This window comes from Halpernia humi (genome assembly GCF_900108025.1).
GTDB classification, from domain to species: Bacteria; Bacteroidota; Bacteroidia; order Flavobacteriales; family Weeksellaceae; genus Halpernia; species Halpernia humi.
In genome coordinates this window covers 403,700-457,611 of record NZ_FNUS01000002.1, presented here as the reverse complement: position 1 = coordinate 457,611, position 53,912 = coordinate 403,700, and the positions used below count along the sequence as shown (strand labels likewise).

Sequence of the window (53,912 nt, the reverse complement as noted above, 5' to 3'; positions counted from 1 at the left end):
TGCGATTCATTTTTCCTTAATTATTTTGAAAAAACTTTGTCAAAGTTATTTTGCTGAAACTTTACAACTTTGACAAAGTGGATGCTTTAATTTACCGTAGGACAAGTTTGGGTATTGAAGCATTTCCAACCTGCTGTTGTGCCATCGGTATTTATTTTCAAACAGTTTACTGTGGTGTCATAAACCATCATTCCTTTTACTGGGCTTGCAATATCTGTGGATGGGTTTGCTACTCTGTTCACTACAAATCCTTTGGTTTTAGATTCTAAAGCCGTCCATGCTCCGTTTCTTACCATTGGCCAATTTCCGTTGTCTGTACCTGCTCTTCCTAAATCGGTAATTCCGTGGATTGTTGGTAATGCTCCCGCTCCTGTGGTGGCGGGTTTGTAGCAAAAGCCTAAAGTGTCTGTATCCGTAGCCGTATTGTCTGTATTATCAGTCTCAAGTGAATTTGCAGGAGGTGTTATTGTAACGGTATTTACTAGATTTCCTGTAAAAGATGGAGGGACTAAAATATTTACGGTATAAGTTACTGTACCATTTACAGGCAATGATACTTTATCATTTATCGCTCCTGTTTGTAAACCAACTACATTTGTAGAACTTCCTGATGAAGCAACTGCGGTATAACTTATATTTGCGGCAGGAATTCCTGCTGGCGCCAGATCAGAAACTGTTGCATTTACTACTCCAAATGGGCCATTATTCCCTGCAACTATAGTATATGTCGAAGTAATTCCTGGAGTATAATTTAAAGTCCCGTCTGTTTTAGAAACATAAAGATTCGAACTGAATGTAATTGGTGCAGTTACACAATGTGCTCCATCATTACCGGTGCTTCCGGGTGCGTCTGAAATTAAAGTTCTTTGCCCCGTACTTAAATCGAACTGATAAAAACCTCCAGTATTATCAGCACCATAAATTTCACCTGTGTTTGAGCCAAACATTGCTCCAAAATTTACAGATCCAGGACTAATTCCAATTCCAACTACAGCACCAGTGGAAGGATTAATTGAAACCATTTGTCCGTTGATAGAGTTCACTCCATACAACAATCCCGTAACAATATTATAAGCCATATCAGGAATATTAACACTAGAGGCGAGGGTTATAGAAGAAGCAGTAAGTGTGGAAACGTTAATACGGTACAGTTGATTATTATTTGTATTTACTTTTACATAATAATTACCTGAACTATCAAACTCACCAGCATTGTATATCGCTACTGGCAAACCTGCTACAGATCCTAAATTAGTATAAGTTCCGTTTGCATTAATTTTAATCAGGTTGTTGGAGTTGACTATCATTCCATACATGTAGCCATCAATCGGGTTAATCCCAATAGCATTATAGTTAACTGCCGCCGCAGAACCTATTTGAGGATACGTGAAAGGATTTGTATTTGTAAGAACCTGATAAAGAGTATTTGTCTGCGAAAGAAAGAGATCAGAAGTACAACCAAAGCAGTCATTTACAGTAGCCGTAATGGTAGAGGCTTCACTTCTGTACCCTTCATCATTATATGGCGCCGTAAGTCCTTTTATATTATATTTAATCGAAGCAGTTCCTGTATATCCTGTCACAGGTGTAAAAGTAACTAATTTTGTGGTAGAACTATATATCCAAGATCCTACTCCTGCTTGGGTATAAGAAGTTCCTTGTGGCGTACCTGCTGCATCAATAAATTGGAATGAAGCGGGATCTACATTAGTGGAAGATGAAGTAGGCGGTCCCGTTACTAAACCTGCATAAGCAACATCATTAGTTAATGGGTTGATGCTTGCTGCAGAATTCCGACACAATATAAAAGAATCATCTGCAGAAATTGCAGCGTATGGCAATGTAACTTTTAAATTACGAATAATATGAATATCAGCAAAACCTCCCGTAGAAGCACCAAAACCTATTCTGAAACTTGTTGGTGCAGATGTATCTAAATTATAGGTTGCATCTGCACCTTGTGCAACAGAAGTATTAAAGTCAGTAGTTACAGGGTTTGCATTTTCATTATATATATAAGACGTTCTGTACCAATAATTATTAATCACGGTAGAAATTGTGGTCCCATGCTGTATTTTTACTGTCACGAAATAACCTCCTGCTCCATTTGGAACTAATTCAATAAATGCTTTTCTATAGTCTGAATTAGCGGGATTAGTTGTAAAAGTAGTAGTTCTGAGGTTAAAATTATCTGCTAAACCTGCACCTGTTGTATAAGAACCATTTGCAGGATTTATCGTAGCAGCTCCTGTAGTACCAGTTAATGTGGATTGAGTTGTAAGAACTGGATAACCTGTATAACCCAACCCCAAACCATTGCTGAGATTCAAAGTTCCTTTTTTTCCTCGTAAAGTAACATGGCTAGCTTGTTGTGTAAAAGTTGAACTAAGAATACCATTCACTCTACGGTCTCCTTGATAGGCTTGACCCTTAAAATTTCCATAAGCATCTAAGCCAATTCCCAAATAAGCTCCTGTAAGCCCTGTTTCTCTATTTCCAGGCCAACTATTATTGGCTCTGTTATATCCATATCCCATTCCTGCACCTTTTGCTCCCACAACAGGAGTTCCAACCGCTGCATCAAATAAGAAAAGGGTAATTCCATCCGCGCCAGTTCCGCCGTACATTCCGTATTCAAATTCTATTTTGATACCGTTTGAGGATGTAAATTGTTTATTATTAACATACACCGCACCAAATTGCTGAAGTGTAGCAGGCGTTAGTTGCATTCCGTTTGTAGTAAAGGTAGTTGCGTTTGCTCCGTTCTGCGGAGTTAGTAAAGTAATTTCACCAGGTTGCGTTCCTGATGTGAAAGATTGATTATATGGAAAACTACCATATGCTTGTGCCGCTATTGAATTGATTGCTTCTATAAAAAATGCACATACAAACAATAACTTAATAAATTTTTTGTTCATTATTTTTAGTTTAAATTTTGGTTTATGATTTAATCACCTGTTTATAATTCAATTAAATCACATAAATTAGCAAATTTTAACTAAAATAAGGTGGCGGCCTGGAAAAATTTTTACAAGAATATAGAAAAGATTCTATTTTAGAATTGCAGTAAAAATCATTCTTTAAATATAAAAATTCTAAATGATTATACTCTGTTTTAGTTCTAAAATAGACCTTTGTATGGTAATAATGTTGAAAACTTACGACGCATATTTGAGTCTTGTTGGAACCAAAAATAGAAAGCATAGAATCAGCAGTAAGAGGTGAAAATTTATTCTTAGTTGCGGGTTCTTTTACCTGAATCGGCTTTTTATTTGCCTTTTTGCTTATTGCTAGTTGATTAGAGGGTTTATCCTTAATACTTAAATCAGAAGTTGGCTTCTTTTTAATATGCTCTACTATTAATTTCCCCTCACTTTTTTCATCAATATTTTTATTGAAATTTTGGTCGCTAGAATAAATCAATGCATCTCCTTCTATATAGATGCTATTTTGAAGGCTAGAATGATTTTCTTTTTGCTGCCCCAAGCAAAAACAAGAAACTGTAAAAAAAACAAAAAACAAAAAGCGAAACCCAAGGCATACAAAATAACCCCTTTTGGGGTAATTTTTTGCACTTTTTGCGAATACATTTTGCAAATTGTATTTGTTAAACAATCTTATTTACTTTGAAATTAACTGCAAAAGTACACTTTTTTTAAAAAAATTACACACCAAATACGCATTTTTTATGAATAAATCTATGTTTTGCTTAATGCCTTTTACCAAAAAATAAATATAGATAACAATTCATTACAAAATATCCAATCTTTAAAACTTTCCTTCTTACCTCATTTTGATATGAATTTGCAATACGCAAAATAAAAGTAACTCTACCATAATTTTTTCAAAAAGAATTTCCACCTAAATGCTAAACTTTGATTTGTAAGTTTATCACAGAAATAGAGAACCAAAATTTGTAAAAAAAATAATTTAAACATCGCTTTACCCGCTAAAACTTCCGACCTATATTAAAGATTTTTTATGAATTTGTCCTTTGATAATTTAACCAAGAAAAAACAGAATTTAATTATTAACTGAACGACGCCTAAATTTTAAAATGTTACAAATAAAAAAGATTAGTACGCATCTTAGACGCCTGCAAAAAAACGATGAAATAGTCTTCACTAACTGCAAAAACTTGAAATTCCGATGCGAGTAAATATGAACGATGAATTTTCACTAAAAATAAAAACCATTATTCACGTGCGCGCAAATACTTTTCGGGTTGCTGCAGATTTATATTTTTGAAATTTTTGCTATATTATTTTGCTTCATTTAAGTTTAAACATATTTGATATTTCCGTATAACTATAAACAACTGACATTCCTACTGAATGACAAAAATAATGTGTAATTTGATGCTAAATAAAATCTGCTAAATCCGTAAAATCTGCGAGATAAAAATCCCGATGTCGCGGATTTCAATAGCGCAGATTTTTATTTCTAAGTTTGGTTTTTTAAAAATATAAATGGCTTTGATTATATTTGAGAAATTTAATAGATTTTGAAAAGAGAAGAATACAGATTTAAATTATTAGAAAAGGCTCTAAACACAAAACACGAAAATTCTTATTGGAATACGGTTTTTCAATTAAGAAATTTTGTTGATACCGAAATGATTGAGAAATGTTTTCAATTAATTGAATCTAATGAACCAAAAAGTCAAATTTTAGGAATTGATATACTTTCACAACTCGGAACAGAAAGAAAAAAAATTATTAAGAAACTTTTGAAAATAATTTTCGACATTATCTTAAGAACAGATAATGAAAAATTAATTTGCTCATGTTTGATTGCAATTTCGCACAACAATAAAAATCTGACCGAAAAACATTTAATAATCCTAACTAGTTTCAAAAAATCAAAATCAAAAGAAATTCGATATGCATTAGTTTTTTCTTTGTTATCAATTGAAAATAAGATTGCAATTGAGACTTTAATATTATTAACAAAAGATAGAAGTCCAAAAGTACGAGATTGGGCTACTTTCGGAATTGGCACACAATTAGAAATTGACAATCCAAGAATTAGAGAAATTCTTTATGTTCGCTGTTTTGACAAAGATGATCAAACAAAACAAGAAGCAATCAAAGGATTATCAAACCGAAACGATGAACGTGTATTCGAAATAATTTTAGAAGAAATAAAAACCGAGAATTTTGGATCACTGTTATTCGACACTATCTTGAATATAAAAAACGGAAATCTATTTTTACCTCAATTAAGATTAATTCTTTCAAAAACACTTCAAGAAGAAAACATCAATAAAGAGTGGATTGAAGCTCTTGAAAATTGCATAGAAGTTTTGGAAAGGGATGATTACGAAGTAAACTAAACGGTAAATTCAAAAATAACTGTATTTGAAAAATCTGCCGAAAACTAAAGACCACAAAAAAAACTGCCTTCAAAGTTTGAAACAAATGCAATGGAATTTGAAAAAATACGCGACTTCGGTATCAAAAAAGACTTAAACATTTTGAATTGCTATTCTACCATCGCTTCCCCATTTCTGCGGTAAATAAATTTACCATAAATGTGTCTTCGGGCAAAACGACTGGGCGAATCTGCATTGACCATTTTGATGTAAGTATTCCGCGGAACACCGATGTATTCGAACATTTTACCATTAAAATGCTGCACTTTTAAGATAGATTTCTCTAAATAAAAATCGCTGATAATGGATTTTGTGATGGTTTCGGTATATTCTTCTTTGTATTTTTCCTGCGTTTCTGGGTTGATGCTTACCAGAAAATGATAGGCTTCGATGACCGCTTTGCATTTTTCTTCGGCTTCTAGTTTTCCGGCATCATCATTTACAAATTTATCGGGATGCGCTTCTTTCATTGTGTTTCTGTAAATCGCTTTTAACTCTTTTAAAGTCGCAGTTTTGTCTACACCAAGCAATTTTCTATGTTCGCCAATTTTTTTCATATGTAGATATTTATTGTTTTTTAAGGTCATTTGCAATCGCTCAATCTTCATAGGTGTTTGCGTTTGCAAATCATGGCGATTTCATATCTTAAGTCCTTATTTTCGGGGTGCAAAATTAGTCAATTATATTTAAGAATTTTTGTTTATTTATAATTGCACAAATTTCTTCGCTTCGAGTGCAAAAACACCCGAACTTCTAGCCCCGGTTGAAATGGAAATCCTTTTTTGGGGCGATTCGCCAGCGGCGGAAAAGCGCCAAAAAAGATTATAATGGAAAACGGGAGCCCTTTTCTAAGAAGCAAAGAACGTCTTGCTCCTAATTTTGTTATTTAAAAACATAAAAATTTAGGCTAAAAAAATATAGAAATTTCTTAAAAATTACTTTAAATAAATTTGTAAGACTGAAAAATTCTTCGTTATTTTGCAAACTCAAATACTTAATCGTAAAAAGAACATCAGGATATGTCTAGAATATGCCAAATTACAGGTAAAGGCGCGATGGTTGGAAACAACGTATCTCACGCTAATAACAAAACGAAACGTCGTTTTGAAATCAATTTATTGAAAAAGAAATTTTTCTTACCTGAACAAGGTAAAAGCGTAACTTTGAAAGTGACTGCACATGGATTGAGAATTATTAACAAAATCGGTATCGAAGAAGCGGTTGAAAGAGCGACTAGAAACGGATTTATTAAAAAAGCGTAAGAAATAATGGCTAAAAAAGGAAATCGCGTACAGGTAATTTTAGAATGTACAGAGCATAAAGAAACGGGTGTTGCTGGAATGAGCAGATACATCACGACTAAAAATAAAAAGAATACAACGGAGAGATTGGAGTTAAGAAAATTTAACCCAGTTTTGAAGAAATATACCCTTCACAAAGAGATTAAGTAATTATCTAAAATAATTTACAATGGCAAAGAAAGTAGTAGCAACGCTTCAAGGTGGTGCAGGATCTAAAAAAATGACGAAAGTAATAAAAATGGAAAAGTCACCAAAATCTGGGGCTTACATTTTTAATGAAAAAGTAATGAATGCAGATGATGTAGAGGCTTATTTGAAAAAATAAAAACTTTGCGTATAAGTATATAAAAACTATCCAAAAATCTTGGGTAGTTTTTTTGTTATATTTGTTTTTGCGAATAAGGATTTGGCAAGGAGAACACAGAATTTGTACTTTTTCTTGATAAATAAAACTTTGTGAATATTTGAGTGGCTTTAAAATAAACAACAAAGCCACAAAGGTTTTAATAAAGTTAGTGAAAAAGAGTATAGAGATTATTATTGTGAATATTTGAGTTTTTTATCATTAAATTTTCATGCAGTTTATCAAATTTATTATTACAAATTAAGAAAATTATTAAATGCTGATTGAAAAATCGATCATCATTTATCACTTATCATTTATAAATTATGAGTTGGTTTAAGAAAATATTTAAACAAGAAGAAAAAGAAACCTTAGACAAGGGTTTAGAAAAATCTAATCAAGGGTTTTTCGAAAAAATTTCGAAGGCCGTCATTGGTAAAAGTACCGTGGATGAAGATGTTCTAGATGATTTGGAAAATATTCTAATTGCATCTGATGTGGGTGCAGAAACAACTATAAAAATCATCAATCGTATTGAAGCGCGCGTTGCAAAAGACAAATACGTAAATGTGGATGAGTTAAACGAAATTTTAAAACAAGAAATTTCAAATCTACTTTTAGAAAATCCGCACGCCGAAACTGGAAATATCGACGAGAGCAAGAAACCTTACGTGATAATGGTGGTTGGTGTGAATGGTGTGGGAAAAACAACAACGATTGGGAAACTGGCACATCAATTCAAATCGCAAGGTAAAAGTGTGGTTTTGGGCGCGGCAGATACTTTTAGAGCAGCAGCAGTCGATCAGTTGGTGATTTGGAGTGAAAGAGTTGGCGTGCCGATTGTGAAGCAAAATATGGGCTCTGATCCTGCTTCGGTGGCTTTTGACACGGTTCAATCTGCGGTGGCACAAAATGCAGACGTCGTTATCATAGACACAGCAGGAAGATTGCATAATAAAATAAACTTGATGAATGAACTCACCAAAATAAAACGCGTCATGCAAAAAGTTTTGCCAGATGCGCCACATGAAGTTTTATTGGTTTTGGATGGTTCTACTGGCCAAAATGCTTTCGAGCAAGCAAAACAATTTACTGCCGCAACAGAAGTGACCGCTTTAGCCGTAACTAAATTAGATGGAACTGCAAAAGGCGGTGTAGTAATTGGAATCTCGGATCAGTTTAAAATTCCTGTAAAATATATTGGTGTGGGAGAAAAAATGACAGACCTGCAATTATTTAATGGAATAGAATTTGTAGATTCTTTTTTCAGAAAACGAAATTAAAAATTAAATTTTAAATATAATTCGTAAATTTTATTCCCTTTTTAAATTAATTCCTTAATTTTACTTTCAAACAAACAACATTATTAACTTTTTAAACATTTAAAATTATGGGAGATATTTTAGCATGGATCCTTTTTGGATTAGTCGTAGGCGCAATTGCAAAATTGATCATGCCTGGAAAACAAGGCGGCGGTTGGCTTTTAACAATTATTTTAGGAATTATTGGTTCGATAGTCGGCGGATGGATTGGTGGACTTCTGGGAATTGGAACTGGCGGAATGTGGAACTTCGGTTCTATTGCATTGTCTGTTTTAGGCGCAATTGTCGTCCTCTTTATTTATGGCGCTTTAACGAAAGGCCGAGCGTAAAAATATGAAATAAAAAAAGCCCGATTTGAAAATTCAAATCGGGCTTTTTTGTTTTTTTCAATTAAAATTTAATGTTATACATAGACTGCATTAAAACGCCCTCTTTATATTTCGGATTAAAAATTTGTTCGAAAGTTTGGTAATTTTCTTTACCAATTTTATTCTGAATGATTTTTGTTGAAATTTCATCTTCGTCCATATCTTTAAAAATTTGCTCAAATTTGCTCATTTTTTTCGGGTAAGAACTGACATTGTAAGACGTTAATTTCGCCATTTTTGAAGCATACAAAATGGCATCATCTAATGTTCCTAATTCATCTACCAAGCCTATTTCCTTTGCGCGCGTTCCGCTCCATACTCTTCCGCCGCCAATGGCATCAATCTGCTCGAAAGATTTTTTACGATTTTGCGTCACGAAATAGACAAATCTTTTGTATGTGCCTTCTACATTTCGCGTCATAATACTTACCGTTCCTGGTGATAAGCCATTTATTGGTGAAATCATAAGTGAATTAGCATTTGTAGAAACAACATCGGAGCGAATTCCGTTTTTATTTGCAATGTCTTTAAAATAAGGAATAATGCCGAAAACACCGATGCTTCCTGTGATACAATTGGGTTCAGAATATATTTTATCTGCTGCCATAGAAATATAATATCCGCCAGATGCAGCGTAGTCGCCAAAAGAAACAATCAGTGGTTTTTTTGCTTTTAATTGCTGAAGTTCAAATAGAATTTCATCAGCAGCATTTGCACTACCTCCAGGAGAATTTACACGCAACACAACTGCTTTCACATCGTCGTCATCTTTTAACTTTTCAATTTGTTTTTTAAAGTTTTCAGCGTAAATTCCATCATAACCTTTTCCATTATAAATCTCACCGGAAGCATACAGCACGGCAATTTGGTTATCTTTATCTTTATTATCTTCCGCATTTGATTCTGCATAATCAGCCAAAGAAATTTGGTTTAAATCTTTATCTGCTTTAATATTTAATTTTGTTTTTAAAACATTATTGTACTGCGATTCTTGCATTAATTGATCTACTAATTTATTTTTAATACTCAACTCTGGTATCAAAGAATACAAACTATCAACAGTAGTTTTGAAATTTTCTGGAGAAATATTTCGTGATTTTGAAATTTGAGACGAAGTTTTGCTCCAAATATCGTTTAATAAAGTAGAAAGTTGCTCTTTATTTTCGGGTGAAATTTCATTTTTTATAAAAGGTTCAACGGCGGCCTTAAACTTTCCATGGCGGATGATTTCTGCATTTATGCCATATTTATCCATAAAATTTTTGTAGAAAACAACTTCTGCGGCCATTCCTTTCAATTCTATCCCACCGGCAGGATTGAGATAGTATTTATCAGCAACGGAACTTAAATAATAAGCAGGCTGCGAGACCACGTTTCCGTACGCATAAACAAATTTCCCAGATTTTTTAAAATCTTCTAAAGCGGTTCTAATATCAGAAAGTTGAGTAATACCTCCATTAATATTATCTAATTCTATGCTAATCCCTTTTATTTTATCATCATTTTTTGCTTTTTTGATAGATTGTAAAACATCGTATAGTGCTACTTCTTTATTCTTATTAGCAAAATCAAAAATACTTTGTTTACTCGCTGCATCACTTTCTATAATATCAGTTTTAGCATCAATCGTTAAAACTGAATTATCTTTCACGAATACCTTCTTGTCTCCACTAGCCGCTGAAGCCACGATAAAAATAAAAAAACATATGATGATGACAGTAGTCATTATCCCTATTGCAACGATATTTGCAAGTACCAACTTAAAGAAATTCTTCATAATTTTGTCTTAAATTTAAACAATATGTCGCAACATAAAGTAGTATTGTTACTAGGAAGTAATTTGGGAAAAAGAAAAAATAACATAGAAAATGCCTTAAACTTAATAGAAAGAACTATCGGCAAAATTGAAAAAAAAACTGATATTCTAGAAAGTATGCCGATAGAATATGATAGTTGTAATATTTTTTGTAATATTGCAATTATAATTGGTACGCCCTTTTCGCCGCTTCAATTGCTTTTAAACATAAAAAAAATTGAACATAAAATGGGACGTATAGCGGATTCTAGTGAAACCGGAGTCTACACAGATAGGGTGATAGACATTGATATAGTGGGTTATGATAACTTATACTTTAAGAGCAAAAAGTTAGAAATACCACATGGAAAGCATATTAGTGAGAGAGAATTTTCAGCAAAATTACTTTCGGAGCTAAAGAAAAAACATTAAATAAAAAAAACACATATGAAAGTAAAATTATTTTTGGCAGTTATTTTGCCAATTGCTGTTTTTGCGCAAGAGGCGAAAATGGATAGTATGAGCACTGGCGCTACTACATTTTCTTCTGGTGCTGCACAAGTTGAAAAATTTGATAATAGTTCCAGATTGTTTAATGATTGGTCTATATCCTTCGGTGGTGGTGGTGCATTTATGCATTCTGCAGATCTAACGTCTTTTTACGGTAATAAAATCAACTGGGGATACAACGTATATGTAAGCCTTGATAAACAAATTTCTCATACTTTTGGGTTAAGTTTGCTTTATATGAAAGGCAAAACCAACCAAAAAGGGCAATTACCTGGCGCTGCTGGGGTTACAGCTGGTGTCGCAAATGCGTGGACTAAATATGATCAATTATCCCTAATCGGCGACGTGAATTTCTCAAATATAATGCGCCGCGTAGATAATCATTCTAATTACAGATGGTCTATACATGGATATGGTGGTTTTGGTTTTATGGGTTATAATACGCACCTTTTAGACAATGATCAATATAGATACAGCACATCGCCAAGAAGAGCACCATTAGATATTGAACAAAAATTGAATATCCAATCTTTCTTTTTTGAATTTGGAACTGGTGTGAAATATAAAATCAGCAGAAGAGTAGATTTAGATGCTAGAGTTATGTATATTTTCTCTGGTGATGATGAGTTTGACGGCGGTGGATGGACACATAACTGGTCGCCAGGATATAACCTTATTAAAAGCTCTTACTCAGATGATATGTTTGCCCCAACTCTAGGCCTAACCGTAAAATTAGGTAAAAATATCTCAAATTTAACCTGGCATGACCCATTGCAAAATGCCTATGACAGAGTAAATGCATTAGAAAACAAAACTAAAGAATTAGTAGTTTGCAAAAGTGGAGACAAAGACAACGATGGCGTTTGCGACGATTGGGATAGACAACTGGATACGCCTGCTGGCGCAAGAGTTGATGGCTCTGGAGTTGCATTAGATATGGATTTAGATGGGGTTATAGATTTATATGACAAATGTGTTACAGTGCCCGGCCCAGCCGATAATGACGGTTGCCCAACCAAAGTGATGCAAAATACTAAACAATAAGAACTTACTGTTTTCATAAAAATATATTTCTTTACTTTAGAGAAAGTAGTAAATAAACTTATAGGAAAATAATAAATACAGAAAAAAAATTAAACTTATTAAACATAAAAATATGAAACTAAATTTAGCAAGCGTTGCACTAGCATTGGTTATACCAAGCGCTATTTTCGCACAAGATTCGATGGCAGTTTCTTCTGGAAAGTATCCAAATACATTTTCTTCAGGCTCTTCAAACGTATCACCATTTACGCAAGATTCGAAAAGATTTAATGATTGGGCCGTTTCTTTTGGAGTTGGTGTTCCATTATTACAATCCGCAGATTTAACCTCCATTAAAAATGGTAACGGTAAAAATCTATTTGGATATTCTGCTTACATCAGTGTAGACAAAGCAATTACCCATGCATTCGGTTTGAATTTGCAGTATGATAGAGGCGAAACAAGACAAGGTTGGTTTAACACCAAAGATCCCGCGCCTACAACTGGTAATACTTTCAACCAAATTGGTGCAAGAACTCAATATGATGCAATTTCCCTTTTAGGTGATATTAATTTTTCTAATTTATTGAGAAGAGTTGATAATAAATCTAACTTTAGATGGGCAATTCATGGATATGCAGGTGTCGGAACTTTAGCATATAGAGCATATTCAAAAACTCCAAAAGGAGAAAGATTACAAACTGAAGTAAAACCTTTCAAAATTGGCTCTCTATTTGGGCAAGCTGGTGCTGGTTTGAAATTTAAAGTAAATAGAAGAATTGATCTTGAAACAAGATTAATGTATGTTTACACCGGTGATGATTCTTTTGATGGTGGTGGTGCACAATACAGCGCTGTAAACCTAAGAGAAGATCAAGTTTCAGATAACTTCTTTAATGCTACTTTAGGTATTTCATTAAAATTAGGAAAACATGAGTCTCACCTAATGTGGCACGATCCATTGCAGGAAATCTATTATAAATTAGATGTTTTGGCGAGCAAAAACCAAGACGTTGAAGTTTGTAAAAAAGGAGATGCTGATAATGACGGTGTTTGCGATGATTGGGACAGACAACTTGATACTCCTGCTGGAGCAAGAGTTGATGGTGCTGGTGTAGCTTTAGATACAGATTTAGACGGTGTTATCGATCTTTATGACAAATGTGTTGTAGTTCCTGGCCCAGTTGAAAATGCAGGTTGCCCTGTTGCAACAGAAGGAAAAGTGCCTGAAAAAGAAAGAGCATTAGAAGGAATTGAGTTTGATCTAAATTCTGATAGAATTTTACCTTCAAACACTCCTATTCTTAACAACGCTGTAAATTATATCAACTCATCTGATGGTTCTTATAAAGTAATTGGTGGTACAGATACAAGAGCATCTGATGCATACAACCAAAAACTTTCTGAAAGACGTGCAAATAATGTAAAATCCTATTTAGTTGAAAACGGTGTTGCAGCCGACAAATTAGAAGCAATCGGTAAAGGTGAAAAAGACCTTAAATACCCAGAATGTGACCCTGCTACTAAATGCCCTGAATGGAAAAACAGAGCAAACAGAAGAGTTTACTTCGAAGCAAAATAATTTATTAAATTATTTATATTTAAAGCCACGCGTTCTGCGTGGCTTTTTTTCTTTATAAAATTTCTATACTTTTACCAAATGATTTCAGACCAAAAATATGATGCTTTGAAAAAAAATGCACTTCAACATTTTTGGGGATTTTCAGCGTTTCGTTCCAACCAAGAAGAAATAATAAATACTGTAATTTCTGGCAAAGACGCATTAGTATTATTACCAACAGGCGGCGGAAAATCTTTATGTTATCAACTTTCAGCAATATTACTTGAAGGCACTTGCCTCGTCATTTCACCATTACTTTCATTAATGAAAGATCAAGTTGCACAATTAAAAAACCGTGGTATAGAAGCCGAATTTATTTCTTCAGACCTAGACGAAATTGAAACTGAAACCATTTACAATAACTGCAGAGATGAAATTACAAAATTACTCTACGTTTCGCCAGAAAGATTAACAGATCCTGTCTTTTTGAGATATTTAGAAAATATCAAACTTTCATTTATTGCCGTTGATGAAGCGCACTGTATTTCAGAATGGGGACAAGATTTTCGACCAAGCTACCAAAACATTGCAAAATTTAGAAGAAATTACAAAAATCTTCCTTGTATGGCACTTACTGCCACTGCAACACCAAAGGTTTTAAAAGAAATTGATAAAAAATTAGAATTAAAAGAAGTTCAGATATTTCAAAAAAGTTTTCTGCGAAACAACATTAACATTTATGTAGATGAAATTTCAAATAAATATGAACGGATTTTAAATTTACTAAAATTTGCAAACTCTTCTGGCATCATCTACGCAAGAACCAGAAAGGAAACAGAAGATTTATGCGCCTATTTAAAATCACAAAAAAGAAATGCAGACTATTTTCACGCCGGTCTTTCCACTGCGGATAAAAATCGTGTTCAAGAATTCTGGTTGCAAAGCGAAAATCATGTCATCATAGCAACCAATGCTTTTGGGATGGGCATCGATAAAAATAATGTGCGATTCGTCATTCACCTCTCACCTTCTGCGTCCATTGAAAATTACTACCAAGAAATTGGTAGAGCCGGCCGCGATGGACTTCCGAGTTATGCTTTTCTATTATGGAACAAATCAGAAATAAGCGATATTGATGATATTTTATTTAATTCTATACCAAACAAAAAAGAATTTTTAGCCATTACTTCTTATTTATATTCCACTTTTCAAATCGCAGAAAACGAACTTCCTGAACAAACTTTTGAACTGAAACTGCAAAATGTTCAGAATTTCACAAAATTGTCATTTGCTAAAATTAGAAATATTCTGAATTTTCTACACACCCAAGAAATAATTTATTATAAAAATAAAAAATCTACTTCCTTATTAGAACTCAAAATATCTTCTCAAGATTTAGAATTATTACCAGCAAAAGACGCACATTTTTTGGAACTTTTACTTAGAAATATTACTGGCCTTTCTACCTATAAAGTTTCATTTGATGAAGATTATCTCGCCCAAAAAATAAAGATCAGCAAACATTTAATAAAAGAAAGAATCAAAGAATTACAAAAAAACAATTATCTTGAATATTCTGACGGCGAAGCGGCTTCTGTTACTTTTTTAAAACATAGAAACGAACGATTGATGCAAAATTCTTATTGGTCGCTTTTTGAACAAATTCAAAAAAATAAAGTTCAAAAATGGGAAGAAATGAAATTTTTTATGCAGAATAAAGATTACTGCAAAATGAAACTGATACTATCCTATTTTGGCGAAAAATCTACCAAAAATTGCGGAATGTGTTCTGTTTGCCTCTCAAAAAAGCAAAGTCTAAAACCAGAAACAATTTCCAATTCTATCCTAAATGTTTTGGAGAAACAAAATTTAACATTTGAGGAAATAAGCGTACAATTAACCCAATTTTCGGCAGAAAAAATCATGGAAAACGTAATTTTACTTTTAGATTTAGGTAAAATTAAAATGGCCAACTATAAAACTTATACTTTAGCACAAAACTAAAATTTATAAATGAAAAACCTCAAAGTGGTATTTTTTGGAACACCAGAATTTGCAAAAAATTCATTAGAAGCCATATTTCACTCCAATCACAAAATTGTAGGCGTTGTAACAGTTGCCGATAAACAGTCTGGAAGAGGGCAAAAAACCAACAGTTCAGCAGTAAAAAAGTATGCAGAAGAACAAGGCCTTAAAATATTTCAACCTTTAAAATTAAGAGATCCGAATTTCTTGGAAGAGATACAAAATCTGGAAGCAGATGTTTTTGTAGTGGTTGCCTTTAGAATGATGCCTAAAATTTTATTTGAAATGCCAAAATTAGGCACTTTTAATTTACACGCTTCTCTTCTACCCGATTATCGTGGCGCAGCGCCAATCAATTATGCTATTATGAACGGCGAAACAAAAACTGGTGCAACTACCTTTTTTATTAATGAAAAAATTGATGAAGGAAATATTTTACTACAAGAAAGTTTGGCGATTTCACCAACTGAAAACGCCGGAGAACTTCACGACCGATTGATGCATTTAGGCGCTAATCTTATCGTGAAAACACTTGATGGCTTAGCAGAAAACAACATTACAGAAAAACTGCAGCCGATAGTAGAACATCCAAAAAATGCGTTCAAAATTTTTAAAGATGATACGAGAATTAATTGGAATTTGCCCGTTGAAAGCGTCTATAATTTCGTTCGAGGACTTTCTCCCTATCCCGCGGCTTTTACAACCATTAAAATAAATGGTGAAGAAAAAAATTTAAAAATATTTGCTGGTACTTTTGAAGAAAATAATAATTCCCTTATTCCTGGAACATTACTTATATCTAAAAAAGACTTTAATATTTCTACTAAAAATGGAATTTATAAACCAACAGAAATTCAATTAGAAGGAAAAAAAAGGATGTCTGTTAAGGATTTTTTAAATGGATTCAGAGACTTTGAAAACATTGAAATTATTTAAATATTTACAAAAAAAGCCGACTAATATTAGCCGGCTTTAAAATATTTTATCAAAAATTATTTTTTATTTTCCTTAATTTTTGCTTTTATTTTGGTTTCTAGTTCTTCCGCTAATTCAGGATTGTCTTTTATTACATCCTTCACGGCATCGCGTCCTTGGCCAAGCTTAGTACTATCATAACTAAACCACGAACCACTTTTCTGAACAACGCCCAGTTCTACACCTTGATCTAAAATTTCACCTACTTTAGAAATACCTTCTCCGTACATAATATCGAATTCTGCAATTTTAAAAGGTGGCGCTACTTTATTTTTTACAATTTTCACTTTCACTCGGCTACCAATTGCTTCGTCACCATTTTTAATCGGTGCGCTCGCTTTTCTGATATCAATTCTCACAGAAGCATAAAACTTCAAAGCATTTCCACCAGTTGTGGTCTCTGGATTTCCAAACATCACACCAATTTTTTCTCTCAATTGGTTGATGAAAATTACGGTACATTTTGTTTTACTAATTGTTCCCGTCAATTTTCTTAATGCTTGTGACATTAATCTAGCGTGAAGCCCCATTTTAGAATCTCCCATTTCGCCTTCAATTTCGGCTTTTGGCGTAAGAGCAGCCACAGAATCAATAACAACGATATCTACTGCGCCAGAACGGATTAAATTATCCGCTATCTCCAAGGCTTGCTCACCATTATCCGGCTGCGAAATAATTAGGTCTTCCAAATTTATCCCTAATTTTTTGGCGTAACCTCTATCAAAAGCATGTTCTGCATCAATAAACGCTGCTGTTCCGCCTTGCTTTTGAGATTCTGCAATTGCATGTAAAGTTAAAGTTGTTTTCCCAGAAGATTCTGGCCCATAAATTTCTATAACTCTTCCTCTTGGATATCCACCAACTCCCAAGGCCAAATCTAAGCCCAGAGAACCTGAAGGAATCACTTCAATATCTTCTATGATGGCACCGTCGCCAAGTGTCATTACAGTACCTTTTCCGTATGTTTTGTCTAGTTTTTCGAGCACTAAACTCAATGCTTTTTTCTTATCTTCTGCTGTAGCCATTTATAATATTTAGAATGTAAAAATACGGAAATTTAATTTTAAAAACGAACAAAAATACCGACGTAAAAATTTAATAAACTTTTTTTTTAGAATTTATCAAAAAATAATTGCTTGATTTAAAAAATAATTTTAGATTTGCACCACCAAATTAAAACAGACCCATGGTGTAACGGTAGCACTCCGGTTTTTGGTACCGTCAGTTGGGGTTCGAATCCCTGTGGGTCTACAAACAACTACTGTAAATCAGTAACTTAACATTATCGGGGACTAAATCGGGGACTAACGTTCCCGATTTTTTCCTTTTTTTATAGTTTTGTCTAATAAAGATATTTTGTAAATCATCTTCTCGCTGCAAATCTATTTTGATTTAGAGTGTCACTTTCGTAAATATTGTTATTCTGAATTAGTTCTTTAGAAATTAAACTTGCTGCATTCCTACTGTGCTCTACAGCAAATAAGTTTTCATTTTCTACTTGTCTATCTTTAACATAATTCCTATTCACATTTAACTTCAGTTGTAATTCCTTTTCTTCTTTATATTGAATGATTAGCGCATTTTTTGTTAGAGGCAACTCCTCAATCTGCGCTTCAATAATTGCAATCTTTTCCGCAGTCATTTCAGTCTGTATTTCTATCTCTGTCACATTTACTCCTTTTGAAGCAAGATTTGCAATGGTATTTTGAACTTCCGATTTTGCTAAATCAATCGATTTTTGATAGAACGGTAATTGGTTTTGCCAGTAATCAGAATTACTGTCTTCGGTGTTTGTCGCATAATCTTTAATTCTATCGTAAGAATTCTGTGCTTTCGCAACTTCACTCTGGACTTTTGTAAAATCTTCATATTTTCTTAAAACAAAAGCACTATCGGCAACAAATTTACTCTTCTCACTCTCTAATTTTCTTTTCAGCAATTCAATTTCAATTTTTGCTCTGGTTTCAGGATTTGTAATGATCGAAGTTTTTAGTTCATGTGTGCTTATATCAGAGATATCTAAAACGTTTGCACCCTTTTTCATTGCCTCTAAATATCTCGCTTGTTTTGCCTGTAATTTTTGCAACATAAAAACATCAATGCTATCATTCGTAAGCATAAAATTGATGCGCACATTTTCATTTTTGTTTCCCTGTCTCCACGCTCGACCTTCAACTTGTCGTAAAGATGTAAAATTGTAAGGCAATGTAAGCATATACACATCCGTCGTATTTTCCTGCAAATTCATTCCTTCTTGAATGGCTTCACTTCCAATTACAATTTTAATTTTGCCGGCATTAAAATCATCTTGAATTGCTACCCGTTGTTTTTTACTCGTTCCGCCAGTAATAATACCTACTTCATCGGGTTTATATCCGAGATCTTGTATTAGATATTCTTTCAATTTCGGAAATTGTGCCACAGCCAATTCAGAATATATGATCTGTCCAGAATTAGAGATATCTTCTTTATTTTGTCTGATCAGATTCATCATCTCAAATAATTTTGGTGAATTTTCTATAAATCCAGTTACAGTTGGTTCCTGACCATCATAATAAATTGATAAATAAGGTGAGAAAGCAATTAACCGAGCATTTAAAATGTGGGTTAAGATTGCCCCAGGCGTTTCTGAATCAAAATTATCGTTCAGTAATTCATATTGCTCTTTCGTCAAATCATTCTGTTCAATTTTATATTCTTTATTAATTTTATTAGGGCGGATTAATTCTAAATTATCCTCCTCGCCTTTGATATCTATAAATTCTGAAAGTAGTTGCTGAAATAATTGATTGTTTTTAAATCGTCTAACATTTGCCTTGAATTTAATATCTCCTTTTGCGTCAATTTCCATATCGTTGTCCGCCTCCATAAAAGTTTCAAAGAAATTATTTACATTGAAATAACCTGACTCTTCTAATCTTTTGTTGGCTATTAATGATAAAATTGAATAATATTCCAAAGGTTTATTAGTAAAAGGCGTTGCTGAAAGTAGAGTTACATTTCTGCCATTTTGCTTATCCTGAATATATTGGGCTGCCATCCAAGTATTAATACCAAGTTTTGAAGTTTGTTGATTTTGATTTCTAAAATCTGAAGAAAAACGTCTGTCTTCAATCTTCACCTTTCCAACAATATGATTGGCGTTATGAACTTCGTCGTAGGTTAAATGATCAAAACCAAAATCTTCCCAATCATAAATTTTTCCACGTTTCATCTTGCCTTCGATCTCTTTCTCTTTTTGTAACTCAATCTGTTCTTCTCTTTCTGTATTTGTAACGCCCTTCAATTCGCTTGCTGAAATGTATTTGAATTTTGAGGACAGTTCTTCGGTAATTTCATTTGAGAATCCAATGTTATTAAACCCAGCATAAGTTACTATGGTTATTTCTCCCTCTTTATTATCGAACTTCGAGAGATCATAATCAGTACCCAAATTACCCAGAACATTGACTTTAGCATCTGGAATTGTTTCAAAAATAGTTTCTACCCATTGTTTCAGAATACTGTCATTTGGAACTACAATTAATGGTTTTTTTGAGTTTCCACGTTGCATCGCTTCATGTAAAGAAAGTATGCCAGATAATGTTTTTCCGAACCCAACTTCATGCGCCAAAAGTCCAACACCTTTGGTCGTTTGTCTTCCTATTCCAGATTTTTGAACTTCTGTCAATCTTAATTCTGTTCCTTTAAAGTTTTGGTAGATCTTTGAAAATAAAGGAAATTTTGAATAATCAGGCACGTGAATGTGATTGTAATTTTTGTTGAATTCCTTTACAAATCGCTCTCTTAAATCATCAGATAATTCTTCTGAAATGAATTTTGAAAATAAATCTTTTGCTGCAACTTTTCTACGTTCTCTAATTAGTGCATTTCTCTCCTTATCACTACCAGTAACCGTTTCATTATCTACAAAACTTCTAACTTCCCAGGAAGAAGATCCTGCAAAAGCCTCGCTCGGAAGATTGTTTACAAAATCTTTAAATTTTTCGGCAAGATTGTACTCCACCACGACCATTTCAGTTTCGCGCTTTTCATGATTGTATTGTTCTTTCTCAATCTGACCTAAATTGAATTTATGAACAAACTCGTGATTAGGATTAATGGAAATTTCTTCTAATGTTTTCAGTTTAGGTAGTACATTTATTAAAAGTGCCTTTTGCTTCTCATAATGTTTCTTTTCCAAACCTCCGATTCCCCAATCTTCCTTAAAATCCTTTTCAAGTTGATCCAATTTCTCATAAATATTTCCTTCTGCGTAATAAAAATCATGGATATATTTTCCGTTCTGAAAGTTTGCAAACTCAAAATGTCTGGTGTGATTTTCAATTGTTCCATCATAGGAAGTAGCCTTAAATGCCGCAATTTGAACATCAGTTATATCAGAACTGTTTTGTAAAGACGCATCCACAATTTGATCATCTTTGGCAAATTGGTATTTTAGAATGCCTTTCTTTATTAATGGTTGCGACTGAATTTCATATTCAGAAATTTTGATTTTTTGCGACTGAAGTATTTTATCTGTTTTTGCTAATATCTCCTTTAATTTAACATCTGATATTCTTTCACCCTCTCCAGAAATTTGACCTTTTAAGTTTAAAAATTGATTTATTTGAGCAAGTACAGACGGTGACTTAAATTTTACAGTATTCAGATTGAATAGTACTTTCTCTAATTTTTCTAAAACTTCATCTTTGAGTTTTTCGTTTTCATTCTCTGTTTTATTTGAAATATTCAGCGGTATTTCTGGAACAAAATCTTCTGCTTCCTTCTTCTTTGCAGTAATATTTTCATTTATTTCTAAATCTTCAAAAAGATTTCCAATGCGGACGTTTTCTTTTTTTTTTCGCAGATTATTTAAAAGTCCTAATGCTTCGTCTAACTTACCATGAACATAGAATTCCAAACGCCCAAAGCGATTGGTTTTTTCTCTTATTTCACCTAAAATATTTTGTGGATTGTTTTCAAAATAATCAGAAATATTTTGATTGATAGACTGGCGGTCTTTTTTAAGAATTATAATGTCAGTTCCGATTTGCGTTCCTGCAAAAGCACCACTTGGCAAACGATAAGCATTCAATAATTCAGCATTGCTCAACTTTTTTTGTCGGTTTATCCAGCCAGAGGGAACAACCATTGCCAAGATTCCACCTTCTTTTAAAGAATCTACTCCACGCTTTACAAAATAATCCTCGTACTTTGATATTTTACTTTCTTCACCTAAACCTTTGTACAGGCCTCTATGCTCGCCATAAGGTGGATTACCAATTACCAGATCATACTTTTCAGAAAATTCAGTTACTTCTTTTTTAACGCCCTTTTCATCAATGAATTCTGTTTCGAAAGACCGAAGATTAATTTCTGCTTCCGGATGAAATATTTTTGCAATTTTGGCGGTAACCTCATTGATTTCAAATGCAGTAATATTCGTTTTTATTGCTAAACCTTCTGCTCCATTAATGAATTTGCCAGTACCAACACCTGGCTCCAAAACAGATATTTCCTTCCTATTTTTAAATTGATCTGAAATTAAATTTTGAACTGCATCTACAATTTTACTATCGGTATAATATTCATCGAGAATTCCACGACCTTCTTTGGCGGTACCACCACTTTGAAATTGATTGCAAATTTCTTTCAGATCATCTGTGATTAAAATATTTTCATTGATTAAAATCTTACCATTTTCAGAAACAAAACAAGCCACCGAAACTACTTCTGCGACTTGTTCATTGGTCAGTTTTTGACCCCTGTATTTTTGAATTAAAATTTCTAATTCAGACGGACTATTAAAAGTTTTTTCTAATTTTCCACCCAGTTTAGTTTCTCCGCTTTCATCTTTTGAAGCATTTTCTTGTTGTGAGTTTCTAATGGATTTTCCGATTCTTCTTCTTGGTAAATCGATTCGCTTTGATTCTGCAGATCCATTCCCAACATTTTCGCTGCCCAAACTTTGTCCGCTTTTGTTACTTGCCTCTTGTTCGGATTTGAGATTCTCGCCAGATTTTCTACTACCTGTTCTTGAGTGGATTTTGATGTTTTCATTTTCTTCGGAATTTTGTTCTACTAAATTAATATTTTTATTCTGAATTTTAAGTTTATTTTGCAAATACTCATTCAAATCATTATTTCCATTTTCTGAAATATGGTAAAGTGAACGAATGTCTTTCACATCTTTATCTGATAACGTGTTTAGAATTTTTTCTGTGGCTTGGTTTCCGGCTTTATCACCGTCCAGGCAAAGAAATATCTTGCCGTCATAATCTTGGTATCTATCTAAAAATTTTTCAAGATTTGTTGTGGAATTAAGTGTTACGAGCATTCTGCTGTTCTTTTGATTATTGATATGCAAAAGTTGCACAAAAGATAGCATATCCGTCATTCCTTCAAAAACTACTAATTCTTCTTTCGTTCCTTTTATCTCCGAAACATCGTTTTTGCCAATCTTCGATTTCATCAAAGAATTACGAATTTCAAAACCACCGGAAATATTTTCAGTTCCAATTCCAAAGTAATTTTTATCACCAATTTCATAGTGAACTTGAATTGTATGGTCTACCAAAGTCTGCTTTGAAATTCCCCTACCTTCAAAATAGGCGATCAATCTCTCATTGTTTGGAATAAATGAATTTGTAATGCGTATTTCTAGCGATTTGCTTTCATCTTTCAACAAATCTGTTTGCATATTTCTCCCATTAGTGTCGTACTGCATAAAGTTTTGATTAAAGTTTTTTACGAATTCCAGAGAATCTTTCCAATCTAATTTTTCAAAATTCATTACTGCTTTTAAAATCTGGCCGCCTTCATCTGTTTTAAAATCATAGTAGCCATTTGCTGAAACAGAAAATTTGTTATCATCTGTCAAAAAATAATATTCGTTCCCAATTTTGCGGTCAAATTTCACAACATTTCGATCCTGTAAATGCTGAAAATAACCAACCAAAGAAATATTGTTGGAAATTTGTTGAACTTCATCATCAGAATAGAAAAGAGATTTTTCTGCCATTACTTTTTCTTCTTTACAAAAGCATTAAAATCAAAAATTTCTTTGGCTTCATTGTCCCAATTTTTTCTTGTTATTAATTGAAGCGTAACAAAAACGTCTTTCTTTTTATTGTAAGAATCTATACGCTCTAATCTACCGCCATAATCTTCTTCTGCATGCTTATACAAGGAATAAGGTAGAATCGTATCTGTAGGATAAATGTAAAATCTAGAGTACGTCCAGGGCGAATTCACTTCAAATCTTTTATAACTTTTATTGAATAAAATAGTGTCCGACAAATTTTTTTTATTCTTATAATTAGGGATCCAGTCCTTTGAAAATATAGCGCCTTCAATCTTATTTTTAATTAAAAGCGGTTGTTGCTTTTTAGAAATTTCTGAAAGAATAGTATTGCCACTATTTTCAGTTCCAATTTTGTAATAAATTGAATCCTTTATGTAGAAAATATTTTCTGTTAACTCTGGAAAGTTCAAATCTGGAATCAGTTCCAAAATATTTGAACCTGAATAGTTGATTCTTGAAATATGAAAATTCTGAACTTTGTCTAAACCTTTAGAAGCATCTACATAAACATTGGAAATTAAATCGAGTCCGCCTTTTTCAGGTTTGATCTTTTCTTTACAGGAGTAGAGAACAAAAAAAGAAATTAACAACATTGTGATATTGAATCCGGCAGAAATTCGAAATGATTTTGATGATTTTTTAAACATATTTTTTTTGCTTTTAAAAGAAAAAAAACGGTTGATAATAATTTTGTCAACCGTTTGTAAAACTAATTTATACGGTTTTTATCTCTTAATACTTTGCTCTTTCACATTGCCTTTATCATGCTTATTATCATTTTCCAAACCTTCTAAAGGCTTATTTGTATTAATGCGATTCATCTCATTATCGTAAATACTCAAATTTTTATATTGCGGATTAAGCACTGCTTTGCCTTCTACAACATTATCGTCCAATTCAAATTTTACTTTTACCACATTACCTTTCTCCAAAGATTTTATAGTGCTTTCTTTGTATTCCGGCTTATCGAAAATCAGATTAGATTTCTCTACAATCTGATCAGTATCGACGCCATAATTTTTGTAGAAATTTTGAAAATTATAATTGCCATTTTCTGATTTCGGCTCTGCAAAATTTAGTTTTACAAAAGCCGGTTCCAACTGCTCTGTTTTTGGATTAGTAAATTCAATTTTTACCGATCTTCCTTCTAACAGATTTACCGCCTCCTTTGCTGTAAATGTATTCTCTCTATTCACCTTGAAATTCTGTGAGATTTCTTCACCCTTATCATTATTCAAAACTGCTTTGTAGGAATTTAGAAATACACCGCCACTTTCTGTTTTGTTGAATTTTAAAGTGAAGTCCACTTCATTTCCGAGTGATGCTTTGTCTGAACTGGTCTTAAGTTCAAATTGATTTTCCACCGAATCTATTCCTGCTTTTAAATCTTTGTGAAGTTTTTCACCTTCACCAAAACCTAAATATTTTAACTGGTTTTGTAAATAATCTACCTGGTCAAATTCTTTGTTTTCCATAATTTCTGATTTTAAATTGTTATTGTTAATTGTAATATGTGTTGCCGATTGTCTATTAGAAAGAACATCAATCGCGCTTTGCAAATCTTCTGGCGATGAAATAAAAAATTTCTTCATTCCCTTGCCTTCTATTAAAGTGTAAGTTTGATTTTCAGAAAATGAAATATTTCTTAAATTTTTTAAAACCTCGGGAATTGTTTTAATTGAAAATGATTTTGTTAAAGAGTCATCACTTGATAGTTCAGACAGTCTAAATTGATCCTCACTCAAGATCTTGTTTTGATTTTGGTTATAATAAAGTTGAAATTTCTTTTCTTGTGCAGTGAAAATTCGCTCGCCATCCTGAAAGTAAAATTCTGGACTCGTTTCTTTCATTTCTTTTACAAAACTTTTATAGGCTTCGCTTTTCTGGATCTTAATTTTATCAAGCCAGGAAAGTTTTATCTCTTCTGGTTTACTCGTATATTTTACTTCGGCTTCGTTTGTAGTACCCAACTTATTCGAAACACTATTTATTAAACCACTATCCGCAAAAGAATCATACATTTTTCTACCATTTTCGCTTTTAAATTTAAGCCCATCTAAAATCTCAATATTAGAAAATTGAAGTTTTTCATTATATTTATTCACTTCTTCCGGCGTGATGTTATTACCATAAAGAATGCATTTATTTCCCCCAAACTTTGCTACTTTACCTATGATAAAACCAACTTGATTTTCCGGAGGCATAATAAATTTCCCAACAATATTTAATTGATTATTGATGATCAACATTTCGGTTTTATCAGAGATTCCGAATTTTTGAGAAGTGATAAATTTGGCAATATCTGCCGAACTCGTTATTTTTTCTGGCTGATAATTTTCAACTAAAACCTGTTTACTAAATGAGTAGGGTTGAATTTCCTGAAGGGCATTTGGATTGGATTTCATTTCCATTTTATCTTCAAATATTTCATTAAAAACCACATACTTTCCACTTCTCAAATTAATTATGACACCATCGTTTACGATTATATCTGAATCATCCAATGCTGCTCTCAATTTTCTAATGCAATCAATATCTGCTTTGGAAACTTTTAAATTTCCACTCGGATGGTTATGGACTAAAGTAATTGAAGAAGGATTTACTTCCAGCACATTACCGATCATTAATCTGTTATCAACAAAGGCTGCATCAAATGTTCCAGTAGAAATATGCTGTACGAAATAACCTTTGTCTTTAAAATCGTAAACTAAAAATGCATGTTCAACGGCTTCATTTTCCAAAGATTTAAAAAGCCACGCTACATCATCTACACTTGTAATTTTTTCATTTCCGAATAACTGCAATGATTTATTTTCTGCAAACCTTCTTTCTATTAATGCAAAATCTGTGGATTGAAGAGAATTTTGCGGTTCCCGTAATAAATTGGATCCGGAACCAGTATCGCCGGCGTTAAAAAGTTTGAAGGGTAATTTTTCTCCCGAGGATGTTTTCGCATAATGCGTAGTTTCATCCTCCTCAAATGCAAAATTCGAATTTGCCGATAATTTCTTTTTCTCTGCTGTATTATCCGTGTGAATTTGTTGTTCATCTTGTCCTACATTTTTACTATATTTTTCATACAATTCTTGTCGCAGTTCATTAATTGGCACCACAGCATCATAATCAATCAGGTGAACTTTGCTTCCTTCCTCGAGCCTGACTTTGAGCGATTCACCATTTTTAAAATAGTTGAACCCCATTTTCATAAATTCAAGATTAGCAATTGCTTCATCTATGGATTCAAAATCCATTTTCTGAAAACCGGGTGATTCCTTATTTTCATTGTATTTTCCAACGTCTAAAGTGATTCTCATTTTAAATTAATTAACGTCTAAAACCTCTTGACTTTTCTCTATTTTCTTCTTCTTTCATTTCTTCTTCATGCTCCCGGTTTGCATCTTGAAACAAATCCGGATCGTTCACATTTAGTTCAATGTCTGATTTCTCCTGTTTCGGATTTGTTTGTGAGATTGAGTTTACCGCATTTATTTCTTTTGAAACTATATTTAAATCGTTAATAATTTCTTTTGCTATTTCAGGGTATTGATCAATTTTGTCCTGTAAAAAACCTTTCAATTTTAGAAGTTCTGTTTTGTAGCGATTTAATTCAGAAATATCTTTTTTATCGGCAATGATTGCAGTCAATTCCAGTGCGTTTTTTATTAGGTCAAACTCAATTACCTTATTCGTTTCCTTATCAAACACAAAGGCTTTCTTTTCAAAATTTAATTGGTTGTTGCCTTTAGACAGATCCTTTATTTCTGAATATTCTATCCTTTCCTTGCTTTCTGCCAAAATGCTAGTAATATTTTTATCCCTTTCCAGAAAAACCACATTCAATCGGCTGTTATTTTCGACGAGTTGAAAAGTCGCTCTGTTTTTTTCATTGTCTGCTACAATGGTATATCCCTGAAGGAATTTCTGAATATCTTCTGCGGAAAGTTTTTTTGAGAAGGAATTATCAGGTTCTACAATCCCGTATTTCTTTAGTTCGTCTGTAGGTAAATTGTTAGTTTGCATAATTTTGTGCTATTAGATTATTTGCTTTAATTAAATCGTACAGAAATCGTATTGGATTGATATAGTTGCCATTTTCAATCACAGAAAAATGTAAATGCGGACCAGTCGAGTTTCCAGAATTGCCGCTTTTTGCAATGATAAATCCTGCTTTTACGAATTCTCCTACCTTATAATATATTTCAGAAAGATGCAGATAGGCCGTTACAAAAGAATCCGAATGTTTAACTTTAATGTAATTTCCTCCACCTTTCGGATCCCAACCTGAAGCGGTTACTTTGCCGTCCATTACAGAATAAACCTTTTCGTAATTTGCTTTCAAATCGGCTCCATTATGTAACTTTCTTCCGCCAAAAATCGGATGAGTTCGGTTTCCATAAGACGATGTCACAGAAATTCCATTTTTTAATGGCATGTGAATTTTGGAAACTAAATTCTGCTCATTATCATCAATAAAACCAAAAGTCTTGACCGATTTTGAAATGTTTTTTACATTCGCATTTGTTTTTAGAATGAGTATTAAGGAATCTTCAATCCTTTTAAAATCAAATTTCTGATCTTTGATTTTTGATGAATTATTTTTCATCATTATTGATTTTAGAGAATCAATTTCTTTTTTTAATTCTACCTTTGATGTAGATTTAAATATATTCAAGAGACTGTTTTTCTTTCCCTCTTTAGTGATTTCTATAGTTTCTTTTTTTAAATCATTTAGATTTTCTGTTGCGGAAATATCCTTTTTACTAACAGTGCGCGTTAATGTGTTGAATTGCGCATTCATCATTTGGGTAAAAAGAAATGTTATTACAAGAATTGAAATTTTTAATTTCATATTTATCATTTTTATGCTTTTGCAGTTTCATTAACTATTAATTCTACTTCCATATTTATTTTTCGGAAGTTTGTCATTAAGACTTCTTCCTTTCTATTATTACCTTTCTTATCCAGAAATGAGTAATAGTCGGGCATCTTTACATAATTTTCTTCTTCTTTTTTGATAGCGCTCATATCAAGATTTATTTTTCCACTGATCGCAGAAGTTTTATATTCTTCGGTATTATTTTCTTCGCCCTGTGCAATCATTCCCACCATTTCTCCCGTTTTAAGCGCTGCTATTTTTCCTGCAGGAATCATAAAATCCATTTTTTCATTAATGCTCGTAGAAGTGCCGGTTTGAGATATAGATTGTGAGTAAGATTTTTGCTTGATTTTCCCAAACATTTTTTCCATCCAATCGAGTGTATTTTTATCTCTGGCGGAACCTGAAATTATATTTCCAACAATTGCTGAAATTGTATCTGCCACTTCTTTCTTGTAAAACTGTCGCAATTGTGGGATCTCCTGCAGACCTAAAAGCACAGCGATTTTATTACTTCTGGCCGTTGCTACAACATTGTCAATCTTATGGATATAAATGGTTGGAAACTCGTCCGCTATAATTCCACCCGGTAAATTACCTTTTGAATTGATCAGCCTCAATGTTCGGTTTAAAACCGAAGAATAAAGAGCGGAATTAATATCTTGTGTTCCCGGATCTGAAGCCAAAATGACAATTGAAGGATTTTCTTTATCCGTGATTTTTAATTCAACTTCATCGCCAGAAAAAACCCAAAAACTTTCTTTTGTTGCCAGTCTGGAAAGGAATATTTTTAAAGTTCCAACTTGTCCTTCTAACTGATCGAATGCTTTATTATCATAAGCAGTTTTAAATGGCGAAAGCAAAGAATATATTTCCTCATTTGAAAAAAGTGTATCAAAAATATCTTTATAACTCCTGTTCATGAAAGATAGAATATGCGGTAAATCTGAATATTTGCCATTCTCAAAGCGCGCAAAAAAATAAATACACGAAGAGAGAAAGTTGATAGCAGACTGTGTGAAAAATGCTTCCGATCCACCTCCCGAACTTGAACCTCCTTTTTGAAGCGAGGACACCATTGATTCTGCCATTTCCTGTGCTTCTGCCAATGTTTGGATATATTCTTTCTTAAATGGATTTACTCTTTTTGATTTTTCAACCTCATTTAAATTGATGACGTGGAAATCGTGATGATAGTCCGAATCTCTATTCTTTTTCAACAAATAATGGTAGTACGCGATCTTGGCTAAATCCGGAAACTTGAAATCGTAGATACAAAGACAAAAACCTTTATCAATCATCTGTCGGATCGCTGGATTAATGACGCCAAAAGATTTTCCCGAGCCTGGCGTTCCAATAACCATTGTTCCTCTAAATGGATTGATATTGATCCAACCTTTATTGGTTTTTTTATTAAACCTAAAGAGATATGGTATGTTTACTGAAGTATCCGTATTTACCAACTCCTGATTTTGCGCAAAACTTTCTTCTTCAATATTCCACCGATCCTTCCCCATTTTTTGCTGCATCAATTTTGAGATGTTATCTGCACCAACCTGCGCTATCAATGCTCCTAAAAATGATAGTAACGTGTAAATAATTTGGAAAAAATTTAAAGGTGGAATTATTTTCGGCAAACTATTATTGCCTGCTTCTGAAACAATTAGAAGGGAACCAAACATTAGGGCTAAACCAATAATTATTGGTAAAATGATCTGCTTTCCAATATTAAGATCAATTTTCTTTTTTGCTCTCGTTCCAATTGCAACCAATGCTATTAAAACTATCGTGCAAAACTTGGCATTTAAAGGTGGGTAAAATAAACCCATCTTTGAAAACTTTGTAAGCAAATCTGTTACAAATGGAATTTTAGCGGTTAGAAAAAACAATGATGCGCAGTCCAGTAAGACGATGAAATAAACCATCTTCTGGAAAAAACTGTAAATCTTAATTTGATTCTGTTGTTCTTGCATGTTTGCTTTATAAATTATTAGATTTCAGAAATTCTTTTTCTTTTTCTTTTTTGTCAATAGTATCACTACCATAAATTTCTTCCGCAATTTTTTTGTACCAGTCTTTTAAATATAATTCTCGAGCAAAATCATCCAAGACTTCCTTCCTCATTTTATTGGATAAAATCAGCAGATAAATACCCAATGAGATAAGTAATATAGATGCAAAAACTATTAAGATTAGATAAATATTAAATGTCATCATGATTAAAATGTATCTGCGTTCAAAATGTCAGAATACTTCACTTTCATTTCTATTGCTCTGCCAGACAGTTGTTCTTCCAGCAAACGAATCTTCATCACCTTACTATTTGGATAAGTGAATTTTTTGAACACATAAATATTGCGGTAATTCTTTTTGAATTCTTTTTGACGGTATAATTGATAGACAGGATCAAGTGCAATACTTTGATTGTTTGTTGCTTTGTATATTTTCTTGTCTTCCACAGAAAATTTTATTGCATCTATATCATATCCCAGATTGGTAGAATTTAAAAAAGTCATGTCTAAAAAGATGTAATCATTAACCACATAAACGTTGTTAATCTGCATCCTCAATTTAAAATTTTTCACTTCCCGAATCGGTTTACCTACTATTTTTTTTCGCAAAATATCCAGTGAAAACTTTTGCAATTCTGTACTTGAAAATGCCAATTTTGGATATTCAAGAGGTTGCATATCTTCCGGTTGAATTTGAATGTTTGTAACTGCTTTCCTCTCAAAATCCAGATAATTTACTTTATACTGCGCCATAAAAGATTGGCAAACGATTGTGATCACTCCTAAATTATTGATGTCAATATTTTTTTTAGTTGCAATCGAATCTATATCTGAAACATCAGTAATTTTGATTCTTGCAATATTTTCTGCAGGTAGATCTCCTGTTAAATTATTGGTGGACAAATCCACAAACTGAATTGGTTCCGGTGAAATAATATGCAGACTTATTCCTTTTGAAATTTCCAGATTGGTAAGATCTGTAACCCTTTTTTCTGCTATTTCAGTTTGGGCAAAAATGGTTGCTGTTGAAAGAAAAAACAGACCGCAAATGAGGTTTTTTATTGAATTTTTAATCATCGTTATTTTTTTTAAGTTCTTTGTCGTTAATTAGATAGATGTAAGAGTTGTATTTAAGTTTTGCTTTATTTTGCCGGATCATATTTGAAATCGTTTTTGAGGTGGAACTGAATAAACTAGAAAATAGACTCGTGAAAAAACTTTCTCCACCACTATCCATTTGAGTTCCCTGCACAGAATTACTGCCCATTTCTCGAAGCATTTCCCGGAAGTCACTTTGCGGAACATAAAGACCCTGCATTCCATCCATATCAAAAACAGAAAGATTTACCGGTAAAATGTTTCCGTCATTCAAAATTGAAATCACATTTAGATTTACCCGTTGCATAGAAAAGCCAGAAATCTGTCCATACAGTATTGTTCCTTTATTAATTTTATGTTTTCCAACATTTATTTCTTCAAGTAATCTGAATCGAATTCTACTTCCCAGATAACCTTTGGTATTTTCATCTATGACGGCTTTAATAAAATTGTCACCGTTTTTTTTTGCGATTGAGTTAAAACTTGGATTAAGTGAAGATTTATCTACCCTCAATGTTGAATTAAGAAATGCAGTCATTTTTTCTTTATTTCTTTTCAACTTATTCTCCGCGGCAAGGGCTAATTGATATTCCGGATCTTTTGCTTTTTCTAATGAATCCATCATCAACATTTGCTTTTTTAGCATTTTTACAGGATCATTTTCAGCCTCGTTTCTTGGTGATTTTGAAGCATTATTAATAGATGAACTATTATTTCCATAATCATTTCCATTACTCTGATTATTCAGCATTCGCATCATTTCCGCAGAACGCTGAAAGTCTTTTTCATCAGAATTATTTTGGGACTTTTGTTTGTAATAGGATTCGTTTCCACCATTACCATTTGCGCCACTATTCAGACTTCTTACAATTTTTAATGAATCTATATATCGCTTCTGCTTATAGTCCAGATTATCAGAATAATTTTGCAAACTATCCTCGTCTTTGTCCATGCCGTCAAGCATCGATCTTCCGTCACCTCTTTCGAATAGATCATCATAAGCCGCATTTTTCGACAAAATGGAATCTTGAGTTTCACCTAAATTCAATGAGAGATCCTGGGAAGTTTCTGCCGTCGGTTTGTCTTTAGCCATGTATTTTGTAGTTTGAAAACCAAGAAATAATATAACTGGCAAAAGAATCAGTGGGAAAATATATTTAGGCTGTTTAAAATTAATTTTCTTAATGTCCATTTTTTAAATTTTGATATTGGTTGAACAAATATTCTATTCGAAGGCTGTCATTTTTTGAAAGTGGGCCGCTTTCTCTTCTCTTTTTCAATGATTGCAGTTCCTTAACGATTACATCTATTTTTTGATCGCTTTTATTCATATCCGCTTTTATCTGATCACTTTCAGAATACATTGTTGGGATTTTATTACCTATCGAAAGTTTAGGTGTGAAAAAGTGATATTGAATAAAAATCAACCCAAAAGAAATTACCAGTGTAACCATTACGTATCGGTATACTTTCTTTGGATGTTGATATATCCACGCTTTTAGCCGAAGAAGATTTTTCTTCGTTACATTATATTTTGTTGTAAACATTAGTAATTTGATTTTGCTTTGTTGGACAACTCGCTGTTATCTAAAATCCTCCAATTTCTTAATAACACACCATGTGGATTATTCGGACTTCTGACCATATCCTCAAAATTCCCTTCGGTAATCAGTTTCCGAATGATTAAACTATTTTTCCGATTGATCATTTGAGTGCCGTAGTAAATGAATTTTTTACCTGGCAGATCCATTTTTATGGAATCAGCACGAACAGTAACAAGTGAGTTTCCGGAGATTATTTGATTGTAAAAACCTTTCTCCCTTAAATTGGTATATTCCTTCTTTCCACTATCATCAATCAAATACAAAGATTTTTCAACATTTTCTTTAATGTACCTGTCGTCCGGTGCAAGTGTGAAAAATAACCTGTGAAATAATTCGACTTGAGATTTGTATTCTACGGGACGATTTAAAAGTTCGTCGGTTTGCTTGACCAAAATCGGCACGCCATTATCAATAACATAAAGAGATTTTCTTGAATCCTTAATTAATTGGTAGGCGAAAACAAATCCCACAATTACGATTACGACCGCAAATAGAATTGAGGCTATCGAAACCGCTTTATTTATTTTGATTTTTTGTTCTATGTTTTTTACTAGCATTTTAAATTGATTTTTTATTTGAAATGAAACCTTTTATAAAATTTTAGATCTATTTTTTATTCATTTTATTAACTGATTTTGCAATTTCTCTGGCGGCAGTTATGGCACCTGCGGCTCCACCTGCGGCCGCTGCTGTCGCTGCTCGTCCAACACTTGCAACTGTACCTCCTGCTGCTTTTCCTTTACTCATAATTCCTGCGCCACCTGCAGAAACAATAGAATCTGCGATAGATGGAACCATTAAAATTCCAATTCCTGTAACTATGTATGCAACTGCCGGAAATAATGCGGTGTACATCATTCCACTATTTTGAACATAAACCCGAAGTGTATTCATATCTGCAACTCCACCTGAATCAATAATTAGAGCGTATCTATCCAGTTCCATTTGATATCCAGACATGATCAACTGCTGTCCGATATTGATGATTGTATAAGTGATAAATGTGTATAAATTGATATTGATAAATTTTGTCACCCAATTACTAAATGAATTTTCAAATCCTGGTATTAAGGAAATTCCAATAGCGATCGGACCCAAAATAATAAGGACGTAATTCCAAATTTTTTGAATAAAAAAGATTAAATAAGTACAAACCCGAAGAATAGTTAGTGACACGGCTTCAATAATTTCAGATAATGTTTTCTGGATTTTAAATTCCATTTTCATGTACCACTCTTTTGCAGGTGCAAGAAGTTTATCAACGTCGATATCATACCAACTGTCATCTGCTTTTCCTTCTAATTTGTCTAAAGTTTCCTGTTTTGCTTCCTCTTCTGCTTGTGTTTTAATTAAAATTTCCAAAATTTGATTTTGCTTTTTAAACCGCTCTACCCGCAAATCATTTGCATCCTTTTCAATATCCTGAAATAGTGCAATGCCTGGTTCAGCAAGTGATTGTAGTGGATATTGGATCATGCTTGTAAATGCGCCCCAATACATTAAAATAAATGCAATGATTGTTGGACGAATCATAGGTGTTACCTCCCAAGGTCTTGCGCCTTCCTGCATTTGCCAGCCGAGATAACCCATGTAACATAAAGCGCCAAAACCACCAATTGCCTGTCCCAGCATCACGGCTCCTGCCGATTGTGCTGCCATTGTGGTATCCAATTTTGTAAATGCTTCCATAAACCATTTTTCAAAAGCGCCGTCGCCTTTTAAAAATTGTAAAAGTTTATTATAACTTGCAGTGTCACCCGTTTGTCCGAAAACAATGGTTGGTACCAGGAAGATTAAAAGACAAAGAGTAAGAGTTAAATATTTGTTCATTTTTTAAAATTTATTATGATATTCCATCATGACTTTACGCGCGAGAGTGATATCTTTAATTTGCCAGTTTCTTTCAATTCTTGTTCTAGATTTTGTCAGTAGTTTTTTATATTCCAGATAGAGTGTATTCTTATTATCAAAGGCTCTTAATTGATTTTTAAAATTCCTCCAACCTATTAGAGTTTCATGATACATTAGAAAGCGCTTTCCGCGGGGCATATCCAAAGTGCGTGAATTTTTGTATTTATCTTTCAGCAATGCCAACTCTTTTTCAAGGTGTGCGATTCCACCATTTGCCAACATATTTTGATAGGTCTTATCATCTTTCAATTGCCACTGAATATAATTTTGCGGATTTATTGGAAATGAATTTAAAGGGGTCAACATTCGGTTGTAATATAAAAGCCAGAGAGGATCTGCGGAAACAGTTGCAGAACTCCAATGTGCTAAATCCTGTACATTCCGGGTATAAAGTGTATCAACCTGAATTTTTATTTTTTCCGCTTCCTTCCTTTGAAATTCCAGTTCAACAAGTCTTTGCACTTCAAGACCGTTTGGCTTTAACGGACGAATATCTGCACCGTCTTTGTAATCTCTATTTTTAGCAGGAGATAGCCAACCCCAAACCGTTGCGTAGGCGAAATTGGTTTGAATGCCAAGCGTGTATTTTGGGTAAGGACGAAAATCTCCCCAGGATTCAAATACCATTCTTTTGTTATGTGCAACAATCGAGGGATCATTTAATCTTTTGACCTGTCCAAAACTAAAACTGGCGAAAAAGAAGGCTGGAATAAATATCAACTGGTTTAATAAATTTCTTTTCATAATTTTTTTAATTAAAAATGAAATTGTAATTCGTCATTATGTTTTTCACTATCGCTCGATCAAGATTTACATAAGTATTTATGGTTGGGATCTGATAGATGTAAGGTGTTTTTCTGGCATTTTTCAATCTGATCTTTATACAGATTAAATAGCCATTTACCATTTGTGCTTTCGTGGAAAGATTTTGAATCAAAACTTGCCTGTCATAAGGATCCATTAAAAAATCATTCTCTTCATGCAGAATATCATTTGTTAATTCTGATTGCATCTTCAACAATTCTTGTGTTGCACCGATATAAAATCTATTGAGAAGAATTGCATACTCTGGATGTTGGGCTGTAAGCGATAACACATCATTTGCGTTAATACCGATTTGAACAAAAGTCTTTGATAAATAATAAAGTTGTTTTCCCTGTTTAATGGCTGAATTTATATTAGTGAGTTTGTCGTAGATATATTCTTGAATTGCTACTACCTGCGCTATTTTCTGTTTAATTTCGTCGTAGGTTTTCTTCTGCTTTTCATAAGAATTTAAGTAAGATTCATTACTGGCCAACCGCACCGCTTGATTTTTGGTCAACTGCATCAGTAGTTTGTCATTGTAAACAACAGTCTGTGCATTCAATTTTAGAAAAGTTGTGCAGACAGCGATCGAAAAAAATAAAATATTTCTCATAAAATTGATTTAAAAATGATTGATAATCTGTTCTACGATCTGCTTATCTTTATTGATGTAATTGAGGATTACAAACTTGGTCCATTCTACCTTCTTCTTGATATCTCTAACTTTCATCAACATGAATAAGGAATCTCTCCTTAAATTTGTGACTTCTCCTAATGCGTATTCCAGTAATATTTTCCTTTCTGCTTTCTCCATTTGATTGATAGCGCCATAGGAAATCACGATTCCCGAAAGTAATCTGACTACCATTTGCATATCATCCACAAATTTTATTTCTGCAGGTAACACGACCGCCAAAGAGTAAGGCGCAGTCTGGATTTCAGTAATAATCTTCGTCTGGATATCCTGAATTTTCTGACTTTCCAAATAAATAGCATAGCCTGTCGGAATGGCTTGCATTGCAAAATCAACCAATCGTAATCTCTCCTGAATTTTCGTCGTTGTTTCCTTAAATTTCTCCCACTGTTTTTTATTTACTACTTCAGTCGTTAAATTAATGTCCTGTTTGCTTTTCATTGTTTTCTGACGATCATTTTCTTCCATAGTGTGGCGGATTTCCTGATTCATCATTGGAAAAGAGACGTTTTCTTTTTGCCACGGCGGTGTTGAATTACCTCCGGAAGAAATTAAAACCACATAAACTGCAGGCAGAATAATTAGAAGAATAAGTTTCCTTTTCATAGAAGATATTTTAAGTCTAAAATCTATTTTTGTATGTCCACATGATATTTTCTACAATGCTCATATCTGTATTGATATACCCTTGGAACGGATTAATCGACTGGAACCAACCCAACCTGATTGCTCTTTCAATATTTAATTTTGTGGCAAGCAACCAAATTTTCAACATCGTCACATTTTGAGAAACTGAAAAAAGTAGTTTATACCGATCTCCGGCAGTTGCAAGATTTAATTCACCCGGTTTCAATAGATCCGTAACGTCTGTGCTTAATTTTATCACTTGCTCATAGGCTTTTTGCGTTGCCTTTACGCCGAAAACCGAATACTGTGGTTTGTTACTTGTTAATATTAAGATGTCGTTAGAATATTGAAGACACCGGTCTAATTCATTATAAATGCTCACAACTTGAACTCCGTTCTTTAAAGTCCCGGATACTTCATTCAGACCTTTCAATACTTTATTTTGAATATTATTCGCCACCGCCATTTGTGTGCTTACCCAGGTTTGAGCCTGCTGTAATTTCGTCTGTTGCTCAATAGTTTTTTCCTGTTGATTTTCCAGATTGTCAGAGTATAACTTGAGAGCAAGTGTGGTAGTAACATCGATATATGTATTTTGCGCAAAGGCAAAACTTCCCGCCATTAGCAATAATGAAATACTAAACTTTTTCATATTCAAATTTTTTGGATTCAACGAGTTCTTTTAGATTCATTTGCCTGTCAGCCAATTCCTGATCAATAATTTTTAAAATATTTTGATCGTTGTATTGCGCCTGCAATTGTTTGTAATATTCTATCACATCTTGATCTAATGGCTGCCTGTAAAGGTTAACCAGACCAACCATATTCTCCATTTTATCATCAAGGATTGTAAAATCTTTTACGAATAATTGAAGCGCTTTATCATAATTTTCACAATGGTCTGCGTAATATTCAATGGCAATTTTTTCGGGCTTTTCAGTGGTGTAGGTTAGGTATTGTTCGAGTGAAACTTCATTTCCATAGACTTCTCCTTTGGATCCGCGCTTGATATAAAATTCTTTAAATCTGCTTCTCCCGAATTTATTATTCAGGTTATTAATTGTAAAAATCTTATTCTGCTCGACTTTATTAAGTGAAAGAAGTGAAGCGATTTTGTCAAAATTATCCTTGAATTTTGTCTGATCAAGTAAAATGAACGTGTCCGAATTATTGATGATAGAATCTTTTACCACAGTGTTTCCAATGATATCATCCAACTCTTGCGTAACAACCACGGCTTCTCCCCAGAATTTCCTTACCGTTTTATAGAGATAAAGAATATATCCACCCATTAGTTTTGAAGCAATTGCTTTCCAGGCTTCTTCAATAATTAAGGCTTTCCTTCTGTCTTTCCGTAATCGCATTTTTTGAATGAAAGTGTCCATGATAATAAGTGTCACGATTGGAAATAACTTCGGATTGTCTTTAACATTGTCAATCTCGAAAACAATGAAAGGCTCATCAAATAAAGTATTGTCGGCGTTTTCGTTTAAGGTTGTCCCATATCTTCCTCCTTTGTAAAAATCTTTTAAAACAAAAAGAAACGTACGCAGTTTGAATTCACTCTCATCAATTTTATGCTTTTTATTATTCAAATAAATCGGTAAAAACTGATCGCAGTAATCATAGAAACTATTGAAAGACAATTCCGGAACAAACAGTTTTTCCTCTAATTCAGTGATTCTTTTTATCAGCGCATTTCTAATTGCATGCTGCCATTCATCACTATTTTCAGGACGTTTGACAATGTTTTTTGTTTTTGTTATAATGAGTTGAGTTTCATCATAAATCTTCCTTCTCTCTGCATCATTTAAAGTTTCATAGGCTTCAAAAACTCTATAAAATTTGGATGCATCGTAATCTGGATTATTTATATTTTTATCGGGATGATGTAATGAAATCAACTTTCTTCCCTGATCTCTGATGTCGCTTGCCGTAGCATTAAAAGCAATCTCTAAAACATCATAATAATTCTGATTTTCTTTTAAATCCTGTTCGTATTCTGCCTGAATATCTTCTTCGTGAATATTGTATTTTCTTAAATACTGAAACAATTCTTCTGAAGTTTTGTTCTCAAACCAATCAGTTCCTCCATTGAAAAACTGGTGGTAATAAGACATCAAAACATTATCTAAAATGGATTTTTGTGTAGAACTCATCGTAGAATCTGCACCTTGCCAAATGAGAAAAATGAGATTGGTTAAAAATTCAATCTTTTCTATATTAAATTCATTCTTATCCATTAGAAATGGATTCATCGTAATCGGCTTTTCTTCCGTGTACTGGATATACCTTCCACCTTTATACGCGCAAAGTCCGGAATAGGAATCACCCGTATCTACAATAATTACATCATAATTATAGGTCAGATATTGCTCCACGATATTATTCATCAAGAAAGATTTACCAGAACCGGACGGACCAAGTACAAACTTATTTCTGTTATTTATTCTGCCGGTTTTCATTGGTAAATCTGAAGGATCTATCTTTAATGGAACGCCCTGTCGATCGGTAAACCGCAGGTAGAAATTAGAATCTTCGTTCACGGGATAACTTTCTTTAAAAAAAAAACACAAGGCCGCTTCGCTTGTCGTTGTAAAAAGATCGTATGTTTTCAATTCCACCGCATTGCCCGGAATGCAACATCGAAATAGTTCCAACTGGTTATAGGAATTTTGCGAAACTATTATCCCCTTCATGAACAATTTGTTTTCAATCAAAGATTGGGTTTCTTCCATTTTTTCCAAAGAATCTGTAGAATAGCACATCGAAAAATGAGCATCAACGATAAGTTGGCCGTCCATTGCGATATTATGCAGCAGGTCATCAATTTCTTCTGCTACAATGGCGTTGGAAGGAGAATTATTTGCAACACCTTCATGTTTCTTTTTCTTCTTTTCCAGTTCCCTCTGTTTGGAAGATTGCTGTGGAATGGAGATAATTTGATTGTAGATAATGGTTTTATAATCATCCAATTCATTGATAAAGGAAAAATTATCGACCGCTGTTTCAGACGCAGATCCATTACCACCTAAAAAGGAATAAGTTTCAATTTCAGAAGGAAGTTCTATTCTTTCAACATCTACAAAACTGATTGTTTTTACGAACTTATCTCCAATAATCAAATGCTCACTGGTGGCTTTGATATTGTTAAATGAAGGCGTTTTGGAAAAGTTCATTGAGAGAACTCCATTGATGTAATACTCTAAATCTTTCTCCTTTAAAAAATGAGGATTACATTCATTTTGAGAGAGAAGCATGAATATTTTCAAACATTTATCGCGCAAAACTTTGTAAGATTTCGCAGAATATTTGTAGGTATTTTTCTTATTGTTCTGATCTACAATATCAGTGAAAAGTAAAAGTGTATCTATTGTTTTAAATAATCTTCCGTCAAAATGTTCCGAATATTTATGTTGCAAAAATTCTGTCGATTTTTCAGCAACATAAGTTTGTTTACTGAAAATATCAATCTTCTGTACAATATGATTTTCGCCAATAATCGCAACAACCTGATTCAAAATAGTATGAAATTGCAGATAGGCATCTGGATCCGCAGAATATTGCTCCACATTATTTTTGATCTGTATTCCAATTATTGGATTTCCAAACTGACCGATAAGCGCATCAAAATTCCATTTGTTATCTTTCCCGTAATCGTAACCGATAAAAGGAATTTCAAATGTCTTTTTCTTTAAGTTCATATTTTATTTTTTAGATAAAAGTTTTGCATTTTTGAATCTGGCAGGCATAATGTGCAGTTCATTTTCGTTTTTAGTCTTGTTGTAAAGTCCTTTAGAATCCTGTGTTTTATAACTTGAAAAAACTCCGGTTCCACCGATTGCCGCTCCGATGATCATTCCAAATAGTCCGAATAGTGACGAAAGTATTGCTATAAGAACAAGTCCTCCAACGGCTGACCCCATTGCATAGTAGATGTATTTATCTTTGAGTCCGAAGAAAATAAGGGGTTTTTTAAGCCCCTTATAAAGAAAGTAGCCCACTAGAAAATGGCAGCGATGAAAGTCGGAACTAGCAAAAGGAAGATACAGGCACCACCCCAACCAACAATCTCTTTGTTGATGTCCTGGTCACCGTTTGTCCATTTGTTGTAAATCCTGATTCCACCCACAGTTCCTACAATAGCACCAATTGCGTAAATCAGTAATCCAAGATCATTGATATATCCTGAAATGGTTGTTGCGGCTGCGCCTAACGCCGCACTACCTCCTGATTGCGCAAATGTTGAACTAACTGAAAACAGTACAATAAAGGCTGTTAAACTTTTTTTCATCATGTTGTGTTTTTTTGAATTTCGATTCATTTTGTTTAAAATATTTAAGGTTTAATAAGTGTTATTTTTGAACTGCTCTATTTTGAAAAACTTTGCGACCATCTTCATGCTCAATTGTTTGTACAATGGTTTCTGCCTGATTAAACATTTCTCTGAATTGTGCATTATCCACTTTTCGAGGGACCTGAATATTGGCTGCTTCTAATGATTTATCTATACTTTCATTGTGATCATCTGCATCCTCATCTTCAGTATTACCTTGGTCATTGGAATTTTCTTCAATTATTTTTACGGAAGCAATTTCCTCCTCTTTATTTGATAAAATTCCAGATTCAAAAGAGTCAATATTCTGTTCAGACTCAAATCTTTGCCGCCAAACTTCAATGTCTTCTCTATCTTCTGACAGATCATTGCTGACCGGAAATTCCCTTTTATTAAATGACTTTGGGGTGTTCAGATTTTCCACATCTTCGATTCCTACTGTGGTCACATCATCCCTGTTCTGCTCTTCAAATTCAGCCAAAGAAAAAACATCGCTTTCCTCCGTAACCAAAGTAGATTCCTTTTTTATGAAGAGATCATAAACGATATTTCCTATGTAGTACAGGATGTAAAGCGCAATTAGAATGATTAAAAATTTTGTCATAAATAATAGTTTCTCTAAAGAGTAATAGTGTAGAACTGGGTTAAATATTGGTATCCAGGTTTTCATTAATACAGGTTATTATTTCGTTAAATGAATTTTTAACTGCATATTTCTGCTCGTAAGTCAATTTTCTGGTGTCAATTGTTTGCAGACAGTTTCTTTTAAAAACAGGGCTTTTAATTAATGTTCCGTATTTTTTTATTTCAGCATCCATTCCTTCCTGATTCAGGTATTTGTAGCCCTTATCATATTTTGAGCGAATGAAAATTCGTTCTGACTGACTTTCCAGTATTCCCAAAAAACTGACAAATACTAAAGTTGATTTTGCCGAAACATCTGAATACTCAAATGGAATGATGATAAAGTCACTGTAAATTAACAGATCACTGTACTTTGCATCTAGCGTTCCTGCCAAATCAAACAGGTTGATATCGTCGTTATCTTTCAAATCCAGAATTGTTTCAAAATCTGAAAATGGCTGCTCGACTTCTTCTCCGATAGTTTCCACATCATATAATTTTGGTAGGTCTAACTCTTCATCTTCTTTCCATTTCTGGTAAAATGATTTCTGATAATCAAAATCGAAAACATTGATATTCCTTTCAGAGATTGCCGAAATATAATTCGCAAAAGCAATGGCGAGGGTTGTTTTCCCGGTTCCTCCTTTTTGGGTTGCAAAAGTGATTATCATCTATTTTCGTTTTTTTCTTCTCTTTTTCAATTCGTTTTCTCCGGGATCTTTAGCCGTTCCTGAAATTTTCATCAATTCAAAAAACATTTCGTCAACCGCTTTCATCACTTTTCCCGCAACTTCCTTTTGAGGATTTAAAAATTTCTGATACTCCTTTTCTCCAATTAAATTTTGCAGTTCCCCTACGAAATGATGTTCCTGACTGATTGCGTAAAACTTGCCGGTTTCACTTTTCACAATGGAAACTGTTTGGTTATCATTCCTTTTATTCAAACTATTTCTAACATGATGTTTTATTTCTTCCTGAATTTTTCGATAGGTTTCGAGATCTTTATTTTTTTTATTTTCGAAAAGCATGAATTTCTGCAGTCTGATTTCTGGTTTAGTTTTTCGCAAAAATTTTAAAAGCACTGATTTTGATTCTTCGTTCGGAATGTGATAATCTTTCAAAACTTCAAATAATTGTTTATCAATTTTCTCATCGGTAAACTCAAACAGATCAGTCATTTTTGTAATCTCGCTTCCTTTATAGACTTTCCCGGATTTATGATCAATCAACGAATATCCAAATGGGTGATGGTTATCCTTATGATGAAACACCATGTCTATCCCAAAAAGGGTTCGCATTTTTTCCTGCAGTTCACTTTCAAACTCTACTTTTACTTTACTTATATCCTTTTCATTTTTATCCTTATTTTCTGGTAGGACAGATTTCTGCCTTCTGCTATCCTCAACTTTAAATACCTTGTTCGAATGAATTGCTTTGTACTTAATTAAAATTGCTATTATCTGATTCTTTCTGCTGTCATTTTTATTGGTCTCAAAATTTATTTGCTCACTGTTTATTGTTCTTTGTTTCAATCCATTTTTCAGAATATCAAAAGCCTTTTCATCCAATTTATTTTTAATCATTACAAAGCCATTTCTCTCCAGCAATAGTTCCAATTGATTAATGGTGTTGACTTTATATTTCAATAATTTTTCAAGTTCTTCATCAGGTTTTATATTGTACAGTTTTTCAAGTGTTTTACTTAATGCCTCCTGCGATATTAGTTTTTCAAAACTATCATTGATCTTTTTCCCGGTTGATTTATCAACTCTTGTTGAAACGATATGGACGTGATTATTATCGGTGTCACTATGAAAAACGACTGTGAAAGGCTGATCTCCATAACCCATTTCTCTCATAAAATTCTCCGCAACTTCTGTTAATTCTACTTTAGAGTGCTCCTGAAACTTTGTAGAAATCATCGCATGAAATTGTGGCTTAATGATCTTTTTGTTTCCTACCGAAATCGCTCTCAAATAATCTCTGACCTGTTGCTTATCACTTGACTCATTAATGAAAGAAGGAAAGTTTTTCATCAGCATTAATTCGCCTCTTCCGTTATTTATTTTTTTATCGTTGTAATTCACCCCGGGAAAACTTGCGCCTGCTGCCGGCATCATCTTCACGATCATTTTGCCAGCATTGTGTAAATTTTCACAAAAACAGCATTTTGTTTTTCTTTCAGTTTAACAACTTTAATCAGTTGATCCGAAAATCTTTCCAATTCTAAATCGCTGATGTGTTTTTGACCATTTACAATCCTCGCAACCTGATTAATGTTGGTTTCAATTTTCACAAATAGATTATCTTGTTTTTCAATAAACTTTAATATCATTCTTCTCTCGTCATCCAGTATTCTTCCTTCTACAGAATTAATGATTAGACTTGTTAATGAAATATTTCTCGCGTTACAGAATTTCTTCCATTCTTCTTTTTTAAATTTTTCTATTCTTAATTTTATTAAATGTTCCTTAACCATTTTCGTCTGTTAAAAAATAAAATCATCATTTGTGTTTGTATTTGAAATATTTTCACTTTACGGCAGGTAGGGTTTTATCCAGTTCGAAAAGCCTTGTACTTCTCCATACGTGTAATAGGATGTGGACATTTGATTTAAAGAAGAAACAGGAATTTGTAAAGCGTAATTTTCTAAAAGTGCTGGAAAAAATTGAGTTGAATTTTCTGTGTGTAGCAAAACGATCTGATTTGGGATATATCCGATATCGCTAAAAATGTCCGCCATTCCAATAAATGCATTATTTACAACCGGTGCTGAATCTGAAGATCGAAAAATTTGAAAATAAACGTTTACTATTCCATGAACCTTTCTGAAAGTTACAGCCCCTTTTAAACCTGCAAAGTTTTTAGTGCCGATAGAATAATATTTAGAAGCGGTAAGATATACGTTGGTGTTTCCGTAATAATTAACTGGTGCAGACCAGGTAGAAGTTGAAGTTAATCCCGAAGTACTGTTCGGATCAAAAGATAGTACAATCCTGTATTCAATTGGTTGAACTTCCTTGGAGTAAGTTTGCCACAAACTTCCATCAAAATAATAGGGTCCGGCTTCGTTAACATTAATAACTTGACCAGACAGATTATTTGCCGCAGAAGTTGCAAATACAATTGCACCCTTTTTCGCAGACGAATAGAATTTTGCGGAAAGTTGATCACCTGTTACTCTGGGTGGAATTATTCCATCATAGTGATTAGAGTCATTTGGTTTTCCAACAACATCCAGAGTTGTTTCAGGTGTTGTAGTATTAATTCCGACCTGTGCCTGAAGTGATACTGTAAGTAGACATAAAAAGAAATAAAGTATTTTACCCATCTATTTGATTTATAATTTCAGGGCAAAATTGAGGAATCAATGTAAGCGAAGCAACACTGCATCAATGCTTTGGGCTAAAAACTATTAATCTGGGTTCAAAACAGAATAAAAAAAGTCTAAAAAAGTGTAATTTGGGTTATTCTGCACTCTAAATCTTATTCCCAATGAAAAAAAACGAGTTCCGAAGTTTTTTCCCCTTTTGCAAAAAGGCAAGATTCGTCTTTGTAAACCAACTTGAAAAGTTGTGGGTACAAAGACACATCTTGCTATCAAAACTCCCCCATTTTATGAGAGGTCTAAAAACAAAAATTTAGAATTCGTAAAAGACTTAATTTCAGTTGAATACAAAATTATTGCTTTTGAAAAAGAAAAGAATTGTACTTGGTATTCTTTTACGCAGGTAATACTTATACCTGTATTCAATTTACGCAGGTGCTGTATTTATTTTACGCAGGTACAGAAAATAACCTGCATACATTTTACGCAGGTTGGTATATTTTTTTTTCGCAGATATTGTGAAAACCTGTAATCTTTTTACGCAGGTTAAAGAAATAACCTGCATCTATTTTACGCAGGTTAGAAATTTAAAGCATCGAAAATTTCAGATAAATATTTCTCATCCGCAGAAAAAACCAATCAAAAGACAATGAAAAATAAAATTATTGGCTTAATACTGTTTCTGAACCTGCGTTTATTTTACGCAGGTTTACAGTTTTAAAGTGCTAAATAATATTAATTATAATTTACGACTTATCCATCTGAAAAATCGGTGAAGCCTTTGTGCAGATTAAATGCGTAAAATAGGACTTCAATTCGGTTTTCGGATCAGTAAATATTTCACTTTTCCACTTTATTGATAATTCCCAAATATCCCACTTTCTAATTTTGGTATAATAAGGGTCAAAATCTGGACAAAAAACTTCGAAGTATTGACCTTCTGTATCATCTACAAATTGAATAATTATGGATGATGCTGCATTATCCCTTTTCGGTGTTGCTAATTCTATTATTTAGGCGTGAAGTTTCATGTACAAATATAGATATGAATTGTAGCATAATTAAGATTTCAGTTGCTATAATTTGGGGCAAATAAAATTTTTCTTAAAATTGCTATTTTTAATTTGAAATTTTAAAATGAAAAAAAATTCAAAATTTATTGATTTTTGGAAAATAAATCTGATGGATAGGAGAAACGTAATGCTTTATTTAGATAATACATATCGCTGATACTTCCCCTGGTATTTTGCGTTAAAGATGCAATTTGTTCAGAAGAAACTCCAATATTTTTTAAAAGTGAAATAATCAGGACGGCTTCCACATAAACAGATGCATATAGAAGATCTATACCGATGAAAGCGGTTGGTTTATCTTCAAAATGAGATAATGAATGCCTTGTAATTTCAAGTCTGTTAAGGTAGTTGGAAGTCTCGACATCAGGAGGTAAAACCTGTCGAAATATATCCGTAAAATATTTTATTTTGCTATTTAATGAATTTTTTATCTGCTTTACAAACGTCCTGTAAAATCTCTCTAAAGCAAATATAGAATTTAGGAAAGCATTTTCAGGACTAACTTGTTTTAGAAAATGTCTTTCGAAAAGGATATCAAACAATTTCTGGTAGTCTTCACTAAATATCCATTTTTCAACCATTTCTTTATTAAAATATTCTGTAAATGTAATTTCGTGGATATTTAAAATATTAAATTTTGTTCGCGGTAATTTATAATCCCATCCATATAATTGAAAACGTTGTTTTTTTCTATTCTCATATAATATGAAGGTGAAAATATCTACATTATCACCATCTCCAAAGCCAAGAAGGTATATTAATTTTTTAAATCTTCCAGCAATTTGAAGCAAATCCCAAATAGGTAGAGAACCACCAATTGATTTTATACTTAAATATTTATACTGTCGTGCAGTATAATGCATTTCTCTTGTTACGCGGCTATTTAAACCATTATAAAAATTAATCTTAAAGCGATCGTTCTCAAGTAACCTAACCGGCTTCTTACTTAATTCACCTTCTATTCCGCCACTGAAAATTATCGTATCGTTAAAAACTTTTTTTAATATTTCCGATTCAAATGAACATATGTTTGATTTTATGTCTGCGATATTTAAGAATTGTATCCCCTTAATTAAATATTGAAAATCAAATGTTTGAATGTCGAGATTACCAAAACTTCCGCTGCTTGCATAACCACTAACTAAAGTAACTTTTCCTAAACCTTCGAAAAGTCCAATTGCAATATCTATAGTCTCACTCTGCCGAAGTCGAAAGTCTATTATTTTCACCAGAAATACAGTCTTGAGATCTGTTTGTAAATCAGCAACATATACTTCGTCATTAATTTGAATCTTTCCTATTTGACTTTTCATAACATTATGTAACAACTTTCGCTTTAGATCAATTAGATCTTTGATCATATAAGTCAAATATAAGAAAAGCACTAATACTTAATTCAATTTGTTAACTATTTCTCAATTGTTTATTTTTAATGCTTAAATTCAAAAATGTTTCAAAAAACTATCATTGCCAAATATTTGCAAACTCAAAATGCACAAAATCTCCTTGCAAAATGGAACCTATTTCGTACGCATTTCCAAAATCCTCTTATCCAGGAAAACATTAGGAATAGTAAGGAAGAACAATATCAAGGTGAATTTTTGATTGATCTTTTTGTAAATGTTTTAGGTTACACAAAAAACCCAACGCCAAACTTTAACCTGACCACCGAATATAAAAACGTAAAAGACAGCAAAAAAGCAGATGGCGCAATCATCATTAATGATAAAGTTTCTGCAATCATTGAGTTAAAAGGAACCAATACCACCGATCTATCTAAAATTGAAGATCAGGCTTTTGGCTACAAAAATAATCAGGATAATTGTAAATATGTCATCACCTCCAATTTTGAAAAATTGAGGTTTTACGTAGATAATGCGATTGAAAATATTGAGTTTAATCTGTTTGAATTATCGCAAGAACAATTCAATTTGATGTATCTTATTTTGGCTTTTGAAAATATTAAAAATGATGTTCCGAAAAAATTAAAAGATGAATCTCTCAATCAGGAAGATATCATTACCAAAAAATTGTACAAAGATTATTCGGTTTTCAAAAGGGAATTATTTCAAAACTTAACGCAGCTTAATCCGGAATATGATCCACTAATACTTTTTCAGAAATCGCAAAAATTATTGGATCGCTTGCTTTTTCTTTTCTTTGGCGAAGACCGAGGTTTATTGCCACCAAACTACATCAGGAAAATAATTGGAGACTGGAATAAGTTGAAAGATTTAGATGCTTACTTTCCACTTTATGACCGGTACAAACAAAATTTTGAATATTTAAATTCGGGTAAAAACCCAGAAGTTTATGCTTATAATGGCGGTTTGTTTAAAGAAGACGAAATTCTGGATCACATCAAAATTGATGACAAAATTCTGTATGAACATACTTTCAAACTCTCTCAATATGATTTTGCAAGTGAAGTAGATGTGAATATTCTTGGTCATATTTTCGAAAATTCTTTGAATGAAATTGATGAAATAAAAGCCGAATTAGAAGGTCAGGAAATCAATAAATCTAAATCCAAACGTAAGAAAGATGGCGTTTTCTACACTCCAAAATACATCACCAAATACATTGTAGAAAATACGGTGGGTAAATTATGCGAAGAAAAGAAAACGGAATTCAAAATTGTAGAGGAAGAATATTCAACCGATAAAAAAAGACAACAGAAAACCCTTAAAAATCTGCTCAATAAGTTAGATGATTACAGAGCTTGGTTGTTGCAAATTACCATTGTAGATCCTGCGTGTGGTTCTGGAGCATTTCTGAATGAAGCATTGAATTTTTTAATTAATGAACATCAATACATTGATGAACTGGAAGCAAAACTGCGAAATGTTCCTATTATATTTTCTTATCACAGCGAAAGTATTTTAGAACATAATCTTTTTGGAGTTGATTTGAATGAAGAATCGGTAGAAATTGCAAAACTTTCTCTTTGGCTTCGAACTGCAGAACCCAACCGAAAACTGAACAGTTTGAACAACAACATCAAGTGTGGAAATTCTCTAATAGATGATCCTGAAGTTGCCGGGGAAAAAGCATTTAATTGGAAAGAAGAATTTCCACAGGTTTTTGCTAAAGGAGGTTTTGATGTTGTCATTGGGAATCCTCCTTATGGTATATTCATGAGTGATATTGAAAAAGAACACTATCTAAAAAACTTTCCTTTAACAAGTTATAAAATTAACTTATATATTTTATTTATAGAAAGAATGCTACAGATACTTGACAAAGGAGTAATTCACTTTATCATTCCTAAATCATTATTATTCAATACTTTTTATAAAACTATTAGGGAAGAGCTTTTACGTTGTGTACAGATAAACGAAATACATACCATAACAGAAGAGGTTTTTGAAGATGCAGATGTAGGTAGTAGCTTACTTCTAAACTTTCAAATTAAGCAAGAAATTGATTTAAACAAAGCATTTAGATTAGCTGAATCTGAAAAAATTTCTAATTTTATTACCAATCGCAATATTACAGAAAGTTATCAATCTCAAAAGTTCTTTTTAACCATACCTAATTCTGAAATATCTGTAATAAATCAGGATAAAGAAGTCATTTTAATAAAACTATTAAAGTTAAATTCAATTAAAGATTTTTATAAACTCAAAAATGGCTTGAATCCTGGAAATATTAAACATATTTTGATTTCAGAAGCAAAGCACACATTAAACCATAAGCATATTATATGGGGTAAGAATATCAATAAATACACAATTAATTGGAGTGGGGATTTTATTAATTATGATGAAAATCTAATTAATACTATCAGCTTGGAAGATATTAAATCAAAGCAAGGAATGAAAAGTCAAACTAAAATTGATTTTGCATTGAGAAAGCCAGAATTGTTTGAAAATGAAAAAATAGTAATACGAAAGACTGGAGATAAATTGATTGCAGCATTAGATTTGAGAAATTACTATTTTGACACTTTAGTCCATGGTATTTATAAACTTGATCACGGACCTAGTCTTAAAAGTTTACTTGCAATATTAAATTCTAAACCTGCCACGTTATTTTACAGATTATTGCATGATATAAAAGGGAAAGTATTTGCAAAAATAAGTCTTGACAATTTAGCTTCGTTTCCGTTTCCCCGGATTTCTAATGAACAAGATTTAGTATTATCAAAAAAAGCGGATTTAATGCTTTCTCTCAACAAAACGCTCCAAGAAATTTCAGCAAAATTCCAAAGAACCTGCGAAAGGAAATTTGAGAATTTAAACTTAACCAAAAAACTGCAAGATTGGTACAATCTCTCTTATGCAGATTTCATCAAAGAATTAGGCAATCAAAAAATAAAACTCACCCTTTCCGAAGAAGCAGAATGGGCAGACTATTTTGACCAGGAAAAAAGCAAAGCATTAGAAATACAATCTAAAATTGCAAGTACAGATAAGGAAATAGATCAAATGGTTTATGAACTTTATGGGTTGAGTGAGGAAGAAATAAAAATAGTAGAAGAAAACTAACATGAGTGAAATATATAAAGCGAGGCTATTTGATTTAATAAGTAAAGAAGACGTAGTTCTTTTTGCAGGTGCAGGTTTATCAATTTACGCTGGATATCCCAGCGGAAATGTGTTGAAAAGTATTTTTTACGATAGATTAAATGTTAAGGAGAAAGAAATTATTGATAAGCATCAATCGTTGTCAACTTTAACACAAAATTTGTTTGATCTGCATAATAGTAGAAATTCAACAATACAAACACTTCGAGATGTTTTTTTAGCAAAACCAACTTCGACAGAACTACATAAAAGAATTTCTGAAATTCCTCATTTTAAAATAATTATAACTACAAATTACGATCAGCTTTTTGAAAATACCTTGGGAAATAAAGCGCAAATTCTTATTTCTAATAAAGATTTACCCTATATAAATAAGAGCAAAGTTCAAATTTATAAGATCCATGGAGATTTATCTATTCCAGATACGATCATCTTAAAGGATTCAGATTATAATAATTTCTTTAAAAACAACACAGAATCTGAACCTTTCTGGAATTCTGTTAAAGAAAAATTAAGCACCCAAAGTATAATGTTTATAGGGTATTCATTAGAAGATGCCAATATTAAAATTATTTTTGAAAAAATATTAGAATCGTTGGGAGACGACATGAAAGAAAGATTTTTTATCGCACCAAATTTGCAACAATTTAATATCGACAAATTATCAAAGAAAGGTATAAAGTATATTAATACCACCGGCGAAGTTTTATTTACAGAACTGTTGGAATATCTCAATGCAAATACATTCATAAATTTAGAGAAAGGAGGCGTATCAGCGGATACTGCTTCAAATTTTGCGAAAAACTTTGGGTATGATCTACAATTAAAATCTAATATTGCAGGCTTTTATTTACAAGATATTTCAAGTTCAAAAGGCTTTATTAATCACAAAGTTAATTTCACTATGAAAAATGATGAAGTATTAGTGAAAAGATTTGAGGATTTTGTTTCTGGAAAAACAGGGGGAGAACTAATCTTAAAAAATGACGATTTTATAAATATAGATATTTGGGCAGATAAATTTAGAATAAAAAAATACGGAGATATTGCAGAATTCAGGATTTTGAAATTGCCCATATACGATGGAAATGTTGACATAATTTTAGATGACGGTTTCGAAATTCAAAATTTCTATGTAAAATATTTTATGAATGCGCCGTCCGATAATGTAAGACAAATTACTATTGATAATAACAATTTTACTTTAAATGTAAAGTTAACTTTTGGTTCCGACAAAAATACTAGGTTATCCTTTGAAAGCAATGTAAAAGAGATTATTTCAGATGTTACATCATATCTATCATTTTACCAGGCTTTAGACAAAGTTTTATCTGGTATTGGATTTAGTGTGTTAAAGGATGGTGTGAAATCATTCTATCAGAAACCTATAAACACTGAAAAAACAGATGACAATTCTTTCTTCATTGAATATTGTCTGAATTTACAGAAAATTGAAAAATTTCATAAAATTAAATTTAGAAATTTTAAATCTGCTGAAATAAGTGATTTTACTTTTGCAAATATTTCGAAGGTTGTTTCAAAGATTGAGAATAAATATTACGAAGAACCTTGCAGAGAATTTACTGCCCATCTAAATAATGATTTTATAAAAGGTGGAATCTCAATTGATTCTGGAGAAATGGTAATGTTTTATAGAATGAATAATTGTGAGGAAGTAGAAATACATGGTCACCACTTCAAATTAGGCTATAAAGATGTTATCATTATGGATCCTGTTTTTGAAGAATTAGATGTTTTCGAGAAAGTTAAAAAGAAAGAATTAAGAAAAATAAAAATTCGCAGTAAGATTAATAAATGCAAAATATTTTACAGAGACGAATACGAGTCTCTGGAGCAACCTAAAATAGACGAAATAAAATAATATTTACTCAAGGGAAGTATTTAATAAATAAGATTAATGACTGATTTCAATCAGGTGAAAACAAACTATAAATTTAATTTTAAAACTTTCTTTTATAAAAGTCTTCAGTCACGAACTTCCTCGCTCCCATCTGTCCTTCATCGATTAGAAAATAAAAATCAACTACTGAAGGTCGAATTTTTCTATCAATTGCGTATTCTTGAATAAAACGAACTGTTTTCCTGAAATTTTTGTCTCCTAATATATTATCAACAATGTTCAGTTTTTTACCAACTTTCATTACTACCAAATCCGGTTTTACACAATCATAACCCAAATCTAACAAAAGATGTAGTAAAGAAGTTGTGGATTGAAAAAATGGGATTTTATTATTTTTAAGAATTTTCAAAAGTTGGTCAAAACCAGTCCAAAATTGTGCTATATCGCTTTCATTATCAATCGTTTTAGGAATTTGATTTTCATTCAAGATTTCAGTGAATGAACCGATGTTTTTAATTTTCCGGGCTAAACTTACAATATGAAATAATTTCGCTTGTTGTCTGATTCCTTGTATGGAAGACCAGTGTTCGTCAGCAAGATCACATGGATTAAGTTTAACAACTTCGTCAATTTTAAAATTAAGAAAAGCGGCGTCGAAATTACCCGACTTCAAAACTTGTTCCACCTTTTCAGAGTTTGCATTTTGACTATAAGCGATTAAATGAGAAAGCTTTTTTAAAATTTTGTCGTCGTTTATGAATGGAGAAAAAATCTTGCTGTGTCTCTTATTACGTTCATCAGAAAATAATGGTTCGCATTTAAACTGATCAACGTTCTGAATGAGTTGGTCGATTTGTAAGAATGTTTTT

43 protein-coding genes and 1 tRNA gene (1 of these 44 cut by a window edge) are annotated in these 53,912 nt (G+C 32.7%); 14 read left to right on the top strand and 30 right to left on the bottom strand.

What is annotated here, in order from left to right; all coding sequences use genetic code 11:
- Window positions 1-86: 86 nt before the first annotated feature.
- The gene (locus C4S29_RS07065; protein ID WP_103913425.1) at window positions 87-2,918 is read right to left on the bottom strand and encodes a DUF6923 family protein; all 2,832 of its coding nucleotides are present in this window, start codon (window positions 2,916-2,918) and stop codon (window positions 87-89) included.
- Window positions 2,919-4,504: 1,586 nt separating this feature from the next.
- Here C4S29_RS07065 and C4S29_RS07055 point away from each other — a divergent pair.
- A complete protein-coding gene (locus C4S29_RS07055) occupies window positions 4,505-5,335 on the top strand; it encodes a hypothetical protein (protein WP_103913423.1) in 831 nt (276 codons plus the stop codon).
- A gap of 149 nt (window positions 5,336-5,484) precedes the next feature.
- Here C4S29_RS07055 and C4S29_RS07050 read toward each other — a convergent pair whose 3' ends face one another.
- Entirely contained in the window at window positions 5,485-5,931 is a 447-nt protein-coding gene (locus C4S29_RS07050; protein ID WP_103913453.1) for a KTSC domain-containing protein, read from the bottom strand.
- Between the two features lie 462 nt (window positions 5,932-6,393).
- On the opposite strand from C4S29_RS07050, the gene rpmB reads away from it, so the two are divergent.
- The 5 genes from rpmB to C4S29_RS07025 all read left to right on the top strand — a co-directional run bounded on the left by rpmB (window position 6,394) and on the right by C4S29_RS07025 (window position 8,669).
- Window positions 6,394-6,636 (top strand): 50S ribosomal protein L28, encoded by a 243-nt coding sequence (rpmB, locus tag C4S29_RS07045; protein WP_103913422.1) that lies wholly within the window; start codon window positions 6,394-6,396, stop codon window positions 6,634-6,636.
- A 6-nt stretch (window positions 6,637-6,642) separates the two neighbouring features.
- A complete protein-coding gene (gene rpmG / locus C4S29_RS07040) occupies window positions 6,643-6,825 on the top strand; it encodes a 50S ribosomal protein L33 (protein ID WP_103913421.1) in 183 nt (60 codons plus the stop codon).
- 19 nt (window positions 6,826-6,844) lie between these two features.
- Window positions 6,845-7,000 (top strand): DUF4295 domain-containing protein, encoded by a 156-nt coding sequence (locus C4S29_RS07035; protein ID WP_103913420.1) that lies wholly within the window; start codon window positions 6,845-6,847, stop codon window positions 6,998-7,000.
- Window positions 7,001-7,344: 344 nt separating this feature from the next.
- Window positions 7,345-8,301: a signal recognition particle-docking protein FtsY gene (gene ftsY / locus C4S29_RS07030; protein ID WP_103913419.1), complete on the top strand. Its 957-nt coding sequence runs from the start codon at window positions 7,345-7,347 to the stop codon at window positions 8,299-8,301.
- 107 nt (window positions 8,302-8,408) lie between these two features.
- Complete coding sequence (locus C4S29_RS07025; protein ID WP_103913418.1) at window positions 8,409-8,669, top strand: GlsB/YeaQ/YmgE family stress response membrane protein; 261 nt, start codon at window positions 8,409-8,411, stop codon at window positions 8,667-8,669.
- 61 nt (window positions 8,670-8,730) lie between these two features.
- Here the strand turns inward: C4S29_RS07025 and sppA are convergent, their stop codons facing one another.
- Window positions 8,731-10,485, bottom strand: coding sequence for a signal peptide peptidase SppA (gene sppA / locus C4S29_RS07020; RefSeq protein ID WP_103913417.1), 1,755 nt, complete (start codon window positions 10,483-10,485; stop codon window positions 8,731-8,733).
- Window positions 10,486-10,509: 24 nt separating this feature from the next.
- Here sppA and folK point away from each other — a divergent pair, with 24 nt between their 5' ends.
- The 5 genes from folK to fmt all read left to right on the top strand — a co-directional run bounded on the left by folK (window position 10,510) and on the right by fmt (window position 16,558).
- Entirely contained in the window at window positions 10,510-10,935 is a 426-nt protein-coding gene (gene folK / locus C4S29_RS07015; RefSeq protein ID WP_103913416.1) for a 2-amino-4-hydroxy-6-hydroxymethyldihydropteridine diphosphokinase, read from the top strand.
- A 15-nt stretch (window positions 10,936-10,950) separates the two neighbouring features.
- Entirely contained in the window at window positions 10,951-12,057 is a 1,107-nt protein-coding gene (locus C4S29_RS07010) for a flagellar motor protein MotB (RefSeq protein ID WP_103913415.1), read from the top strand.
- A gap of 112 nt (window positions 12,058-12,169) precedes the next feature.
- Window positions 12,170-13,618 (top strand): OmpA family protein, encoded by a 1,449-nt coding sequence (locus C4S29_RS07005; protein ID WP_103913414.1) that lies wholly within the window; start codon window positions 12,170-12,172, stop codon window positions 13,616-13,618.
- A 78-nt stretch (window positions 13,619-13,696) separates the two neighbouring features.
- Window positions 13,697-15,601: a RecQ family ATP-dependent DNA helicase gene (locus C4S29_RS07000; protein ID WP_103913413.1), complete on the top strand. Its 1,905-nt coding sequence runs from the start codon at window positions 13,697-13,699 to the stop codon at window positions 15,599-15,601.
- Between the two features lie 9 nt (window positions 15,602-15,610).
- Window positions 15,611-16,558 (top strand): methionyl-tRNA formyltransferase, encoded by a 948-nt coding sequence (gene fmt / locus C4S29_RS06995; RefSeq protein WP_103913412.1) that lies wholly within the window; start codon window positions 15,611-15,613, stop codon window positions 16,556-16,558.
- 56 nt (window positions 16,559-16,614) lie between these two features.
- Here fmt and recA read toward each other — a convergent pair whose 3' ends face one another.
- The gene (gene recA, locus C4S29_RS06990; protein ID WP_103913411.1) at window positions 16,615-17,622 is read right to left on the bottom strand and encodes a recombinase RecA; all 1,008 of its coding nucleotides are present in this window, start codon (window positions 17,620-17,622) and stop codon (window positions 16,615-16,617) included.
- Window positions 17,623-17,777: 155 nt separating this feature from the next.
- Here recA and C4S29_RS06985 point away from each other — a divergent pair.
- Window positions 17,778-17,848 (top strand) — tRNA-Gln (locus C4S29_RS06985).
- Between the two features lie 112 nt (window positions 17,849-17,960).
- Here the strand turns inward: C4S29_RS06985 and C4S29_RS06980 are convergent.
- The 25 genes from C4S29_RS06980 to C4S29_RS06860 all read right to left on the bottom strand — a co-directional run bounded on the left by C4S29_RS06980 (window position 17,961) and on the right by C4S29_RS06860 (window position 47,966).
- Entirely contained in the window at window positions 17,961-23,600 is a 5,640-nt protein-coding gene (locus C4S29_RS06980; RefSeq protein WP_233740502.1) for a toprim domain-containing protein, read from the bottom strand.
- Window positions 23,600-24,310 (bottom strand): hypothetical protein, encoded by a 711-nt coding sequence (locus C4S29_RS06975; RefSeq protein ID WP_394338662.1) that lies wholly within the window; start codon window positions 24,308-24,310, stop codon window positions 23,600-23,602. Before C4S29_RS06975 ends, C4S29_RS06980 begins: the two co-directional genes overlap by 1 nt.
- 78 nt (window positions 24,311-24,388) lie before the next feature.
- Window positions 24,389-26,977: a JAB domain-containing protein gene (locus tag C4S29_RS06970; RefSeq protein WP_103913410.1), complete on the bottom strand. Its 2,589-nt coding sequence runs from the start codon at window positions 26,975-26,977 to the stop codon at window positions 24,389-24,391.
- A gap of 10 nt (window positions 26,978-26,987) precedes the next feature.
- Entirely contained in the window at window positions 26,988-27,683 is a 696-nt protein-coding gene (locus C4S29_RS06965; RefSeq protein WP_103913409.1) for a hypothetical protein, read from the bottom strand.
- The gene (locus C4S29_RS06960; protein ID WP_233740501.1) at window positions 27,673-28,512 is read right to left on the bottom strand and encodes a M23 family metallopeptidase; all 840 of its coding nucleotides are present in this window, start codon (window positions 28,510-28,512) and stop codon (window positions 27,673-27,675) included. The genes C4S29_RS06965 and C4S29_RS06960 overlap by 11 nt, the downstream gene beginning before the upstream one ends.
- A gap of 11 nt (window positions 28,513-28,523) precedes the next feature.
- The gene (locus C4S29_RS06955) at window positions 28,524-30,512 is read right to left on the bottom strand and encodes a type IV secretion system DNA-binding domain-containing protein (RefSeq protein WP_103913407.1); all 1,989 of its coding nucleotides are present in this window, start codon (window positions 30,510-30,512) and stop codon (window positions 28,524-28,526) included.
- A 7-nt stretch (window positions 30,513-30,519) separates the two neighbouring features.
- Window positions 30,520-30,663 carry a hypothetical protein gene (locus C4S29_RS14730; protein WP_159969833.1) on the bottom strand — a complete coding sequence of 48 codons (144 nt, stop codon included), beginning with the start codon at window positions 30,661-30,663 and terminating at the stop codon, window positions 30,520-30,522.
- A 95-nt stretch (window positions 30,664-30,758) separates the two neighbouring features.
- Entirely contained in the window at window positions 30,759-31,628 is an 870-nt protein-coding gene (traN, locus tag C4S29_RS06945) for a conjugative transposon protein TraN (RefSeq protein WP_103913405.1), read from the bottom strand.
- On the bottom strand, window positions 31,621-32,841 hold the full coding sequence (traM, locus tag C4S29_RS06940; RefSeq protein ID WP_317045072.1) for a conjugative transposon protein TraM: 1,221 nt from the start codon (window positions 32,839-32,841) through the stop codon (window positions 31,621-31,623). Before traM ends, traN begins: the two co-directional genes overlap by 8 nt.
- Window positions 32,831-33,196 carry a hypothetical protein gene (locus C4S29_RS06935; RefSeq protein ID WP_103913404.1) on the bottom strand — a complete coding sequence of 122 codons (366 nt, stop codon included), beginning with the start codon at window positions 33,194-33,196 and terminating at the stop codon, window positions 32,831-32,833. The genes traM and C4S29_RS06935 overlap by 11 nt, the downstream gene beginning before the upstream one ends.
- Complete coding sequence (traK, locus tag C4S29_RS06930) at window positions 33,196-33,810, bottom strand: conjugative transposon protein TraK (protein ID WP_103913403.1); 615 nt, start codon at window positions 33,808-33,810, stop codon at window positions 33,196-33,198. Before traK ends, C4S29_RS06935 begins: the two co-directional genes overlap by 1 nt.
- Before the next feature lie 49 nt (window positions 33,811-33,859).
- Complete coding sequence (locus tag C4S29_RS06925; RefSeq protein ID WP_103913402.1) at window positions 33,860-35,083, bottom strand: hypothetical protein; 1,224 nt, start codon at window positions 35,081-35,083, stop codon at window positions 33,860-33,862.
- A gap of 3 nt (window positions 35,084-35,086) precedes the next feature.
- The gene (locus C4S29_RS06920; RefSeq protein ID WP_185116950.1) at window positions 35,087-35,908 is read right to left on the bottom strand and encodes a hypothetical protein; all 822 of its coding nucleotides are present in this window, start codon (window positions 35,906-35,908) and stop codon (window positions 35,087-35,089) included.
- Window positions 35,909-35,915: 7 nt separating this feature from the next.
- Entirely contained in the window at window positions 35,916-36,533 is a 618-nt protein-coding gene (locus C4S29_RS06915) for a hypothetical protein (protein ID WP_233740500.1), read from the bottom strand.
- A 60-nt stretch (window positions 36,534-36,593) separates the two neighbouring features.
- Window positions 36,594-37,271, bottom strand: a complete 678-nt coding sequence (locus C4S29_RS06910) for a hypothetical protein (RefSeq protein ID WP_103913400.1) — start codon at window positions 37,269-37,271, stop codon at window positions 36,594-36,596.
- Between the two features lie 16 nt (window positions 37,272-37,287).
- On the bottom strand, window positions 37,288-37,944 hold the full coding sequence (locus C4S29_RS06905; RefSeq protein ID WP_103913399.1) for a hypothetical protein: 657 nt from the start codon (window positions 37,942-37,944) through the stop codon (window positions 37,288-37,290).
- Window positions 37,931-40,996 (bottom strand): TraG family conjugative transposon ATPase, encoded by a 3,066-nt coding sequence (locus C4S29_RS06900; protein WP_103913398.1) that lies wholly within the window; start codon window positions 40,994-40,996, stop codon window positions 37,931-37,933. The genes C4S29_RS06905 and C4S29_RS06900 overlap by 14 nt, the downstream gene beginning before the upstream one ends.
- 3 nt (window positions 40,997-40,999) lie before the next feature.
- A complete protein-coding gene (locus tag C4S29_RS06895) occupies window positions 41,000-41,218 on the bottom strand; it encodes a hypothetical protein (RefSeq protein WP_317045071.1) in 219 nt (72 codons plus the stop codon).
- A gap of 77 nt (window positions 41,219-41,295) precedes the next feature.
- A complete protein-coding gene (locus tag C4S29_RS06890; RefSeq protein ID WP_317045070.1) occupies window positions 41,296-41,589 on the bottom strand; it encodes a DUF4134 domain-containing protein in 294 nt (97 codons plus the stop codon).
- A 58-nt stretch (window positions 41,590-41,647) separates the two neighbouring features.
- Window positions 41,648-42,298: a hypothetical protein gene (locus C4S29_RS06885; protein ID WP_146063274.1), complete on the bottom strand. Its 651-nt coding sequence runs from the start codon at window positions 42,296-42,298 to the stop codon at window positions 41,648-41,650.
- Complete coding sequence (locus C4S29_RS06880) at window positions 42,273-42,923, bottom strand: ParA family protein (protein ID WP_103913394.1); 651 nt, start codon at window positions 42,921-42,923, stop codon at window positions 42,273-42,275. Before C4S29_RS06880 ends, C4S29_RS06885 begins: the two co-directional genes overlap by 26 nt.
- Window positions 42,924-44,372: a relaxase/mobilization nuclease domain-containing protein gene (locus tag C4S29_RS06875; protein WP_317045069.1), complete on the bottom strand. Its 1,449-nt coding sequence runs from the start codon at window positions 44,370-44,372 to the stop codon at window positions 42,924-42,926.
- Window positions 44,373-44,380: 8 nt separating this feature from the next.
- Window positions 44,381-44,731 (bottom strand): hypothetical protein, encoded by a 351-nt coding sequence (locus C4S29_RS06870; RefSeq protein WP_103913392.1) that lies wholly within the window; start codon window positions 44,729-44,731, stop codon window positions 44,381-44,383.
- 57 nt (window positions 44,732-44,788) lie between these two features.
- On the bottom strand, window positions 44,789-45,583 hold the full coding sequence (locus C4S29_RS06865; RefSeq protein WP_103913391.1) for a hypothetical protein: 795 nt from the start codon (window positions 45,581-45,583) through the stop codon (window positions 44,789-44,791).
- A 1,153-nt stretch (window positions 45,584-46,736) separates the two neighbouring features.
- Window positions 46,737-47,966, bottom strand: a complete 1,230-nt coding sequence (locus C4S29_RS06860; RefSeq protein ID WP_146063273.1) for an ApeA N-terminal domain 1-containing protein — start codon at window positions 47,964-47,966, stop codon at window positions 46,737-46,739.
- A gap of 135 nt (window positions 47,967-48,101) precedes the next feature.
- On the opposite strand from C4S29_RS06860, the gene C4S29_RS06855 reads away from it, so the two are divergent.
- Both C4S29_RS06855 and C4S29_RS06850 read left to right on the top strand, forming a co-directional pair.
- A complete protein-coding gene (locus tag C4S29_RS06855; RefSeq protein WP_103913389.1) occupies window positions 48,102-51,143 on the top strand; it encodes an Eco57I restriction-modification methylase domain-containing protein in 3,042 nt (1,013 codons plus the stop codon).
- A 1-nt stretch (window position 51,144) separates the two neighbouring features.
- A complete protein-coding gene (locus C4S29_RS06850) occupies window positions 51,145-53,064 on the top strand; it encodes an SIR2 family protein (RefSeq protein ID WP_103913388.1) in 1,920 nt (639 codons plus the stop codon).
- Between the two features lie 79 nt (window positions 53,065-53,143).
- Here the strand turns inward: C4S29_RS06850 and C4S29_RS06845 are convergent, their stop codons facing one another.
- Window positions 53,144-53,912, bottom strand: the 3' portion of a protein-coding gene (locus tag C4S29_RS06845) for a hypothetical protein (RefSeq protein WP_103913387.1). Its footprint extends 11 nt past the window's final position; only the last 769 of its 780 coding nucleotides appear in the window; its start codon lies off the right edge, out of view; its stop codon occupies window positions 53,144-53,146.

What these genes read in the sequence shown, in the direction of transcription:
- C4S29_RS06905 (WP_103913399.1), bottom strand. Translation starts at nt 37,944, where the DNA reads ATGAAAAAGTTTAGTATTTCATTATTGCTAATGGCGGGAAGTTTTGCC.
- folK (WP_103913416.1), top strand. Translation starts at nt 10,510, where the DNA reads ATGTCGCAACATAAAGTAGTATTGTTACTAGGAAGTAATTTGGGAAAA.
- C4S29_RS06970 (WP_103913410.1), bottom strand. Translation starts at nt 26,977, where the DNA reads ATGAGAATCACTTTAGACGTTGGAAAATACAATGAAAATAAGGAATCA.
- C4S29_RS07000 (WP_103913413.1), top strand. Translation starts at nt 13,697, where the DNA reads ATGATTTCAGACCAAAAATATGATGCTTTGAAAAAAAATGCACTTCAA.
- C4S29_RS07065 (WP_103913425.1), bottom strand. Translation starts at nt 2,918, where the DNA reads ATGAACAAAAAATTTATTAAGTTATTGTTTGTATGTGCATTTTTTATA.
- C4S29_RS06925 (WP_103913402.1), bottom strand. Translation starts at nt 35,083, where the DNA reads ATGAACAAATATTTAACTCTTACTCTTTGTCTTTTAATCTTCCTGGTA.
- sppA (WP_103913417.1), bottom strand. Translation starts at nt 10,485, where the DNA reads ATGAAGAATTTCTTTAAGTTGGTACTTGCAAATATCGTTGCAATAGGG.
- C4S29_RS06900 (WP_103913398.1), bottom strand. Translation starts at nt 40,996, where the DNA reads ATGAACTTAAAGAAAAAGACATTTGAAATTCCTTTTATCGGTTACGAT.
- C4S29_RS06960 (WP_233740501.1), bottom strand. Translation starts at nt 28,512, where the DNA reads ATGAAATTAAAAATTTCAATTCTTGTAATAACATTTCTTTTTACCCAA.
- traN (WP_103913405.1), bottom strand. Translation starts at nt 31,628, where the DNA reads ATGATTAAAAATTCAATAAAAAACCTCATTTGCGGTCTGTTTTTTCTT.
- C4S29_RS06870 (WP_103913392.1), bottom strand. Translation starts at nt 44,731, where the DNA reads ATGGTTAAGGAACATTTAATAAAATTAAGAATAGAAAAATTTAAAAAA.
- C4S29_RS06955 (WP_103913407.1), bottom strand. Translation starts at nt 30,512, where the DNA reads ATGCAAGAACAACAGAATCAAATTAAGATTTACAGTTTTTTCCAGAAG.
- C4S29_RS06890 (WP_317045070.1), bottom strand. Translation starts at nt 41,589, where the DNA reads ATGATGAAAAAAAGTTTAACAGCCTTTATTGTACTGTTTTCAGTTAGT.
- C4S29_RS06875 (WP_317045069.1), bottom strand. Translation starts at nt 44,372, where the DNA reads ATGATGCCGGCAGCAGGCGCAAGTTTTCCCGGGGTGAATTACAACGAT.
- recA (WP_103913411.1), bottom strand. Translation starts at nt 17,622, where the DNA reads ATGGCTACAGCAGAAGATAAGAAAAAAGCATTGAGTTTAGTGCTCGAA.
- C4S29_RS06855 (WP_103913389.1), top strand. Translation starts at nt 48,102, where the DNA reads ATGTTTCAAAAAACTATCATTGCCAAATATTTGCAAACTCAAAATGCA.
- C4S29_RS07005 (WP_103913414.1), top strand. Translation starts at nt 12,170, where the DNA reads ATGAAACTAAATTTAGCAAGCGTTGCACTAGCATTGGTTATACCAAGC.
- C4S29_RS06980 (WP_233740502.1), bottom strand. Translation starts at nt 23,600, where the DNA reads ATGGCAGAAAAATCTCTTTTCTATTCTGATGATGAAGTTCAACAAATT.
- traK (WP_103913403.1), bottom strand. Translation starts at nt 33,810, where the DNA reads ATGCTAGTAAAAAACATAGAACAAAAAATCAAAATAAATAAAGCGGTT.
- C4S29_RS07050 (WP_103913453.1), bottom strand. Translation starts at nt 5,931, where the DNA reads ATGAAAAAAATTGGCGAACATAGAAAATTGCTTGGTGTAGACAAAACT.
- C4S29_RS06975 (WP_394338662.1), bottom strand. Translation starts at nt 24,310, where the DNA reads ATGTTTAAAAAATCATCAAAATCATTTCGAATTTCTGCCGGATTCAAT.
- C4S29_RS06850 (WP_103913388.1), top strand. Translation starts at nt 51,145, where the DNA reads ATGAGTGAAATATATAAAGCGAGGCTATTTGATTTAATAAGTAAAGAA.
- C4S29_RS06895 (WP_317045071.1), bottom strand. Translation starts at nt 41,218, where the DNA reads ATGGGGTCAGCCGTTGGAGGACTTGTTCTTATAGCAATACTTTCGTCA.
- C4S29_RS14730 (WP_159969833.1), bottom strand. Translation starts at nt 30,663, where the DNA reads ATGAGGAAGGAAGTCTTGGATGATTTTGCTCGAGAATTATATTTAAAA.
- C4S29_RS06860 (WP_146063273.1), bottom strand. Translation starts at nt 47,966, where the DNA reads ATGAAAAGTCAAATAGGAAAGATTCAAATTAATGACGAAGTATATGTT.
- C4S29_RS06920 (WP_185116950.1), bottom strand. Translation starts at nt 35,908, where the DNA reads ATGAAAAGAAATTTATTAAACCAGTTGATATTTATTCCAGCCTTCTTT.
- C4S29_RS06880 (WP_103913394.1), bottom strand. Translation starts at nt 42,923, where the DNA reads ATGATAATCACTTTTGCAACCCAAAAAGGAGGAACCGGGAAAACAACC.
- C4S29_RS06865 (WP_103913391.1), bottom strand. Translation starts at nt 45,583, where the DNA reads ATGGGTAAAATACTTTATTTCTTTTTATGTCTACTTACAGTATCACTT.
- C4S29_RS06965 (WP_103913409.1), bottom strand. Translation starts at nt 27,683, where the DNA reads ATGCAAACTAACAATTTACCTACAGACGAACTAAAGAAATACGGGATT.
- C4S29_RS07035 (WP_103913420.1), top strand. Translation starts at nt 6,845, where the DNA reads ATGGCAAAGAAAGTAGTAGCAACGCTTCAAGGTGGTGCAGGATCTAAA.
- traM (WP_317045072.1), bottom strand. Translation starts at nt 32,841, where the DNA reads ATGGACATTAAGAAAATTAATTTTAAACAGCCTAAATATATTTTCCCA.
- C4S29_RS06885 (WP_146063274.1), bottom strand. Translation starts at nt 42,298, where the DNA reads ATGAAAACCTGGATACCAATATTTAACCCAGTTCTACACTATTACTCT.
- C4S29_RS07025 (WP_103913418.1), top strand. Translation starts at nt 8,409, where the DNA reads ATGGGAGATATTTTAGCATGGATCCTTTTTGGATTAGTCGTAGGCGCA.
- fmt (WP_103913412.1), top strand. Translation starts at nt 15,611, where the DNA reads ATGAAAAACCTCAAAGTGGTATTTTTTGGAACACCAGAATTTGCAAAA.
- C4S29_RS07010 (WP_103913415.1), top strand. Translation starts at nt 10,951, where the DNA reads ATGAAAGTAAAATTATTTTTGGCAGTTATTTTGCCAATTGCTGTTTTT.
- ftsY (WP_103913419.1), top strand. Translation starts at nt 7,345, where the DNA reads ATGAGTTGGTTTAAGAAAATATTTAAACAAGAAGAAAAAGAAACCTTA.
- rpmB (WP_103913422.1), top strand. Translation starts at nt 6,394, where the DNA reads ATGTCTAGAATATGCCAAATTACAGGTAAAGGCGCGATGGTTGGAAAC.
- C4S29_RS06935 (WP_103913404.1), bottom strand. Translation starts at nt 33,196, where the DNA reads ATGTTTACAACAAAATATAATGTAACGAAGAAAAATCTTCTTCGGCTA.
- C4S29_RS06910 (WP_103913400.1), bottom strand. Translation starts at nt 37,271, where the DNA reads ATGAAAAGGAAACTTATTCTTCTAATTATTCTGCCTGCAGTTTATGTG.
- rpmG (WP_103913421.1), top strand. Translation starts at nt 6,643, where the DNA reads ATGGCTAAAAAAGGAAATCGCGTACAGGTAATTTTAGAATGTACAGAG.